Raw genomic sequence first — 57,671 nt, 5'->3', positions numbered from 1 at the left:
TACTTTCTTTATAGTTTTCCGCCAATTTTGTCAGCTCAAAATAGTGAGTGGCAAATAATGTCAGGCAGCCAATCTCTAGTAGTCGATTGACGCAAGCATGAGCGATTGCCAAACCGTCAGTGGTCGCTGTGCCGCGTCCGACTTCATCCATCAGCACCAACGATTTATTGGTTGCTTGATTGAGAATATTGGCCGTTTCAATCATTTCCACCATAAAGGTTGACTTACCGCCCGCCAAATCATCAGCTGAGCCAATACGGGTAAAGATACGGTCGATATCGCCAATATGCGCACGCGCTGCTGGCACAAAGCTGCCGCAATGAGCGAGCAGGACAATCAATGCAGTTTGGCGCATATAGGTTGATTTACCACCCATATTAGGACCAGTAATCATTAGTAGGCGCTCAGGGTTTTCATGACTGCCCAATGCACAATCATTAGCGACAAAATGGCTGCTATGCTTAGCAGGAGTATTGCTGTGAGTATGAACAGGGTTTAGTGCGGCTTCGACGACGACATGACGACCTGCTTTGATATCGATACTGGTTTGACTGCCAGTATTGGATCTATTTATATTCTCTGAATTATTACTCATGACTGGACGCTGCCAGTTATAAATAGTTGCAAGCTGTGCCCAATTACTGAGCACATCTATTTGCGCAACCGCAGCGCTGAGTTGTTGCAGTTCGGCTAAATGGTTACTAAGTTCAGTTAAGAGTTCGTGATACAGCTGCTTTTCACGAGTCAATGCTAAGCTTTGCGCGCTTAGATATTCTGTCTCAACTTCTTTTAGCTTATCAGTGATAAATCGCTCGCTGCTCTTCAGCGTTTGCCGACGGATAAAATGTGCTGGTGCATTCTTTGCTTGCATTTTGGGCAATTCAAAATAAAAACCACTGACCTTATTAAAACCCACTTTTAGACTGGGTAATTGACTCTCTAAACGTGCGCGCTCGACCATTTCATCCAAAGTCACTTGAATATTGTCATGTAAATGAGTCAGGCGATCAAACTCAGCATCAAAACCTGCGGCGAGCATGCCACCATCACGGATATGAGCAGGCGGCTCGGCAATAATAGCGCGCTCAATCAGCTCAGCGACCGACTGTATGGCAGGTAACTGCGCAGGCAATTGCTGCATTAGCATCGGCAACAGTCCTGCCTGCTCATGGCGAATACCTGCATTTGTCAGTAGCGTCGTAAGCTGGGCGCTACTAGCAATACCCTCAGCAAGTTTACGCAGGTCACGCGGCTTGGCACTCATTAGCCCAATACGGCTACTAATACGTTCAATATCGCCGATAGCGTTTAAGGTTTCGCGTATGTTTTGAACGGATACGCTATTTTCTAGGTGTTGAGCAGAATATTCAGTATTGACAGAGAGATCACTGTTCTTTAGTAAACTAGCTATCGCATCTAGGCGCAAATTGATACGCGCATGCTGACGTAGTGGGCGTTTCATTTGCTGCACCAGTAAGCGTCGACCCATCGGCGTTTGACAATGATTGAGGACAGATATCAATGAGGTACCATTGCTGCTAACGGGTGTAAATAGCTCAAGATTTTGCTGACTATTGGCATCAATAATTAAATAGTCGTCACTGTACTCAACGATCAGCTGATTAAGTTGTGGCACATGACGCTGCTGGGTTTGCCGCGCATAATGTATGAGCGCCGCACAGCTAGATTGGGCAAGAAGTGCGTCATTGATTCCTAGTCCATCGAGGCGTTGCACGTCAAACTGCTGGCAAAGGGTCGCGTTGGCATGCTCACGGTGGAAGTCATTTGCCGCCACTGCGATAATCGGACAGTCGAGATGTTGACGTAGCCACAGCAGCCAATCTTCGCCGATACGGTCGTTAAGTGCTTCGCTAACGATACATTCACTAGGCGCAAAGCGTGCCAGCACCGTCAGCATTTGCGTTTGTAATTCTTCAATATCGTCATGGCTGTTATTAGAGATGGCGCTAAGCGTTTGCGTGGTTAACGTTCCAGCGGCTAAATCCATTTGGCTAATGGCAGCGTGCACAGGTTGTTTGCTGTTCGATTTAGGTATTTCGATATCAATGGCGACCACAGTTGGCGTATGATTGGGCGCAATTAAAGCATCATCAGTAATCGTCCCTGCGGTCAGCGTTTTAACTACTTCACGGCGCATAATACTGCCAGCAGCAGATTTACTTTTATCTTTTTTCTGCTTATCGCCCATCGTCGGAGCATTGGAAGGATTATTTGCATTGTCAGTGCCAGTGGCTGATTCGTCAATTTGCTCACACACAACGACGGTTTGCCCAGCAGCTATCAACCTTGCCATGTAGCTATCGGCCGCATGAAAAGGCACACCTGCCATGGCAATGGTATTGCCTGCTTTATCCGTACCACGGCGAGTCAAGGTGATGTCTAATATTTGTGCCGCGCGCTTGGCATCATCAAAAAATAACTCATAAAAATCACCCATGCGGTACAGCAGTAACGCTTGTGGATAGTTGGCTTTCATGGTTAGATATTGCACCATCATCGGCGTATGATCTGCCAAATGATAAACGGTATCGCCTACCATCAACTGATCAGCGGTCAAAGGTGTCGCGGTCTGTTGTTTTGATATTGCGTACTTCGACGGAGTAGGTTTGGCGGCGTTAAGGTTTTGAGCGGATGGCTTAGCGGTCATGCAGAGTCTCTTATAATGCTTCAATGGGTTTTTAGTCAGCTGGCGTTAAATGGACGACGGTATATACAGATCAGCGTAAAAAAATAGATGAGAAAAACACTCGCTTATGAGTGGTTAATTTGCAAGATTCTGGTTGATTTTTACCAAAATAGCTTTATTAAAGGGTCATCATAGCGCGCAAATTTAGCAGTCGAAAAACTAAGAAGTGTGAAAGTGTAACTACTATTTTAGCACGTCCAGCCGCGCTTTTACGTCGGCAAATATCTACTCGCTGCCCTTGTATCCATCGGCGTCATAACCATATATAATGACGTCACACTTAATTGGGCGATACTTCATTAGGCGACACTTCATTAGGCAGTACCTTATTAATCAGTGCTTTGTTAAGAGGTGCTTTGTTAACAAAAGGTACTTAGTCAGGTGATGACTGTAATGACAAGGCGGCAGCGGGCGAAGCTTTGGCTAATGCGCACTAATTATCGAATATTTCCATAGGTCAAAAAATTATGTTATCAAAGATTATAGGCAATGTGGTTGGCACTAAAAATGACCGCGAATTAAAGCGCATGCGCAAAGTGGTCAGCAAAATCAACGCACAAGAGGCTGCGGTACAAGCCCTGTCTGATGAGCAATTACAACAAAAAACCGAAGAGTTTAAAGCACGCCACCAACAAGGTGAAAGCTTAGATGCACTACTACCAGAAGCGTTTGCCGTCTGCCGTGAAGCGTCATTACGCGTCAATGGTATGCGTCATTATGATGTGCAGCTGATCGGTGGTATCACCTTGCACGAAGGCAAAATCGCTGAGATGAAAACGGGCGAAGGTAAAACCCTAATGGGTACTTTGGCGATGTACCTCAATGCCATCAGTGGTAAAGGTGTCCATCTGGTTACGGTCAACGATTATTTAGCGGCGCGTGATGCTGAATTGAACCGTCCATTATTTGGCTTTTTGGGCATGACCGTCGGTGTCATTTATTCACAACAACCGCCGCAAGAAAAAATCGATGCTTATCAAGCGGATATCACTTACGGTACCAATAACGAATACGGCTTTGATTATCTGCGCGATAACATGGTCTTTAGTTTAAAAGAGAAAAAGCAGCGTCCATTAAACTTTTGTATTATTGATGAAATTGACTCTATTTTAATCGATGAGGCTCGTACGCCGCTGATTATCTCAGGTCAAGCCGAAGATTCTTCACGTATGTACGCGCTGATTAATACCATTATCCCGGTGCTGATTCGCTCAAAAGACGAAGAGGCCAATAAGAATAATGAAGAAGAAGATTTTTGGATTGATGAGAAGAACCGTCAAATCGAAATCAGTGAAAAAGGCTATGAAAAAATTGAGCGCTTCTTAATCGAAGTCGGTGAGTTGGGTGAAAATGAAAGTTTATACAGCCCAAGCCGTTTGCCATTATTGGCTCACGTACAAGCTGCCATTCGTGCCCATCATGTATTTGTTAAAAACGTTCATTACATCGTCGATGATGGTGAAGTGGTTATCGTTGATGAAAACACCGGTCGTACCATGCCGGGTCGCCGTTGGTCAGAAGGTCTGCATCAAGCGGTAGAAGCCAAAGAAAACGTCGAAATTCAAGCAGAAAACCAAACGCTTGCGACCACGACGTTCCAGAACTACTTCCGTTTGTATGAAAAATTATCAGGCATGACAGGTACCGCTGATACCGAAGCAGCAGAATTTAAATCAACTTATGACTTAGATGTCATCGTGATTCCAACGCACGAGCCGATTGCTCGTATCGATATGGATGACCAGATTTTCTTAACCAAGTTAGGTAAATACAAAGGTATCATTCGCGAAATCAAAGAGATTCAAGCCAAAGGTGCCCCAGTTTTGGTTGGTACGGCGACGATTGAAGCCAGTGAAGAGTTGTCTTACTTGCTCGATCAAGAGGGCGTCAAGCATAACGTCCTAAACGCCAAACAACACGAGCGTGAAGCCGAAATCATCGCGCAGGCAGGTAGTCCAAAGGCTGTGACGATCGCGACCAACATGGCAGGTCGTGGTACCGATATTATCCTTGGTGGTAACTGGCAGTCGTTTATTGAAGATATCGATTCGGTTAGTCCTGAAGAAATGGCACGCCTAAAAGCAGAATGGCAAGTCAAGCATGACCAAGTGGTTGCGGCTGGTGGTTTGCATATCATTGGTTCTGAGCGTCATGAATCACGTCGTATCGATAACCAGCTACGGGGTCGTGCCGGTCGCCAAGGCGATCCTGGGATGTCGCGTTTCTTTTTATCGCTCGAAGATGACTTGATGCGTATCTTTGCTGGTGACCGCGTCGTAAATATGATGCGTGCCATGGGTCTTAAAGAAGATGAAGCCATTGAGCATAAAATGGTCTCAAAATCGATTGAAAATGCCCAAGGTAAAGTAGAAAGCCGCGATTTTGATGCGCGTAAAAATCTGTTGAAATATGATGACGTCGCCAATGAACAGCGTAAAGTGATCTATGGTCAGCGTGATGACTTGCTAGCAGAGATGGACTTGCTTGAAGCCATTGAGATTATGCACGAAGAAGTTTATAACGCCATGATTAACCAGTTTATTCCACCAGGTTCTATCGATGACCAATGGAATATTGATGGCTTAGAAGACGAGCTTGAAAATGAATTTAAGATTGCGATGCCGATCAATGATTGGCTCGATGAAGATCGCCGCTTAGACGAAGAAGGCTTACGTGCCAAAATCATCCAAACAGCTATCGATCGCTATCATAGCCGCCGTGAGCAGATGGGCGAAAAAGATGCTGCCCAGCTTGAGCGTCACTTTATGCTACAGAGCTTAGACAAGCATTGGAAAGAGCATTTAACGCAAATGGATCAGCTGCGTAAAGGCATTCATCTGCGTGGTTATGCACAGAAAAACCCTGAGCAAGAGTATAAGCGTGAATCATTTGAGCTGTTCCAAATGATGCTTGGCGCAATTAAATCTGAGACCGTTCAAGATTTATCACGTGTCCATATTCCGACTAAAGAAGAGCTAGAAGCGCTGGAAATACAGCAGCGTGAGAATGCTGCTCATATGCAAATGCAGTTCGAGCATAGTGATATTGATAATATGGATAGCGGAGCTGAAAAAGCCGCCGCGCAAAATCGTAATCTTGCTGGTAGTGTGGTCGCAGGTGCTATTGTGGGTAGTGGTAGTAATGCCAACGAGGCAGACCCATACGCTGGTATGAATATCAGTCGTAACGCCCCATGCCCTTGTGGTTCAGGTCTTAAGTACAAGCAATGTCATGGTAAAATATAGCATTCATAAGCGAATATTGATAATAAATAGCTAAGCATTGCTGCTGATATATCTTTAATATTCGTTAGTATCAAAAGCCCTTATCTAAAGTAGATAAGGGCTTTTCTGTATTTGCTCACATTCTTTGTCTCTAAATTATCTTGAATCGACTATATTATTTGTAGATAGTAAAGTTGACTCTTCACAAACGTGTTGGCTATATTTTGTATTGATTAATTACAAATTCAACATAGGCGTGAATTTATGGACACGTTATAGTGTTTAACATATTCATTGGGGAAAGTGTTATGACTATAGAATTATTAAAAAAATTGCGCACTTCTGTGGCGCTGACTGGCCTACTTGCTGGCGTCCTGACACTTAGTGCTTGTCAGCAACAGTCAGACACAGAAGCGGGTATAGATGATGGTGCTCATAGCGAAGAAACGGTGCCGATGTCCGCTGAACCTGCTGAGCCTAATGAGGTGGTTGTCGATACAGCGGATGCATCGCTCAGTGAAGTACAGGATGATACCGTAGCTTCGGTAAATAGTGGCGTCAGTCAAATAGCTTATCTTTGCTCACCTGAGCTGAAAGTTAATGCAACTTATAAAGAAGATGCCAAGCAAGTAGTCATCGCGACTGATACGGGTACGGTGACATTAAATAAAACCAATGATGCCAGTAATCCAGAAGTGTTCGAAGTAGCAACCGCTATTGATGGCAGTCAGGGCTTTACCCAGTGGCGTGTAGCACACGAAGCGCGTGAGACGGGTGTGATGCGTACAGCAGGTACAGATGCGGCGAATGTCAGCACTTATGAATGTAAAAAAACCTCATAATAAGTAAGCAATCAAGAAAAAAGCAACGATAACGTTGCTTTTTTTATGTCTGGTTTTAATGAGTCAGCAAAATTATTTATGAGGAGGGGCGCTAGACTCATGTGCCAAAAACCCTTCTTCCTTCACATCTAATTCTTCATGCTTAAGCACTACTTGGATACTATCTGTATGGGTATGAGTGGTTTTATTGATATCGATTTCTTGGATAGCATAAGTGTCTTTAGTAATGGTAGCCACTTGACGTGATAGGACAATTTCAATCGGTTCATCACCAATTTCAATCTTTTTGCCATTCACGGTAACGACCGCCTTGCTATCTAACGATGGCTCGACATGGCGCAATATATCCTTTTCATCATAATTGCCTGACAATAAGTCCTGACTTTTCGCATCGTGGTATTCAGTGCGAATAGTAATATATTCTTCTACCAACTCAATAGGCACATCAATGGTCTTAGTACGAGCGTGCTTGGTCACCGTTACTTTACCAACATCTAAACGCTCTTTGTTGATGACAGGACGCTCTTCTAATAGCTCCAAGTGTCCAACATTATGATTGCTCTTATCTATGTTATTACTGCTTATGCCATTAGCTACTGTGCCATTATGAGTATCAATTGGGGCAGTTATAGCGTTTGGTGTCACTTGCTTGTTATGTAAACTCTCTTGTAGAAAGCTATCGTTTTGGATGCTGTCGTCGTGATTGGTAGTCATCATAATGTCCTTATCTTTAAGAAATAATCGTTATACAATATTTAAAAGTCGTTTTTGCAGATTTTGCAAGGTTAGCATTATCAGATGTCATTAAGTATTTTTAATTCCTAAGTATTTTTGAGTGTAGTAAGCAAAAAAAGACCAGAGGCATGCTCTGGTCTTAATTCACTAAGTAAAAATACTTAGCTGCTTATTACGGTCATGTATTGCTCGGCGATCTTATTTTTTAATGACAGCCAAACAGTATGACGGTTTAGCGTATTACATACCACGAGCGCGGCGTACGTCTTCTGCAGTAATACCATCACGGTCGATTATGTTACCTTCGCGGTCTACTACGTTACCATCGCGATCGATATCCAATTCTTCACGTTGGATAGTCTCAACGATAGTTTCAGTATGACGTTCAGTGGTTTTACCGACGTTCACTTCTTCAGATACGTAAGTGTCTTTACCAACGCGGGCACGTTCAGCCTCTAGTTCAACCTCAATGGTTTGATTACCATTAATGTCACCGATACGGCGATCTGTTGGACGATCTACGTTAGTACGCTGGATATTAGCGTGCTCTTCTTCTAGCTCAACATCGACATTGCGCTCTTCGGTCACTATATGCTTACCAACTTTAACCAAGCCTGCCACGATACGATCTTTATTGACGGTCAAGCGCTCTTCTAGTAGCTCTAGTGTATTTGGTGCGTCATAGGCATGGTCTGCAATCTCCATACGCTCTGCAACTGGAACTGTATCAGCGACAAATGCTTGACGATCCTTTTGATACTGATCTTTGTAGCTATACTGATAATCATGGTCATATACTTCCATGGCATCGACTTGAGACTTGGTCAAGCTGTCAAAGAATACGTCATCACCAACGATACGTGCCAAACCTGCTGGTACTAACACTTCTTTTGAACTGAACCAACCGCCTGCATCAACGATCAAATAACGAATGCGACCAGTGGTATCTTCTACTAATGCACCTTCAATTTTACCGATTTTTTCTTCATTGACGCCATAAGCAGTTTTACCTGTTGGGTCATAATAATCATCACCGATTAAATCTTTATGAGTAGCTTGAATATCTTTTAAACGAATTAGTTGGCTCATTGTTGTCTTCCTTTTTTATGAGTTAATCATTATTAATTATGTTAAAAACAATCGTTGTTTTGGAAAGGTTAAATTTCTAGTAAAAATATTTTTATAATAAAAGGTGTAGCAAGCCATGTGAGTAGCCTCTACATCGACTTGTAAGAATCTTAACATCATGATTTTCGATGAGATATATGAGCAAGGTAGCAAAGTGTGCGCTTGAAGTAATTGCGTGTAATAGGCTGTAAGTGGCATAACATAGCTGGGGTCAAAGATTAACGTGTCTTTACACAGAGCAATATTCCTAGCTTATTTAAGAGTCATAGACACAGAAAAACCGCAAAGCAAATAGCGATGCGGTTCCTGATATGTTGAAAATTTTATAATAAACGATAATTATAGAGGTGAATTTAATATAGCAATCGATTAATTAATCTGCTTGAGTATCAAGCAAGTTCAATAGCAACAGCCACGGCTTCACCGCCACCAATACAAAGTGTCGCAATACCTTTTTTGCCGCCAGTACGCTTGAGAGAGTTGATAAGCGTGATCAAGATACGAGCACCTGAACAGCCTACTGGATGACCGAGTGCACAAGCGCCGCCTTCAACGTTTACTTTGGCATGGTCGATTTTTAGCTCGTCCATCGCCGCCATAGTGACCATTGCAAACGCTTCGTTGATTTCCCATAAGTCAACATCAGCGACTGACCAACCAGCACTAGCTAATACTTTTTCAATTGCACCAATCGGAGCAATGGTAAATTCGCTTGGGTGACGAGAGTTTGATGCGGTTGCAACGATACGCGCTTGATAATCAAGGCCTTCAGCTTTTGCTTGCGATTCTTTCATGACCACAACCGCTGCCGCACCGTCTGAGATTGAGCTGGCGTTTGCTGCCGTGATGGTGCCGTCTTTAGCGAAGGCTGGACGTAGAGTAGGGATACGCTCAGCATTAGCAAGCGCGGGTTGCTCATCGGTATCGACGGTTTGCTCGCCTTTACGGGTTTTAAAAGTCACTGGCGTGATTTCATCTTTGAAGTGGTCGTCTTTGATAGCAGTGAGCGCACGATTTAGCGATTCTATAGCAAACGCATCCATTTGCTCACGGGTATAGCCCTTTTCATCGGCCATTTCCTGTGCGAACATACCCATCAGTTTGCCAGTTTCAGCATCTTCTAAACCGTCTAGGAACATATGATCTTTGACTTCTTTATGTCCCATACGGTAGCCGCCACGTGACCCTGGCATGATGTATGGCGCATTGGTCATTGATTCCATGCCACCAGCGACTGCCACATTGAAACTACCAGCTTTGATGCCATCATGTGCTTGCATGACTGCTTTTAGCCCTGAACCACAAAGCTTGTTAATAGTGACAGCGCCAGTCGCATCAGATAAACCTGCATTACGCATCGCTTGACGCGCAGGGCCTTGACCCAAGCCTGCGGTTAAGATACAGCCCATAATGACTTCGTCAATACTATCGACCGCCACACCTGAGCGTTCGACAGCGGCTTTAATAGCAGCACCACCAAGTTCCGTTGCGCTCATGTCTTTTAGTGCGCCTTGGAAGCTGCCCATTGGAGTACGGGCGCCGTTTAAAATTACAATTGCATCATTTGACATCGTTATTATTCCTTTTTACGTATTTTAAATGAGTTTGTTTTAATTAAAACCAAACGCGGACTAGATAGCATCTTTTAGGCTCAATAACTGCAGGCTTTATGCTAGCTCATCTAAGCGAATGCGTACTACTTTATCAGTAATGGTCTCTAGTTTTTCAATTTTTTCGATGGCTAGATTCATCTGACTTTCAATCACGGGCAGCGTCAAAATAATAACCGGAACTTGACCAACTTTGTGCGCAGGTTTTTGTAAAATCGCATCGATATTGATACCAGCATCGCTTAGAATGCGAGTAATATCTGCCAACACACCAGGGCTGTCATAAGCATGTACGCGCAGATAATAACCGGTAATCATCTGCTCAGCGCGCAATATGGGCGTGTCTGATAGCTGCTCAGGGATAAATGCTAAATGCGGCACATGGTGACCGTGGTTGTTTTGATTACTGTTACTTTCACCGTTACGGTCTTTGCTACCTAGAACACGCACCAAATCCATTACATCGGCCATCACCGCAGAAGCCGTCGCACCAGCGCCAGCACCATCACCGCAATATAACGTCTGTCCAAGCGGATGAGAGTTGACCAACACCGCATTTTTTACGCCATTGACGTTGGCGAGTAACGCATCCTGCGGAATTAGCGTTGGATGCACGCGTAGTTCGATACCAGAAGCCTCATCATTACCTTGACCATCACGGCGTACGGCAAAGCCCAAATGCTTGATACGGTAGCCAAGCTCTTCCGCATAGTTGACGTCTTGTAAGGTGATACCAGTGATGCCTTCACAGTAGACCTTGTCAAATTGCAGCGGAATACCAAAGGCGATAGAGGCGAGTAATGCCAGTTTATGAGCCGCATCAATACCTTCGACATCAAAGGTCGGGTCTGCTTCTGCATAACCCAATTCTTGTGCTTCGCTCAACACGTCGGCAAACGGGCGACCTTTGTCACGCATTTCGGTCATGATAAAGTTGCCAGTACCGTTGATGATACCTGCTAGCCAATCGATTTTATTGGCAGCGAGTGCTTCGCGCATGACTTTAATAATGGGGATACCGCCTGCGACTGCTGCTTCATAAGCGACATGGACGTTATGCTCTTCAGCGAACGCAAAAATTTCATTGCCATGCTCTGCCAATAGCGCCTTATTTGCAGTCACCACATGCTTGCCGTTCTTAATGGCGTTCATAATTACGTCTTTGGCAAGGGTCGTACCGCCAATCACCTCGACGACGATATCGACATTGTCGCTTGCAGCAGTTGCCATCAAGTCACTGTTTTGTACAATATTGGGATCAATATCATCACGATGACGGCGCGTACCAACTTCGGTAATGATAATGTCGCGTCCGCTACGGCGTTTTAGCTCATTTAAGTTGTCATTGATTAGATTGATCACGCCCGTTCCGACGGTGCCCAGACCAAGTATCGCTAGTTTGATGGAATTACTCACAGTATCCTCAAGAGGTTAAATATAATGAACCAATGATAACGCTGTCATAGAGTCAAATGCACATGCGCTACTAGCCGTAGTATTTGCGTGCACTTTGACAGTCGCAGCTTTATCGATTTCTCATTACAGTTGAATAAAAAATACTCAAATAAAAAGTATGCTGCTGATTTTTCATAGCGCTTTATCGTATCATACTGACAAGCAGTTGTGACGTCTACACAATGTCGCCATCGTCATAGATATCACAAATACCTGAAACAATAACAGATTTTAGCTAGCACCGATAGCTTGAGCCAACTCCGCCGCAGGTAGATAGCCACCTACTTGCTGACCAGATTCTGTAAAGATAGCGGGAGTACCACGCACACCAAGTTTTGCACCCAGTGCCATGTGTTCTTGTACAGGGCTGGCACAGCTAGGCGCTTGTACATCAGCGCCCATTTTTCCTTGATTCATGGCCGCCTTACGATCTTGACTACACCAAATGGCTTCCATTTTTGGCACCGATTCCTGACTGCGCGGCCATGCCAAATAACGTACTTCGATACCACGTGCATTGATATCATCCATCTCTTCATGCAATTTACGACAATAACCACAGTCTGCATCGGTAAAGGCATAGACCACTGACTTCGTTTCGCCTATGGCTGGATAAATCACCATGTCTTTTTTATCGACGGCTTTTAGGGCTTCTTGTGCGGTACTAGCAACCAATGCCGCACTGATATCGATAGGCGCAGCCTCGCCAACAGCAATAATCTGACCTTGGATAATGTGTTTGCCAGACTTATCAGTAAAGAAAGAAGGCAGTCCTTCCGCTGTAACCCAATAAATACCATCCATATCTGTTGGTACGGCTGAAATGATATTTTCTTCAATACCGGACGTATTCAAATTCGCCTGCAACGCCTTTACCACGGCAGCATCGCTATCAGCGGATGCGTTACTTGTACTGGTTTTAGCATCGGTACTATTGACGATAGTGGTGTTGCTAGTCGCATCTGCTGCATTGTTTGAGCAGCCCGCAGCAATCACAACAAGCAGTGCACTCATCATAAAGCGAGATAAATTATTTCGAGAAAAACGGTTTTGAGTAAAGGTGTTTTTTGCAATCGGGGATGACATATATAGGTGTCCTGTAGGCATCGTGCCTAATCGTGAAGTCGTTTTAAGAAAAATGATACTAAATTTCTATATAAAGCAATACGTAGCGATATTGTCTTAAAGGTTTAAAATTAAAAGGTTTTTTACAATTTAATAATTATAAAAGGTAAGTAATCATGTCGCCTATATTAACATATTTATGGTAAATAACAGCCACAGGCTATGAGGTGATATAGGGAGGTGAGGGCAGCAATAATAGTAGTAGGCATAAACGTCAATTCAAAAAAATAAGATACATTTGTACTATTTAATATCGACGCTTGCCCTTGTAGTCTACGGCTAATAACAGTGTTTTTATAAAAATTCCTATAAAACTATTGGTATCAGTTATTTTTAACCCTTTATTTCAATAAATTTTTGCTAAGGAGCACACATGGCAGGTGCCAGTTTATTAACCCTACTTGATGATATCAGTGTGATATTGGATGATGTTTCCGTCATGACCAAAGTCGCTGCTAAAAAAACCGCTGGTGTATTGGGCGATGATTTGGCGCTCAACGCAGAACAGGTCACGGGTGTCAAAGCCAATCGTGAGCTACCAGTGGTCTGGGCGGTCGCCAAAGGCTCATTTATTAATAAACTTATTCTAGTACCAGCGGCACTCTTGATTAGTGCTGTTTATCCACCGCTGGTCACTTTTTTACTAATGTGTGGTGGTTTGTTTTTGGTTTATGAAGGCGCTGAAAAAGTCATTCATCGATTTTGGCCACATGCTTTGCCGCATGATGAGGAGCAAAATGCTCGTCGGCAAGCCAATGCTGATGAGACTATAGATTTGGTCGCTTTTGAAAAGGAAAAGATCAAAGGTGCAGTACGTACGGATTTTATTCTGTCAGCTGAGATTATCGTAATTGCCTTGGGATCAACGGCAAGCGCCACTTTGTTAGAACGAAGCTTGGTGCTGTCTATTTTAGCCATCGGTATTACGATTGGTATTTATGGCTTGGTTGCTGGTATCGTGAAGATAGACGATGCAGGTCTGCATTTAATGGAACAAGAAGGGGCGTTCAAGCAAAAATTGGGCAAGTTAATGTTTGCAGCGGCACCCAAACTGATGAAGTTTCTATCTATCGCTGGCACGTTGGCAATGTTTTTAGTAGGCGGTGGTATCTTAGTACACGGTATCGGCTTTTTACATCATGGAGTAGAGGATATCGCTGATTTAACGGGTATCTTTGAAAGCTTAACGACAACGGTATTAAACGGCGTCATTGGTTTTATCATTGGCGCTGCGGTTGTGGCTATCTTCACAGTTATTAGTAAAATTCGTGGAAAGGACGACACAGCGTCATCTGCACACTAAGTCGGTTACATGTGCTCTAGCTTTATATTTTTTGTCATTTTATTTCGTAAAAAGCCCCAAAGTTGCTGACAACTTTGGGGCTTTTGCGTTGGGCGTTATACGATTAGCTTTCGCTATCTGAGTCATCTGCTTCTAGCTTTTCAGCTTGCGTGGGCTTTTTATGCTCCGTTTTAGGCTTACGGCTACGTGCCTTTGGTACTTTTGGTGTGGTCAAATTAAACATACCAGTTTGCGGCAGCAGTTGTTCAGCCACATTCTCAATCATGTTTTTATAGCTGGCAATCGTGGTTTTTGACTTAGCAGCCTGACTGTCGTCTTTGCCCGCTTCTTTGGTATTGATAAGTTGCTCTACCTTAGGCTCATCTGCTGGCTTAGTTTTTTCAACGTCAGCCTCTTGAGTATTAGCCTCTTGAATGTCAGCAGCTTCGCTATCGTCATGTGCCCCGTCAATCTTTTCAGCTGCTACATGCTCAGCTATAACAGTGCCTTCATTCGACGGCTCGTTAGTTGCTTCTACTAGGGCTTGATCTGCTTCTAGTAATTGTTCGCTGTCAGCACTGATATTATCAGCCTGAGCTTGGTTGGCTAGAGCATTTGCCTCAACATCATGAGCATCCACATTGTTATCATCATGTTCAATAACCGCTTGCTCAGTATCAGTCGTCTGTTCGGTCGGTAGACTCAACACTGCGGGCTCCTGATAACTAGGATGTTGACCACGTGGATCGTTGCCAGCACGCTTACCAATGGCGCGTGGTTCGATGTCTGTTTTACCTTGCGTTGCCGCAAACTGACTGACCGCTTGTGTCATCGTTTCAAAGCGCGTCAGGTAATCTGCCGCCAATGGCTGATAGCCATAGTTGCTAAAGTCGAAATTGCTGGCCTCAACGTTAGTATCAGCAGTCGGTGTGACGCTCGTTTCAATGTTGGCTGATTTGTTAGCTGATTTTGCTTGCTGCGTATGTGCATCGATAGCAGCAATAAAGCAACTGATGACACCGTCATTTTTCAAACGACTTTCTGCATCTGTTAATGCTTTACGAACAAAATCACCAACGGTGCCACGAATAGTCGATGGGCTTACTACTGCAGGCTCAGCTACTGGTGGTTGTTGAGTTGCTTGCACTTGCTGACTACGAACCACACGTGGATCATTACTAGCCTGACCAAACTTCTCAGCAGTCACGTAGCGCTTGGCAAATAATGCTTCGTGCGTTAGTGCCAGTGCTGAGTTTTTCTTATCATTTGCGCTATGACTGTCATTAGCATTGCTAACATCGGCGTCACTGTCGATAGCGTCAACAGTGTCACTATTCGCTTTTTCTGTCGATTCTGATTCTGGCTGCTTTGGCGTTATTGCTACGCTGTCCACGTCAGTATCCACAGATTTTGAATGGTCAGTTTGGTCTTTGGTAACGCTGTTAGATGTTGGTTGCTCATCTACGGCAGGTTTTTTGTCAGTAGCATTACTGTCTGTTTTCGGGGCATTATTTTGTCCCTTGTCCTCAGTGGTGCTAACGTTAACATCATCAACATTAACATCATGAATTGCTACAGTGCCTTCGTCGTTACCCTTCACAGCAGCTGTTTCAGGAGCAATTTTTTTGTCATTACTCTGCTGATTATCACTTTGCTGTGTACTAGCTTCTTTTGTAATGCTTTCTTTATTAACATCATTCGCTGACTTTTGCCTTTCAGTAGACTGAGGTTTTGTCTGTGTAGACTTACTGTCATCTAGAGACAAGTGTACGACTTCTGGTGATTTCAGCTCAACGGCTGCTTCATTGACCTGTAGCACGACTTCATTAGGATCTTGATTTCGACGCGTGTTAGAGTGATTTTTTCGACCGTTCGCACCTGTCGTCGCTTGCTGATTGGGTTGCTTAATATTTTCAGCTGTTAGTGTCTCGCCGCGCTCTAACTTGCCACGTGAGCCGCGTTGGCTATGCGATTTACGCTTCGCACGAGTTTGCTCATCTGCCGTATTACTGTCTTTATCAGTATCATCATTGCGCTCGTTTGCATGGTGGCTACTGTCTTGACGACTGCTGTTTTGCTGGTTATTGTCTTGACGATTGTTACGGTTACGCTCATTCGTGCGTCTGGTATCCTGCTGACGTTTGTTTTGATTGTCAGCCTGCTTGTCATCAGCGTTATTTGAGGTGTTGTTCTCGGTATCGCCGCTTACTTCATTGCTCGACTCTTCTGCCTGATCTTTTCTTTGACGAGGTTTAGATGATCTAGATTTACGTGGCTTACGTCTTCTTCTATCTTCATTACTGCTATCATCATCGGTGTCGCTGTCTGAGCTACGACGCGCTTGTTGACGATTGGCATTGTTGTCGGATGGTTGTTCGTTATTTTTCTGACTGTTCTGCTGATTTGCTGGTACATTGTTCGATGCACCCGTTGATGTATTACTCAGGGCACTGCTATCAACTTGTCCAAATGAGCCTAAGCTTTGTGCGCCATTATTTACTAGTGCTTCAATGGCTTCTGCTGCATCACGACTACTGACGCTAGGCGTCGTTGAGGCTTGTGGTGCTTGCGCAAATAGGTTTGATAACCACGCCACTGCTTGTGGCTGAGCTGCTGTCTCAACATGTGCAGGAGCTGTAGTTGCTGCTACTGGAGCAACAGGGGCAGGGGCTGCCACACTCTGGTTGTTGTTTGCTTGTGGCGCGCGCGCCGATGAAACGTTGGTCGTATTCTTATTGTTACGATGGTCGTTGCTGTGTTTACTATGCTCAGCTGTACTGGTCGGTTTGTTTGATTGGCTAGTAGTATCAGTATCATTGCTCGCTACCTGACGTGGCTGGCGCGTTGGCTGTTGCTCTGGACGCTCTTTTTCAGCCGTTTGCCAGTCAACTTCATAACCTAAATCGCTATGTTCTTGGGCTGTATCCGTAATACGCTCATAGCTTGAAGGCGCAAAGCCGTCACGGTTAAAGTGTAGTTTAAAGTTAGGCGACTCTAAATGCGCGTGTGGCAAAATCGTGATACGCGTGCCACTGTCTTGCTCAAGATAAACTAAGGCATCACGTTTTTCGTTTAATAAGAAGGCGGCGATATCTGTTGGAACTTCTGCTTGTACTTCGCCTTGACGTTCTTTTAACGCGATTTGTTCAATCTGACGCATAATTGATAGTGACAATGAGCGCAAATCGCGAATCATGCCATTACCATGGCAGCGCGGGCAGATATAACCGGTTGACTCTTCTAGCGATGGACGTAGACGCTGACGGCTCATCTCCATCAAACCAAACTTAGAAATATCACCAAATTGCACACGTGCACGGTCATATTTGGTGGCATCGATCAGACGTTTTTCGACTTCTTTTTGATGCTTATTGTCATTCATATCAATAAAATCAATGACGATCAAACCACCCATATCACGCAAACGTAGCTGACGAGCAATCTCATCGGCTGCTTCTAGGTTGGTATGATACGCAGTTTCGGCAACGTCTGAACCTTTGGTCGACTTGGCTGAGTTGATATCAATAGAGACTAGTGCTTCCGTTTGATCAATAACGATTGAGCCGCCTGATGGCAGACGCACTTCACGTTGATAAGCGGTTTCGATTTGTTTTTCAATATTAAAGCGCGAAAACATCGGCTCGTAATCGGTATATTTACGCAATTTTTCAGCTTGTTTTGGCATGACCGCATCGATAAAGCCTGCAGCTTCAATGTAGGCGTTTTCGTTATCAATCCAAATCTCAGCAATATCATCACGCAAATAATCACGCACGGCACGCGTCACAACGCCCGCTTCTTGATGCACCAAGCGTGGTGAAGGATATTTTTGGTTTTGTTCTTGGATAGCTTGCCAGATATTCAGCAAGTGGTTTAAATCGTGCTGTAAGTCTTCTTGAGTTTTACCAATACCCGCAGTACGAATGATGACACTCATACCTTTTGGTAAATCAAGATTGCTTAGCATACGCTTCATGTCTTCACGAAGTTTGCCCGAGATTTGACGTGAGATACCGCCGCCACGAGGGTTGTTTGGCATCAATACCAAATAGCGACCTGCTAAAGAGACATACGTCGATAGGGCAGCGCCTTTGTTACCGCGTTCCTCTTTTTCGACTTGGACGATTAATTCATCGCCTTCTTTGATCAGTTTTTTGATATTTTCGTCACGTGGATTACCGCTTAAGTATTCAGCAGAGATTTCACGAATGGGTAAAAAACCTTGGCGCTGTGAGCCGTATTCTACAAACACCGCTTCAAGCGATGGCTCGACACGGGTCACATGACCTTTATATATATTGGATTTTTTTTGTTCACGAGTACGGTTTTCAAGATCGAAATCGTAAAGATGATTGCCTTTACATAAGGCGACACGAATTTCTTCGTTTTGAGTAGCGTTGATCAAAATGCGTTTCATATTTGTATCCTATGAGTACGCATAACAACGACGAGACAGGCTTTAGAGCGCAATGGCAAGTATGGCTAATATTTAAATTAGCATGGGCAGATGTTAATCAACGATAGAACGTAAATCATGGGTTAATAAAGCACTTGGGCTTCGTCAATGGCTTGTTTTTTACCTAAAGTGTGTTAGCAAAACTAACGTAAATATAAAATTTATAGGGTGTAAGGCTATCTATTTATATCCTATTATTGATAGGTTTGGTACAAATATTAATGCGTCAGCATGCGATTCAGTTTTACTATCAGCAAGCTTTATTGGTAGTCATGCCAGCTTACTTTGTAAGAGCAGGCGACGGGCAGTGACGAGATTCAATATACTGATATTCAAAAGGCGTTGTGCTGCTGCAATCCATCCATCAAAGTCTAGCAATAATATCGCTGTTATAAATACCATTATATGAAATGGTGATATTCAGCAATTATTTGTTTAGGTAAAGCAATTGGTCACTCTTTATTTATCGTTCTTTCTGGTATAACGTCAATAATATCTTGGGTGTTTTACGGTTAGGTGTCGCGGCTCCGGTGATCAGCGGGGCGTACTTGGCAAACAGAATAAATGACCAAACTATCGGTGTGGTGCTGTATTCATATCTTTTTTATCGTTATCTGTTTGACCACCAATACGTAGGCAGCTATCGATATACTTCTCGATCCTAATGCTAAACAACCCATACTTGCTCAACTACACTTGCGTAAAGGACCGCCAGATAACCAGTCATTAAATCATGAATAATTATCAAATAAAGTCGTTGTCATGCAGGTTGTGAGTCAATGTAGTGTCATTATCGGTCAATAAACAGGCATTTAGCCAAACTTATCAACGCTGAATTTATGAACACAAAGGTATTTAGTGTCACTATTAATTCTATGGTACTGAGTAAAGTCAGTACGATACTTTCATTTTACAATTTATGGGGACATATCTATAAATATCTACAAGTGATATTTCTAAACAGATACTGCGCCCTAAAATCCGATTAAACATACAATGTTGGCAGGGTATACCGCTAATACCTTTTCACTAAAAGTTCGTAAAAATGGTAATGCACTATTTAGAACAACAACAACGATTATTGCTGCAGTCTCTGCTTAATTGTCGCTCAACATGCTAAACTATAGCAAATCTTTCTGTAAATACCTAACTAAAAATGACGAAGCCAAAAATGACTGACGACGCACCTACCCATGAAGCCCCTGCTATTTTTAATAGTAAAACACGCCCGCAAAGCGCTGATGATGAAATCAGCAACTTTGGTAAGGTAAATTATCTTGAAGTAACCCGCCATCAGCACGATCAGCGCTTGGATAACTTTTTGTTGAACCGTTTAAAAGGTTTGCCAAAATCGCATATCTATAAAATGATTCGCTCAGATGAGATTCGGGTCAATAATAAACGCTGCAAAGCGCACGATAGAGTACAGCGTGAAGACGTAGTACGTATCGCGCCAGTGGTACTTGCTACCCGCGAAAAACCAATTATCAGTGCCGAGTTTGCTAAAAGCTTGTTAGCGCGCGTAGTATATGAAGACGAAGGAATGCTAGTGCTGAATAAGCCTTCTGGCATCGCCGTTCACGGTGGGAGTGGTTTGGACTTTGGTGTTATCGAAGCCATGCGTGAAGTGACAGGTAAAAAATACCTAGAGCTGATACATCGCATTGATAAAGACACCTCAGGTCTATTGATGATTTCTAAAAAACGCTCAGCGCTAAAAGCGTTGCAACAGCATCTCGTCGATAAAACCATCCAAAAGCATTACTTATGTATCGCCAAAGGTCAGCCAGCATTAAATGAGCAACGCATTGATGCGTCATTGCTACGCTATACAGTTGCTAGTGGTGAACGCCGCGTCAAAGTAGATGCGCAAGATCCGCAATCTAAAGAAAGCCAGACGGATATCGTCGTTCATGGTCGTTTTATGATTGCTGATCAGCCAGTTAGTTTAATTGAAGCCAAACCGCTGACTGGTCGCACTCATCAAATCCGTGTGCATTTGGCGCATATTGGTCACGCTATCTTGGGTGATGATAAATATAATGTGCATGATAAATCAGGCGTCCATCGTCTGTGTCTGCATGCGTGGCGTTTAGACATTCCAGGCTATGAAACTATTACTGCACCGCTACCAGATGACATGGCAGACTGGTTGCCAGAGCAAACAAAATTGCCTGAATAAGTCACCAAATAAAATTTTTAAGCATTAACTTTAAACGTCACGAACGCTTATTTTTCTTAATAAGTCGCCGTGACGTTTTCGTATCTACCATTTATTATTGATATTCGTTAAGGTCTATTTATGAGCAATCAATCTGTCGCTAGTATCTCTAGCGCTTCCAAAGGAACTCAGTTATCAGCCAGTCATCGTTTAGCGGATAAGACGCTGATTATTTTTGATTGGGATGGGACGCTGATGGATTCCATTGGATTAATCGTTGAGTCAATGCATGTGGCAGGGCAGGCGCATGGTTTTCAGACGACCGATAAAGCAGTACAAGACATCATTGGGCTGAGCTTAATGAATGGCATTGAGATTTTGTATCCGCAAGCCAATGACACGCAAAAGCTTGCGATTCAGCAAAGCTACGCAGACCACTATATTGCCAACAGCCACAGTACGCCGCTTTTTGCGCCGATAGAAGGGATGTTGCAGACCCTACAAGCCCAAGGTAAAAGCCTCGCGGTTGCAACTGGTAAAAAGCGAAAGGGCTTAGACCGCGTATTAGATGCTTCAGAGAGCCACCATTATTTTGTGATGACCCGCTGTGCCGATGAGGCAGGCTCAAAACCTGATCCGCAGATGTTGACCGATATTTTGGATTATACGCAGCAGCAAATCGCCGATGCTGTTTTCATCGGTGACAGTATCTACGATATCCAAATGGCAACGGAACTAGGCATGACAAGTATTGCGGTGAATTATGGCACAGCATCACCTGCAGAGCTCGCCGCACAGCAACCCACTTATCAGGTTGACACGCCACAAGCGTTGGCTGAGCTACTATGCAATTAAATAAAAGCACTTCAATAAAAGCACTTAAATAAAGGTGCTTAAATAAAACACTTTTTGAATGCTAAAAAATGATAATAAAAAAAGGGTTTATCGATAATAACGATAAACCCTTTTTACTTGGAGACGATAATGTTTATTTGATTTATTTTTGAGCACTATCCTTTTGAGCACTGTCCTTTTCAATAGCACCTTTTTCAATGCTATCTTTTTCAATGCTATCTTTTTCGATCGCTTCTTCCAACTCAGTGCCTTCTAGTAACGCAAAAGAGGATTCAATGATTTTGTCTGCCTCAAGCTGATACTCATACCAGTTGCCCATGACACCAGCCAGCTCATCCAGACCTTCTTTTCTTAGTGCTGAAAATAGCTGAATGCTACAGTTCAATCCCAGTTCTTTTAGTCTTTTACGAGTATTAAGTAACGCATTTTTAGATGCGCCATACTTTAGCTTATCTGCTTTGGTTAGCAAGATATGTACTGGCAGTTCACCATCATTTGCCCAACGTAGCATTTGCTCGTCAAAGAATTTCAATGGATGACGAATATCAGTCATGAGCACCAAACCTGCAAGGCTTGAGCGCGCCACCAAGTATTCTTCTAGCTCAACCTGCCATTCTTTTTTCATCTCAAGCGGTACCGCTGCGTAGCCATAACCTGGCAAATCCACCAAACGTCTATCAGCATCACCAATACTAAAAAAGTTAATCATCTGTGTACGACCAGGCGTTTTAGATGAGCGTGCCAGTTGGCGCTGGTTGGTTAAGGCATTAATAGCAGAGGATTTACCTGCGTTTGAGCGTCCTGCAAAGGCAACTTCTAAGCCCATATCGGGTGGGCAGAGACGAAAAGTAGGCGCTGACATCATAAACTCAGTTTGCTGAATTTTTTGACGAGATTTAGTGTTGAACAATGCATGTTCGGCGGCGACATCAGTAAACGGGGTACTCATAAATGGCTCATTAATCTTTAAGAAATTGGATACGGTTATAAAATTTTAATCAACTGGTTGTCGAGAAGACAGTGCATTAGACAAAAAATCGTTACGAAGTTATTCATCATAACTTTCAATGTTTATTGGTCATAAACACAGTCATTTCAAGTTATCGACTATTCTATACTATTACTTATCTTACTTATTGAAATAACTATGATTAGCATCACATAAATGACAGAATACCATTAAAATAAGCGCTCATTAGAGCAAGTTGCCGCTTTTATTCATACGTTACCAAAGCCAAACTATATTTATCTATATTTATACGACATACATTGTTACAATGTTTAATAAGATATACTGAACGAACGACGTTTAATAGCAAGATTGATTAAACGAGAGAAGCATCAAAAGGAGGTGTTCTATGGTTTCAATCAATGCACTTTTTAGCCAAACCTACCGAGTTTTAATAGGTAGCGGAGCGGCATTACTGCTCAGTAGTGCCATTATGACTAGCGCTAATGCTGCTGATATTGCAGCCACCTATGATAACTCATGTGCTGCCTGTCACGATAGTGGGGCGCTGAACGCCATCAAAAAAGGTGATAGTGCCAAATGGCAACAGCTTATTGAACAAAAAAGCATGCCGACACTTATTAATTCTGTTAAAAGTGGTATGACGCAGATGCCTGCTGGTGGTCTTTGTAACAGTTGTAGCGACGATGATTATCGTAAGTTGATTGAGTACATGAGTAAGTGAGACGCTGACCGATAAAGCAACACAATACGACACACTATAAAACAACTTAAAAAAGCGCTGGGTTTTTTAGCCTGTAAGCGCTTTTTGTTTTTTGTTGGTATACTTGTCTATGTGTTAGAAAAACTGATGGATGTGACGATTAAGTAGGCAAATGCTACAAAGTCTTGCTATAATAATCGAAAATAAACCCTGATGTTAGTAAGTACTTTCAGACTGCTTGTGGCCAAGACCTTAAAACATATACCTACCTAACCAATAGTAGGGTGGTTTATATAAGGTATCTTATCAGTGCAATCACTCTAAATAATGCTTACGCCGAGCTAGTAGGATTTGTATCAATGAAAAAGTTAATCGCTGCTGCCAGCTTATGCGTTGCAAGTTTCAGCGTACAAGCTGCTATTATTGTTCCTGAGTACGACGTCAATGCCGGTAAGCAAATTGCAGAAACGGTTTGTGCTGCTTGTCATGGTGTTGATGGTGTCAGTGTTGTCCCTGCGCAGCCTAACTTGGGTGGCCAAAACGTAAAATATCTTTACAAACAGTTGGTCAACTTTAAAGCAGGTTATCGCAAGAACGGTATTATGCAATCACAAGTTGCAAATTTATCGCAGCAAGATTTAGCCAACGTGGCTGGTTATTATGCTAGCCAAGCGCCTTGGGGCGTTGGATTTGGTAATCCTGCGACCAACCAAGAAGCCACTAAGCTATTCTTAGGTGGTGATAAGTCACGCGGTGTCATCGGTTGTGCAGGCTGTCATGGTCCAGATGCTGCTGGTAATACTTGGGCGGCATTTCCACGCTTAGGTGGTCAGCATGCACAGTACATCTCCACTCAGCTAAAACTATTCCGTGCGGCTGGCCGTGTTGATGATGTTGATAGTGATGAGCAAAAACGTGTCAATGATGCTGCGAAAGAAGGCGATATGGGTATGATGCAGACAGTCGCATCGAAACTGTCGGATCGTGATATTCGTATCTTGTCAGATTATATCAGTGCTGTTCACTAATTCATTGATATCAGCTACGAGTGGCTAATGCACGTTACCTCGCTGAAATTAATAAGTACTTGACCATATATCCGCCATTGTTTCATTATTAAACCCCGATTTCGGGGTTTTTTTATAACTGTTCATCCCTTATATTATAGAGACCTTATAGTTATTTCATTATAAAAGAGTCGCTGCATTAACCTCGCTTGAAGTATTGAATATATATTTGCTTCTGGTTACCTTGTGCTTCTTTTAAATTGAATCGACTATTATAAAATAAAACTGCTTACAGAGGCCTATCGTTGCTCTGTATCATGATAAATTATCGTTATTCACTTTATACCAAACCCACAGAGTATGATTGGCAGTGTCAAACTTGTTTCGTCTACAATGCGTAGTACGGACACTCGTTTTCCTAGCTATTCTCATTTTTGTGAAAGGTATTAGATCGTTTGGATTTAGATTATGATGATCCGTTATGCTTCTTATTTTATCGCGGCACTGCTACCGCTACTGCTGTTTCGTTGGTTTGCACCAGCATCCATTGGTGAGATTGACTTTTGGTTACTCTGGCTATTGGCTATGGTATTGGTATCCTTGCCCGTTGTTTATGCGGAAATTGCCTTAGCCTATCGTAGTGTCGATGCGCCATTAGCAGGGATGCAAAAGCTTACTCGCGAAGCAGATGCCAGCCCAATATGGCGTAGTTTTGGTTGGCTCGCCGCGCTGGTCTCTATTCTGATTGCGGCGTTAGTGATCTCAGGCGCGAGCACAGGTATTTTGGCGGCATTGACGGAGCTTAATAGCGCTCCTGCTATACCAGATTTTGCGATCGCTGCTGGCCTGATGGTCATTGCTGTGTTACTCAGTTTATTGGGCGTTGCGCCATTACCGATTGGCCTGGGATTAATGGTGATAGGCTTGTTGCTCGGCGTGGCAAATGGCCTACCCAATATTGACTTTGCGATGACTGATATCAGCTTAAATGAATGGGCGCGTGCAGTCGCGTTAGCGTTGGTTAGTGTGGGTGCAGGCACAGGCTTATACTGGTTTGGTCAAAACTTGGTAACGAACCAAGTGGCAACAGCAGTAGACACGGATAATATCAATGCGCAAAAACCTGCTCGCAGCCGTGCGATGAGTGAGTATCGGGCAACCAAATTGGTACTCCCGATTTGGATATTGCAATTGATCGTTGGGGTTGTGGCGTTATCTATTGGTGGCATGGCATTGCCACCAATTGGGCAGCTATCATATTGGATAGGGGTGTTATTTGTCGCCAGCTATTTGCTGCATTATAGTACCCAGCAATTAGCGCACAAGTTTGGACTACTGGTCAGTTTGGTATTAACCTTTGTCTTGGCACTTTTGTTAGTCGTTATCATACCAACTGTTTGGCTGGTCGGACTTTTAGTGATTATTAGCAGCATAGCGGTATTATTGCTGTCTATCTTTGCGGGTTGGCAGATGAAAATTAGTCATCTGCGTAAGTCATTAAATTTTGGCAATGAAGCGTTTTATAACTTATGGCGAATAGCGATTCGTTTGATTGTGCCACTAGCACTGTTATTGGCATTGATAGGTTGGGTGATGCAGTGGTTGAGTTAAACGCTAATGGCGTTCAATCTGATAATAATTGTGCGCTGTCATCTGAGCAGACCATGCTAATGACTGTTTATTTGGCATATGCTGAAGATGCAAAATGTCAGCATTATTTAACCCTACAAGTTAATGATGAAACAAGTTTGTATGAGGCATTGAGGCAGGCAGGGTGGTTGGTGAAATTTCCAGCGTTAGCACGTTGGTGTGAGCAAGTGGCAGATATTGCAACGCCAACGGCGAAGCGTTGGCATGTGGGTATCTATGCACAAAAACAGCCGCTCAGCTATCGCTTGCAGCCTTTTGATCGTATCGAAGTATATCGCAGCTTAAGCGCTGATCCCATGTCTCAGCGCAAAAATAAATCTCGAGTTTAAGCGATGTTGCGCCATCTATCATCAAAGCCAGTTGCCGTTCTTGATTATGAGGCAGGCAGGCTTTCGATACCTTCAATACGATTGACCAAACCATTATTATCAAAGTAGATAATTAAGTGCTGACTGGCATTTTTGACATCAGCAATACCCTTGCGGCTACCTTCTGTCCCTGCTTTGTAATCGTAAATATAATCCCAACGCTTAGGTTCTAAGGTGTCTCTAATAGCTGGGCTACCAAGGATATAAAGGACTTGGTTTTGATTCATACCCACTTGCAGTTTTTGCGCTTGTGCTTGAGTGATGGCAGTGCCTTGTGGCAAATCAATCTTATAAACACTCAATAATGAGCAGCCAGACATAGCGACAGTAGCGCTAAGCATACTGGTTATGACAATCTTGCGTAATACGCTTGCAGGGCTTAACGGACGAAAAGTTAATGTCTTTATCATGGTAAGATGACTCATAAGAAATGAATTAGGCGCAGCCAGAGGTGGTTAATGCGAGTCTGGCCGACAATCTTGGACAAATGATACGTCATTTACTTGCAATTTCCTACCACTTACGACATTATTTACCAAATGCTACCTGAGTCATTTTATTATTTATATTTTAAATTCATAGACTTGCGTTAGTATTATTATAGAAAATAACAGGCTTGGACATGAGGTCAAATCAGCCAGTCTGCTGTTATTAAAATGTTTCATATACTATAAAAAATAATCGTTAACGATTATTTATCTCATATTTTTGGTTCTTTATTTGCTAAGACTGTCACAGTCAGAAGGGATATTATGGCTTCTTTTACCAATCAAGATTTACGTAAAGCGGGATTAAAAGTCACGTTACCTCGCATCAAGATTTTAGAGCTACTGGAGAGTGCAGAGTTGCATCATATGAGTGCTGAGGAGGTTTATAAGGCACTGATAGAGCAAGGTGAGGATGTGGGTTTAGCGACTGTCTACCGAGTACTGACGCAGTTTGAACAAGCTGGTATCGTCGAGCGTCATAACTTCGAAAATAATTTATCGGTGTTTGAGATTACCCAAGAAGGCCATCATGACCATTTGGTTTGTGACGTTTGTGGCAAGATTATAGAATTTCATAATGAGGTCATCGAAGAAGAGCAGCTTAAAGTCGCAGAAAAGCACGGATTTAAATTATCAGGTCACTCATTGGTGCTATACGGTATTTGTAATGACCAAGAGTGTCAGGATAGCATCAAGTAATTTTTAATTGGTGAGCATGATCTACCTTTGATATCGTTTTTAGTGCGTTATCGCCATGTATAAAATAGGAAAAGCCCTCATAATCATATGAGGGCTTTCTTATAAGTTTTTATGGCAAAAACGAATAACAACGCTCAAAAGCCACGCTTAACTGATATCTAATGATAAGTTATCCGCACCTTCATCCAGATTGGCGGTGCCGTTCTTACTGCTAAGTTTGATTTTTAGGCGTAAATCATTAGGAGAGTCAGCATGAAGAATGGCTTCTTTATAGGTGATTTCTCCTTGCTCATATAAGTCAAAAAGAGCCTGATCAAAGGTTTGCATACCGCTATCCCGCGATCGTGTCATGACATCTTTGATTTCATGAACCTCGCCTTTACGGATATAGTCACTAATCAGCTGTGAGTTCAATAAAATCTCAATAGCTGCACGGCGTCCTTTACCATCAGGAGTGGGAATCAGCTGCTGCGCGATAATGGCTTGCAAATTGAGCGACAAGTCCATAAATAACTGATTGTGGCGACTGGTTTCAAAAAAGTGAATGATACGGTCAATCGCTTGGTTGGCGTTGTTGGCGTGTAAGGTTGCAAACACCAAATGCCCTGTCTCAGCGTACTGGATCGCGTAGCTCATGACTTCACGGTTACGAATCTCACCAATCAAAATAACATCAGGTGCTTGGCGTAACGTGTTTTTTAGCCCTGCCTCAAATGAATGGGTATCGATACCAACTTCACGCTGGGTAATAATACAACCACGATGTTTGTGGACAAACTCGATAGGATCTTCGATGGTAATGATGTGACCATGCGAGTTTTGATTACGGTGTCCGATCATAGAAGCAAGGGTCGTTGATTTACCTGTACCTGTTGCACCCACAAGCAGAATGATACCGCGTTTTTTCATTGCCAACTCTTTTAACGCGGGCGGCAAACGTAGCTCTTCGACAGTCGGAATTTTATTCTCAATTTTCCGTAAAATCATCCCTGCCATATCACGCTGTATAAAGGCACTGACCCGAAAACGTGCTTGCTGTGCTTCATCAGCAATGGCAAATTGGCACTCGTTGGTCTCTTCAAACTCTTTTTGCTGGTTTGGTGTCATGACACCTTTGACCAATCGCATGGTTTGCTCAGCAGTTAAAGGCGTTTTACCGACAGGCAAAATTTTGCCATTCACTTTCATGGAAGGCGCTACATCAGCGGTAATAAAAAGGTCCGAGCCATTTTTATTGATCATTAACTGCAATAGTTTATCAATGTCCATATCGTACCTGCATTCGATGTAAATCGATTAAAAAAGTATTTAAAATCATGTTTTAAAAATCGCTAATAATAACCATTAGAATAAAAGTAAGGTATATCATGGCTCATGAATGCTTGTATTATTGACTCACACATCAATCAAGATAAGCCAGTGACGCACGATGAATAATATTACAAGAATGCCTCAGGCTGTTTGGCATAAGGACGGGCTACGTCTTTACTAATGGTGCCTTTCGCTACTAGATTTTTGAGTGTTTGATCCAGCGTAATCATACCTTCACCTGCACCTGTTTGGATAGCAGAGTACATTTGAGCGATTTTATTCTCACGTATTAAGTTACGGATAGCAGGGGTGCCGAGCATGATTTCATGTGCTGCTACACGTCCGCCTGCTTGACGACGCAAAAGCGTTTGTGAGATAACGGCTTGTAGTGACTCTGATAGCATCGCCCGAATCATGTCTTTTTCTGCGGCGGGGAATACATCAATGACACGGTCAATGGTCTTAGCGGCTGAACTGGTGTGTAGAGTGCCGAATACTAAGTGACCAGTCTCTGCTGCTGTCAATGCCAAGCGAATGGTCTCAAGGTCACGTAGCTCGCCAACCAAAATAACATCGGGATCCTCACGTAGCGCAGAGCGTAGCGCAGGCTCGAAACCTAAGGTATCACGGTGAACTTCACGTTGGTTAATCAGGCTTTTCTTGGAATCGTGGACAAATTCGATCGGATCTTCAATGGTTAAAATATGCTCTTTACGGCTCTCGTTGATATAGTCAATCATGGCAGCCAGCGTTGTGGACTTACCAGAACCTGTCGGACCCGTGACCAAAACCACACCACGTTTAAAGTCTGATACACGTTTAAACACATCACCCATACCGAGGTCTTCCATTGTTAAGACTTTGGACGGAATGGTACGAAAGACAGCGCCTGCCCCACGGTTTTGATTGAATGCGTTTACCCGAAAACGTGCTAGATTGGGAATCTCAAAAGAGAAATCCGTCTCATAAAATTCTTCAAAGTCAGCGCGCTGCTTATCGTTCATGATGTCATAGATAAGCTGGTGCACAACCTGATGAGTCATCTCTGGCATATTAATACGGGTCATTTCACCATCAACACGTATCATTGCTGGCATACCGGCTGAAATATGTAAATCTGATGCTTTATGCTTAACCGTAAAGCGCAGCAAGTCTTCGATGCTTAAATTGTTTTTTTCAGCCATAATCGGATATTCCTATCAATCAATAAGGGTAGGACAAAAGAGCAAAAAAGGGGAGTGATTATCAATCGATCAACGATCTGATTAAAGTCGGTCACGTTAATAAAGGAGTAGCGATGGTCTTTACCATTACTATTATATTCAGTAGCATATGTTAAACCATGTAACAATATAATAACAAGACTACCGACAATTAACCATCTACTACACCAATAAAATGTAAAATTAGTCATTATGAGTGTCGATTTATAGACTGATGCTTATTGAGTTTTTTATATTAAAAGACATTTATAAAAAGTTTAACCATAGCTAATAAAAGTTCATTATATAAGTCATTAAAAATATAAGTCATTAAAAGTGACTGATTAAAAAATAGATTAAATTATTCTCGTGAGTAATATATGAAAGAAATAGAAAATAACATTGATAGCCAAAATCTTATTGCGAGCTGGCAGCAAGTGAGTAAGCAAATGACTCAAGCGTGTGAGCATGCGGCACGACAAGCAGATAGTGTGACGTTGCTGGCAGTTTCCAAGACCAAACCAGCTGATATGATTGCTACTTTGGCTCAGCAAGGACAGCAGCACTTTGGTGAAAATTATCTGCAAGAAGCCATCGAAAAAATCGATACGCTAAAACGACAGCCAGAAACTAAAGACATTGTTTGGCATTATATTGGTAGTATCCAGCGCAATAAGACCCGTGATATTGCTGAGCATTTCGATTGGGTACAAACGGTTGAGCGTGACATTATTGCTCAGCGTCTAAACGATCAGCGCCCAGCTGAGCTGCCCCCACTGAATGTATTGATTCAGTTGAATATCGATAACGAAGAAAGCAAATCAGGCTGCCTGCCAGCACAGCTACCTGATTTGATAACTGCTATCAAGGGGTATGACAGGTTACAGCTACGTGGTTTAATGATTATTCCTGCTAAGGGAGGTACGGATGCTTTTACCCGTACCAAGCAGTTATTTGATGAGATTAAAGAGACTCATGCAGAGCTAAATGCTTGGGATACACTGAGCATGGGCATGAGCGGTGATATGACAGAGGCGATAGCCAGTGGTTCAACGATGGTGCGCGTTGGTAGCGCCATATTTGGCGCACGAGCTTAAATTTTTATTTATCAGACAGTCTCATCCATTCTGGTCACCAGCATCTGAGTGATTTTGAGATTGTCCGTTGCGATAATTTCAAATCGATAATTGGCATATTCGATAGTATCGGTTTTCTTTGGAATCTTGCGTAGCATATACATCATAAAGCCACTAATGGTTTCATAGTTCTGACTGCGTGGCAGATTAACGATATCTAAAGCGCGTACGACGTCTTCGATAGGAGTCATGCCATCGATTAGCCACGAGTTGTCAGTACGTTGAACAATGGGCTGCTCCTCCAAGGTGACAAGCTCCCCCATGACGATACTCATCACATCCTTAAGCGTGATGACACCCACTACCAATCCATACTCATTCACGATAACAGCAAAGTCAGCGCCTGTAGATTTAAACATCTCTAATACTTCAAACAAGGACAAGGTATCAGGAACGAAGAGTGCAGGTTTTAGTAGGGCTTTGTCAGTTAAGCTGACCTCTTGCTGGTTAAGAACCAATGCCAAAAAGCTGCGCGACTCTACATAACCAATAATGTGCTCTAAATCATCTTCCTGACAGACCAAAAACTTGTTATGTGGTTGTTCAATCATCACTTCAACGACTTTTTCAGTGCTCGTTTTGGTATCAAAATAAACAATATTTTCACGTGGATTCATCACCGACGTTACGGTGCGCTCTTGCATGTCAAAGATATTTTCTATCAGATGATGTTCTTGTTTTTTGAGCACACCAGCTTCAGCACCAGCATCCATGACAGCATAAATATCTTCTGGCGTCATATCGTCTTGTCGTATGGTTGAAATACCCAGTAATTCAAAGATGACATTTGCTGCACCATCAAATATCCAAATCACGGGTTTGAATATAAAAATCAATAGCATCATTGGTCGTACGAGACGTACAGCGATAGCTTCAGTGTTTGACATCGCCAATCGTCTGGGCATCAGATCAGCGAGCAGAGAAAACAAACTGGTGATCAGCACAAATGATATGACGGATGACACTGCTTCATTCTTCACCAAAAGCTCTAGATAAGGGCTAATAGCTGACTCACCGACCGCACCAGCCGAGATAGCGACGGCATTCAAAACCACTTGTACGACAGTAATAAAACTGCCAGGGTGCTCTTGCATTTTAAGGACGTCAAATGCGCGGACATCCCCTTCTTTTGCCATGATTTGTAGCTTAATTTTGCGACCAGCAGCGATGGCAATTTCGGCAGCAGATACAAAGGCACTTAGGGCAAGCAATAAAAGAAGAAAGATACTAGCGGTTAGCAAACTCATGACATACTCGGTAAAAAAATATAGGGATTAAAATAATTGAAGTTAAAGAATGAATGGGTTAGAAGCACAAAAAAGAAAGTGTTGTTTATAACAGCTTGACATTAAAAATCGGTTTATAGAAACTAAAAAAGCTGGGTAAGCACCCAGCTAATTATAATAAACTTGATTTTTTATAAAAGTATTAAATTAGCCATATTGCTCGCGTTCTACATAATAAAAGTAGGGCAAGCAACAATGGTTAATCTAATTTAGCCTTTTACTGACCATTTATTCACTAATGGATAACGGCGTTCACGTCCAAAGGCTTTATGGCTAATTTTGGTACCGATTGGCGCTTGTAAACGCTTATATTCGCTATTGTCTACCATCTGGATGACTTTTGCGACCAGTTCAGCGTCAAACCCTTTATTAATGATGTCTTGATAGCCCATGTCTTCATCAATGTATGACATTAAGATGCCATCTAATACATCATAGTCAGGCAAGCTGTCTTGGTCTTTTTGGTCTGGGCGTAATTCAGCAGATGGCGGGCGAGTGATGACACGCTCAGGGATGACAGGGGTGTCTTCCAAGCGGTTGCGATAACTGGCCAATTTATAAACCTGCGACTTATAAACGTCTTTTAGCACATCAAAGCCGCCTGCCATATCACCATATAATGTCGAATAGCCAACTGCTAACTCAGACTTATTACCAGTGGTGATGACCAAGTGCCCAAACTTATTGGACAGCGCCATCAGTACCACACCGCGCGCACGCGCTTGGATATTTTCTTCAGTGGTGTCTGCTGGCGATTTGTTAAATAGTGGCGCTAAGGTATGACGGATGCCTTCAACCGCATCAAAAATAGGACAAACCGTATAAGAAACATTTAAGCGGCGAGCCTGTGCTTGAGCATCTTCTAGACTAATCTGAGAAGTATATTCATAAGGCATCATCACCGCATATACCTTGTCAGCACCCAAAGCATCAACAGCGATACATAGCGTTAAGGCAGAATCAATACCACCTGATAGCCCAAGGATAATACCAGTGAATCCTGAATGGTTGACATAATCGCGTAGGCCAACGACCAGTGCTTGATACATCTCTGACTCACGGCTCAGTGTTAATGGCGCTTTAGTTTGACTATTAAACTTGGCAGTTTTGACGTCTAAAGTGGCAAGAAGTAACTGATTCATAAAACGTGGTGCTTCGTGGGCAACGCTACCATCAGCTTGCACCGCCATAGAACCACCGTCAAATACCAAGTCGTCTTGACCGCCAACGGCGTTGACATACACGATAGGCAAATTATTCTCACGGCTACGCTTAGCCAGCATCGTTTTACGATTGTCTTGTTTTTCGATCTCAAAAGGTGAGGCGTTCAAGCTAATAATCAGATCAGCACCTTGCTTTTTAAGCTCGGCAATAGGGCCTTTTTCCCACAAGTCTTCACAGATGAGCAGACCGATTGTGATGCCTTTATAGTCAAATAAAACTTGGTTACGACCTTTATCAAAATAACGACGCTCATCAAATACGCCATAATTTGGCAAGATTTGCTTATGATAAAAGCCTTTTTGATGACCATTATGCAAGATAGCAGCAGAGTTGAAAGTACCATGATGGTCGACATGTGGATAACCGACAATCATCACGATGTCATCGATATCACTTAAAGTAGACAAGGCGCTTTTGATGCGACCAGATAAACTTGGGCGTAGTAATAAATCTTGCGGTGGGTAACCTAATAAAGCAAGTTCTGGGAAAATAATGACATCCGCACCTTGCTCGCGAGCTTGCAATGCGAGTGCACGCATTTTTTCAGCATTGGCAGTGATATCACCAACCAAAAAATGCGACTGAGCCAATGCAAAAGTAACAGTTTCTTGGGTTTTATTGGTCTTACTGGCCTCAGTTGAGGGAGTTATATTGGGATTATCATTGTCTTTTGACATTGTTATTGTTCCTATCGATATATGGTTTAAAATTTGTTGGGTCATTGTTGATTTAAAATAAAATCAAAGTAAGTCCGAAATTCACTCAAAATAGCACTCTGTCATATCGAATTCTAATAGTGAACGGATATGATGAGCTTGCTTACGCACAGCATCCAACGTTTTAACGCCCCTCTACAGGTTTGATCTTATGATAGTCTATAGAAGGACGCTAAAAGAGGGCTGTAGCGCATCGTCTGAAAAATGTTATATATGTAGAATGATCCAAATAAATAAGAACAAACGAATTTAATGCTATTAAAAAGCTTAAAATAATTACTTTAGTATAGCATCAATTATCGTTGCAAATAGAACGCGCCAGTGAATTACCTTTCAATAAGTCAGTTTACAGTATGAATGTAAAATATCCTTTTAGTGCATTGTTTTTACATGTTAAATCTATGTGTCAACTTCTATCTATTAATGTCATCATCTAGTAAGCTTGCACAGAGAAAGTTGTAAGTAAAGATTACAACATATCGTTATATCATTGTCGTATTTTGCGGCATAATAAGCCGTGATAATCGCTTGATATTTATCTTGCGTTAGTCAAAACTATCGTCCGTAAGTATGTTACGGTATGCTACGATTTGATGCTCTCAAAGCAGGTTTACTGGTACGGATTGTTTACACCCCTCGCTAATGGATACCGCTAATGGACAGGGTCTTTTTATGGGCACCGTCTGTGAGTTGATATTCATCACACATTTATAAACTTGCCAGCAAGGTCGCGATAGATCTTCGCTGTCTGCTCTTGGTTTATACGCTATGATTGAAAATTGGACAAAAGAATTTATTATTCAGCGCTTATTGGCTATTACTCTGTTGGTGGTGCTGTTCGTACTGTGTTTTCAAGTGGTACAATTTTTTATTGTACCCGCATTATGGGCGGCGATTTTAGCGTATGTTACCTTTCCTATTTATAACTTTTTTTACGAAAAAGTAAAGCTGAGTCCTAATTTTAGCGCTGCTATTATGACGGTGAGTATCTCCTTAATGATAGGTGTGCCACTGGTTATCGGTGTTTTTATTCTACAGCAAGAAGCCTTGAGCCTAATCAGTAACTTGATTTATCGTATAAAAGTGGGCTATTTAGATGTGCCTGATTCTATTAAAGATATGCCTATCATCGGTCAGCAAGTGAAAGATGTGCTGTGGAGAATCAATAAAAACCCAGAAGGGACGTTAGAGGCGTTTCGTATCTGGGTACAGTCACATTTATATTATGGCAAAGTAGCATTTGATGTGGTGTTTAGCGGTCTTGCCAAGTTAGGTATGGCGCTGATGACGTTGTTTTTCTTTTATCGTGATGGTACCAGTTTGGTGCGCCAAATTCGTCAAGCACTGCGTAATATCATTGGCAATCGCATCGATGGTTATATTGATTCTGTGGGTACGACCACGCGTGCGGTGGTTTATGGCATTGGTTTGACGGCATTGGCACAAGCACTGCTCGCAGGTGTGGGTTACTACTTCGCTGGTGCACCAAGTCCTATCTTACTCACTATCGTAACCTTTATTATCGCCCTGATTCCGTTCGGCACGCCATTTGTGTGGGGCGGTGTATCCATTTGGTTGTTAAGCCAAGGTCATACTGTAGAAGGGATTGGCTTGGCACTATGGGGCACTTTGGTTATCAGCTGGGTTGACAATCTCATCCGTCCTATTGTGATTAGTGGCGCGACCAAAATCCCTTTTATTATTATTTTTATTGGTGTATTAGGTGGTCTAACGGCTTTTGGCTTTGTTGGTTTGTTTATCGGTCCTGTGGTGCTAGCCATCGGATTGGCGGTATGGCGAGAATGGATATCGCAGCATAAAAATGAGATATTTGCCCCGCAGGATTTGGTGTTGTCTGACAACCAAACGTTGCCACCAGTCAATGAATCAGAGTAGAGGCACGTAGAGGCACATAGTCATGTTAAATAAGAATACTGCAAACGTTATGCAAAATAGAGCGAACTCTATTGACAGCATTACTATCGTAGCCGATAGCAATATCGCAAGCTTGGATGCGTTTTTTAATGCTTCGATGCTTGGACAGGTATCTGAGCAGACGGTCAATATAATCACCGTCACTGGACGCGATATCAATGCGCAATTACTGGCAGACGTTCAGCCTGATGTGCTGTTGATACGCTCGGTGACGCCAGTAGGCAAGGCATTGCTAGCCAATAATAACAGCGTAAAATTTGTCGGTTCAGCGACTATCGGTACCGATCATGTCGATCAAGACTATTTGGCGGCGCGAAATATCACTTTCGCCAATGCGGCTGGATGTAGTAAACATTCTGTCGCGCAGTATGTCTTGACGGCGATTTTGACGTTGCGTCCGCACTATTGGCAGCAATCTACGAAGCCATTAACATTGGGCATCATCGGACTTGGTAATATTGGTAGTACGCTCGCTCAGTATGCCAATGATTTAGGCTGGCAAGTACTAGGCTATGATCCACTACTGCCTGCATCGAATACGAATAATGCCAGCCTTGAGCAAGTGCTTAGCCAAAGCGATGCAGTGAGCTTACATGTGCCTTTAACCGATAAAAAAGATAGTACAAACCCTAGTGGCAGTGATTATCCAACAAAGCATCTGATTGACGCAACTACGCTGGCAGTGATGCCTGCGTATACCTTGTTGATTAATAGTGCGCGCGGACCAGTCATTAATGCGCGTGATTTAGAAGCAGATATTGAGCGCACAGATCGCCAAGTAGTGCTTGATGTGTTTGAATTTGAGCCAGAAATTTCTGTTTGCTTATTGTCCAAACTGGCTATCGCCACCCCTCATATCGCAGGTTATACGGTCGAAGGTAAGCTGCGTGGTACGCAAATTATCTATGACGCTTTATGTGAAAAGTTAGCAGTCTTGCCTGTATTGTCGATGCATCAGTTGCTACCACTTAATACTTATCTTTGGTCTGAGCTAAAAGCACATCCAGACAGATTACAGAAATTTTACGACATCATGCACGATGATGCTGCACTAAGAAGCAAGCTGGCTGACGGTCAAGTAAAGGGCGCTGACTTTGATCAGTTACGCCGAGATTATCACTTACGCCGTGAGTGGCAGTGGTAAAAGTTAGGCAGCCTTAAACCCTAAAGTAGCATCTGAGAACTTATTCTTATCCTTTAATTGCAGTAAATAATAATGACCCAAGCAAGTAACTCTTCTTCAAAACCCAGCTATGCGCCGACCATGACATTGGCAATGGCTCAGCAGCGTGCGCAATTGATGAGCACCGTTCGTCAGTTTTTCGCCACGCATCAAGTGCTTGAAGTGCAAACACCGCTACTATCGCAGGCTGGCAATACTGATACTTTCTTACAATCAGTCGCCGCGCAAGTGACGTATCAAGATAAACCTTGTACTTATTATTTGCATACTTCACCTGAGTTTGCCATGAAGCGTTTACTTGCCAGCTGGCAAGTGCCTATGTATCAAATTTGCTCCGTATTTCGAGATAATGAAATAGGCGTACGCCATAATATCGAATTTACCATGCTTGAATGGTATCAGCCGAATTATAGTCTGGACGATATGGCGGCTGAGCTGAGTGAGTTATTAGCGGCGCTTTATGGGCATTCAGTGGTGATGAGTCATTACCGCTATGTTGATGCGTTTATGGATTTTGTCGGCATACATCCGCTGACAGCTAGCCTTGATGCCCTGCAAGCAGTAGCAGAAGATAAGGGTTTGACAGGTTTTGATTTTAATAGCGACTTGGATAACACAGAAGATGGCGAAGCAGATATTCGTCAAAGCTGGCTAGATTTGCTGTTTAGTCATGCGGTCGAGCCAAACTTGGGTCACGATTTACCGACCTTGATTATAGAATATCCACCTGCCACGGCTGCACTGGCAAAAACAGCGGTTGATAAAGAGGGCAATACAGTCGCTAAACGTTTCGAGCTGTATATCAATGGCATTGAGATTGCCAACGCTTATGATGAGCTAGCAGATGGACAAGCGTTAAGAGAACGGTTTGAGCGAGACAATCACCTGCGTAAGCGTCATAACCTGCCACAAATGCCAATCGATGAGCATTTATTAGCAGCATCTGATGCTTTAATACCCTGTAGCGGTATCGCCGTTGGTATCGATAGATTACTCATGGTAATCACAGGCGCGAATAGCTTAGAAGATGTGATTTCTTTTCCAAGCGGTTTGGCCTAGTCGATTATTGATAGACATAATATAATTACCACTTATTTGACAAGCCTATTAGAAAAAAGCGAGTAACCCATTAGGCTTACTCGCTTTTTTCGTTTTAATCGCTGTAAAGTTGATTCTTATAATTTTGCAATCGCTTCATCAATCGCAGTCTCACCGTTATGCATACTAAACACTTTCTTGACGGTATTATTGGCATTTAGGACGGCTGCCAGAGTAGTCGCCACATCGGCAATTGAATTTTCTCCAGCATTATCATCGTTAACAGTGACTTTACCAGTTGCTTCGCGCTCTTTTAGCGCCCCTGCTTGAACGATGGTGTAGTCAAGGCTACTATTATTAATCAACCACTGATCCGCATAATGCTTGCAGATATAATATTCTTTTAGGTCAGCAATACCAGCATTGTCCCATTTACTGGTGTCTAACGAAAAGACGGTGCTAAGCATAATATAGCGCTTAATGCCTTTGTCCTCTGCGGCTTGCATGGTTTTGACCGCCCCATGCAAATCTACTTCTAAGACGTCTTTGCCGCCAGACCCTGCAACGAAATATATAGCGTCAATATCTCGACCAATTTGCTTTTGTATAGTTTCTTTTTCGGCAGTGATATCTAAATCGAGTTGGCTATAATTGTCATCGGTAAACAGTTTTTCTTCTTGGCGTGTCGTGCCAATAACTTGATGGTTATCCGCTAATAGCTGATTGACCAAATCCGTTCCCACTCGACCACTTGCACCAATTACTAAAATTTTCATTGTCATTCCTATTCTTATATACGTTATCGTTGTTGTAAAAACTAAATATAGCGTATCAAGAAAAAAAGGCACACTTCGTTATGAAGCGTGCCGATTGCATAGTGTTTGGTTATGGCGTGTATACAGTTTGCAAAGTGGATAAGATCAAAAAATCAAAGACAAAGCGGGTGAAAACTAGCGTACCAACTTGTTTAATCCATCAGCAAAAGCTTTTTTGTCACGATCGCCATAAGGTTTTTGACCACTCATTTCTTGTAGCTCGAGCACGCCAGTACCGCGCATGGTATCCATGAAATCACGCATATTGAGCTTTTGCTTGATATTATTTTTGTCGTAGACCATGCCGCGAGAGGTCAAGACCATACCACCTTTGTCCAGAATGTCATTAGCCAAAGGAATGTCGCTGGTAATAGCCAGATCGCCTGGCTGTATTTGCTCAACGATATAATCATCGGCTTTATCAAACCCTGATGGCACCACCGTCATGACAAGCAGTGGTGACTTACGCAGTTTGATCGGCTGATTGGCGACGAATATTGCTATGGTTTGTGTGCGTTCAGCGGTTTTGATAATCAAATCTTTGGCAATCAATGGCACCGAATCGGCATCTACCCAAATCTGCATTATTTCTTAACCTTTTCTGTTTTTGCCTTAGCGTCGATAGACTTAGTTGTTTGGCTGTCATCGATATGGACTTGTATACTCTCTAAAATATTGTCATTGTTATTGTCAGTAGTGGTTAGACTATCTGCCGCTTTTGGCTGGCTATCAATCGCAGATGGTTTTTTCTCAAGTCCCATTTTATTGGGTAGCGTAGCGACGAGCTTGGCCAAAGCAGGCTCTAAGTCGGCAACATCATTGGGCATCAAGGTAATATGCGCAATTTTGCGGTCATCGCGTTCTGCTTTGTGGTAGCTATGATAGTGTGCGCCATCGATATTTAGTACGGCGCTGATATCTGGATATTGCCCCAAGACATTGAGCATAATCGCTGGATGCACGTTGTCGGTGTCACCTAATGGCAGATTGACGACGGCACGAATGTGGTTTTCAAATTGGCTGGTGACAGCGCCTTCAATACTCCAATGTCCTGAATTGTGCACACGCGGCGCAATTTCATTAGCGAGTAGCGTGTCATGACCACGCGCATCTTTGGTCACAAAGAGCTCAAGTGCCATCACACCAACATAGTCTAAGTGGTTCATGATCTTGGTGATGGCATCGGTTGCTTGTTTGAATAAATGACTGGTGCCAACGGCAGGCGCTTGGGTCTTGGCTAAAATACCATTATGATGATGGTTTTCGACCAAATCGTAGCAACGGACCTGACCATTTTGTGCGCGTGCGGCGATAATAGAAAGCTCGCGGCTAAAGTTAATGAAACCTTCTGCAATCAAAGGTGCTGGCGTTGGCGTTAGTGAGCCCTTACCCGTAACTGCATCTTTAAGATCTTGCCATGCCGCCTTGATATCACTGTCTTGTCTAATCACAAACTGACCTTTGCCATCATAACCGCCACGGCTGGTTTTTAGGACGATAGGCAGTCCTAATTCATGACAGGCTTGCTGCAAATCCGCTTCAGAGTTGACAGCCATAAATGGTACAGTGGCAATATCAAGCGAATTGAACATTTGCTTTTCTTTGAGACGGTCTTGTGCGATATCAAGGGCAATCAATGGCGGAAACATACCTTGTTTGCTACCTGATTTTGACAGATCAGTCAGCTGTTCTACAGTCGCCGTCGGTGTGTTTTCAAACTCTAAGGTGAAAACGTCTGCTGCGGCGATGAAGTCTTTCAATTGATCGCTACGAAAGACACGACCGTATAGGCTAGCAGGGCAGTCAGCGCTGTCTTCTAAAAACACACATTGGTAGCCAAGTGGCATCGCTGCTTCGGCAAGCATCATACCAAGCTGACCACCGCCTAAAATACCGATGGTACGAATGGTTTGGGTAACAGGGTAAGCGTTCGCTGTAGTCATGGCAGGCTCTTTGAGTTAAAAATGAATAATATTTTGGGTGTAATAAAAGGTAAAAAGTCATCTATTAAAATAGGAAAAGGTGCATTACATGCACCTTGTATTAAGTAAAACCCATCTAAAAATAAATATCAAGTAAATAGCCGCTATGTCTCAATAATGGGATTCAAGAACCGTTATCAAAAACAGGTAATTAGGTATTGATAATGCCTGGCGTTGGGCTGGCAAGGATGGTATCAGTTTGCATTTGGCGCAGATTGTCCAGCTTAGCTGCAATGGTCTCATCATGCAATGCTAACACTTGAATCGCAAGCAGGGCAGCGTTGTAAGCGCCTGCTGAGCCAATCGCTAATGTGCCAACTGCGACGCCTTTAGGCATCTGTACGATAGACAAGAGACTATCCCAACCGCTGAGCATAGAAGACTTTACAGGAACACCAAACACAGGTAACGGCGTTTGACTGGCACACATGCCAGGCAGATGAGCAGCACCGCCAGCGCCAGCGATGATAACTTGTAGACCGTTATCTTTTGCACTTTTTGCATAGTCAAACAATCTATCAGGGGTGCGGTGTGCTGAAACCACTTCACAATCAAAAGCGATATCAAAGTCTGCGAGCAATTGCGCTGCCGCACTCATGGTTGCCCAATCAGATTGTGATCCCATAATAATGCCAACTTTCGGCTGACCAGCAGGGGAGGCGATAGGGCTGTTTTGATCCATCGTGTTAACAGTAGCTGTTGTGGTGCTCATGCTTTGATATCCTCAAAAAGACCATCATACAAAAGTTTTGTTGCTCTCGTAAAGCCAAGTTTGATTTTTAATAAGAAAGCGGGGGCAATAGTACCAATTTTATGGATTGGAGTTTGCAGATTTATCATGGTGATATTGGACAAAGTTACTGGCTCTTAGTGGCAGTGGTTGCTCAGTATCGAGCTGATAACAAGTCAGATATCCGCTGTCTACCGCCGCTGAATAATCAGTACAGGCTACTTGTGAACTCAGTGGCTCAGGCGTGCCAGTTAGCCAATAATGACCGACAAATACCGCTTTATCCGTTTTCAGAGCGAAATCAATATTTTCAGCCAACACCTCTTTTGGAATCTGAGCCAATGCTGATGCAGGCGCACGCGCCACCTCATAAAGACGGCGTTTATTCAGCCCGTCAAGCCACCAGCATACTCGAACGCGCTTGCGCTCAGTGCCTTCTTTATCGACCATGACTATGCCGTCGGGTAATGCTGTTTCTACACCTTTTAACACCCGCTCTAGCGCGTCAAATGGCGCCGTGTTTTCTTTGGCAGTGGCGACTAGCCCGTGCGGCGTTAAACAGTTATCGTCAGTCAATAGTGGCTGCAATACCGCCATACTATCGACATCCCAGCAGGCATGAACAAAACAAGCGTCGTCTGTTTCAATCCATAAAGGCAGCTCATATAACCGATTCAGCCAATATTGATGACGCTCTGAGCCAAAAGCTATTTCGGCTAAAAATGCGGCATGTTGGCGTGTATGTATGTCATTGTGCGAGCGCAGATATTGGCTGGAGTTATCAGGGTCAAGTGTGGCAAAGGCGAGGGCATTATATTCATGATTGCCCATTATCGCATCTGCCACGTTAGCATCTAACATGGCAAAAACAACCTCTAAGGTAGCCAATTGTTGTGGTCCTCGGTCAATCAAGTCACCGATAAATAACGCCCGATGCCCTGCTGGCGGTACAAAGTACGTGCCATTATGAACGTAACCTAGCTGCTCTAATAAGCCAATTAACTTGTCTGCGTAGCCGTGAATATCACCGATAACATCTATTATCATAATAATTATCAAATTCTTAAATAGTTTGTTGAGTATAAGTTTGTGCAAAACATAACGCGATGTTAATCATCGCTTAATTACTTAAACTGCCACCATAAACCAAGTGCTCATTTCACTTTTTATCACTGAGTTTTATTTCAATTTTTACCACTGAGCTTAATTACTAAGCTTCATTACTAAATTTAAAGCCCAGGCGATAATAGCGCATTGATAAAATGCGGTAGGACTTGCGGTTCTAAAATAATCGTGGCAATAACCCCAAACGCGCCGCCCCACATATGCGCCATATGATTGATATTAGAGCCGCCCCGTTTGTCTGCATAGATACTATAAGCGATATAAGCGACGGCGAATAATATCGCAGGTATAGGAACAATCGCGAATAGGTAAATTTTCTCCCACGGTGCCAGCAAAATAAAAGCAAACAATACGGCTGATACACCGCCTGATGCACCAAGGCTTAAATAGCTCGCATTATTTTTATTCTTAAGGTAGCTTGGAATCATCGCAATGATAATGGCCAATACGTAAAAGACCACGAAACCATAACCAAATAAGAACGGCTGATACAGTCCTTCAATAGCACGACCAAAAAAGTATAAAGTAAACATATTAAAGAGCAGGTGCATGCTATCGGCATGAATAAAGCCATGCGTGACAAAACGGTCCCATTGCCCATTATTTACCGCTGGCGGATAAAAAATAAGCCGATTAAATACTGTTTTGTTTTGCCATGCCACTAAGCTGACAATAACCGTGATAATAATAATAAGGGTCGTATGATTGAACAAAGGAAAATCCTTAGGCTGCGCCTGATATGTGACAATGTGATGAATAACAATATTCAAAGCCTACGCATTATGGCTGAGTGCAAACTAAATAGGACTGACAAGCAATTATTAAGCATGAGCTATTTATAATAAAGTAATACTAACAGTAGTTATGACAATGCAAAAACTTATTATGTGACAAAATAGTGCATTTATATGCTTTTATAGTGAATAATATAGCAGGCTGTCAGGCAAATTGAGTAATGCTTCGTATCTTGACGGTAATGGCGGGTTAAATGAGAGCGGTATCTAAGAATGCAGACGCTAACGACAAGTAAAATAAACGTTTCATGCGTTGGTAAATTTAAAATAAAGGCCGAAAGAGGCAGTAATCTATGAGTATTATCGACCAATTAGAAAAGACCGTAACGCCAGCTGTCATAGGTGAGTGCAATAGTCATGATAGTGTGGCTTATATTAGTTTACTGGAGCAGTTTTATGCCATCTTGGCGTCGCGTCTCGCCTTGCCGCAAGTGTACTCACAATTTATCCGCGCCGAGCAAATGATGGTTGATAGAGTCACAGAAAGTCCACTGTTCGAACAACTGTGGCAAGATAAAAGCATACAACAGCTTATGATCCGAGAGCTGTCTACTACCCATCATATTGATGAGTCTGCTACGTTACAGCTGCTCATCAATGCCGCGCCACTGGCTTATCGTGAGCTGACAGTATTGGCAAACGGACAGTTTTTGCCAGCGTTTTTGCAGGGAGAGCAGGCAGCATTGCGTCAGTATTTACCGATGTGGTCAGCACCTATTATTACTGCTCCTCAAAACGTCAATAGTTCATCAGAAGCACACCCACACATCGCCGCAGATATTGATAGCGTACCAGTGCGTGACACCTTTTTGGATGGACGACAAAATTCTCATATAGACACCAGTACGATCGCCGCAGTGCCAGCCGCTTATAGGAAAAATGCTGATACAGCAGATAAAAAAGATAATGGAAATACTGATGTAGAAAGTATGAAGATAGGCGATACCGATGGCCATTTTAGCGCTCATACTGATGCCATTCATGCCAATCCATCCGCGCATCATTTGGCAGAAAATAGCAGTATGAAGCAAGAAAAAGTACGTACTCGCAATCAACGTAATGATTTACTAGTACGGGTGGGTTTATTAATAGTAGCCATTGCCTCGATAGGGCTTGCTGCTTGGGCAATATTAATCAGACCAAACAACGCGCCGCCTATAGAAGCCGCTGCGACAGTGCCTGTTGTGGTAGCACCAACGCCTGCACCAGTAGCGCAGGTAATGACTCCCATTGAGCTAATCGTTGGCGTAGATAACAGCGGTAGTCTGTATGCCTGTAGCGCTACCATTGGCGATGCAGCGCTACAAAGCACCTTGCAACAAGCGCTCAATACCAGCTTTGGTGAGCAAGCGAGTATTTGCGAATTAACAGTACAGGCTGGAGTTGCCAGTAGTATTGCCAATTTACCAGAGGAAGTACTGCCCAATGTCTTGACGATGATTAGGTCTACGCCATTTGCACGCCTACATTTGCAGAATGATCGTCTTATGTTAGAAGCGCCAGACAGTATGCTCTTGCAACGACTGGTTACGGATATACGTACTTTGATACCTGCCATGGTCATCGATAGTACTGCACCATTACCATTGCCTGAAAATAACGATGCCAATGCAATGAATAATACGAATAATCAGTTTGAAAATGAGGGACCTGCCAACAATCAGTATGCTAATGACTATAACAACAGTGGGTCTGGAGAGTTCCAAGCAGCAGATGATGATACAGGCGATCATATCGTACCTAATCCTGCACCCAACAATTATAGTAACAATGCCAGCAACATTCCTAACAATACCCCTAACAATACCCCTAACAATGCACCGATGAATAACAGACCGTCAGGTTCTATTTCAGAATCGGAGGTAGATGATATGGCAAGCACACTTATCATCGCTGAACCTGCGCAAGTAAGGAATAAATGATTGGATAATAGAGGTGTTTAACGATTGTTTAATCATTTATCCATTGAAACAAGTTATCAAGTAAAGATGGCGGTATAAGTTGCTTATACCGCCATTTTTTCTGTTAATACCCAGTTGGAAGTATCTAAAAAACCATAAAGTATCTGAAAAAAGGATATATTTTCTCCATTTATACATAAGTTTTACTGATTCTTTTATGGCTTCTCACTGGGTTAATGATTGGTTATTTGCCATGTTTTTGGTTACGTGTGACACTTGAAATATTACCTAACGTATCATTTGTACAACAACCTGTTGATTGTTAACACTGACTTAATACTTTTATAATGATGAAAATTGAACAGGGTCAAGATGGTTTTAGCTGTCATGGTTCTTCTTTCAAATCATTATTTTATCTGGTGTTTTTTGAATATTTTAATTATATAAATCGATACTAATATAGGCATTAATAGGAGAATTGTATTATGGATATTATCAGTCATTTGACGCGTACCGTCAGCCCAGCCGTGCTGGAAGATGATCATAGTCCCGCTAAAAAGGGGCTACTGGAGCAGTTCTACGCTATTTTTGCGGCCCGCTTAGCAGATAACGATACTTATAATCGTTTTGCAAATGAGAATATCACTCGTGATGACCAAGGGTTTTATGACCGTGTATGGAGCGATGATTCGCAACGTGATCAAATCGCTCGTGAGCTGGCAGGCAAGCATAATGTTGATGCAACGTCTTCGCGTGGACTGATAGCGATGGCAGCGCCACTGGCTTTTCACGAAATCAAAAGCTTGGCAGGTACTACACCAGTGCCGCAGTTCTTAAATGATAATCTCGACAGTTACCAGCGTTATATCCCTGCTTGGGCAAGCGCCGTTCTGCCAGTCGGTATGTTGGCAGCGACGCCTGCTGCTGGCGCGCGTATCTCTGATACGGTGAGCACCGCTCCATTACAACGCGAAGAAGAGCAGCAAGGCAGCTTTATGAAAGCATTGCTCCCCATTATTGGCTTGATTATTTTAGGCGCATTGGCTTGGGCTTTACTTCGTGGTTGTCAAGAGAACCCTGAGCCTGTCGCTACACCGGTGGCTACTGCCCAACAAGCAGCGCAGGGAGAGGGTCAGTTGGCAGTGGCAGGTGATATTGAGCCTGCATCATTGCGCATTGCGACTGGTGAAAATAGTGAACTGTATGCTTGCCGTATGAATGTGGGCGACGAGACCTTGCAGACCAATGTAATGAATGCGTTAACCAGTGCATTTGGTGAAGAAGCCAATAAATGCCGTGCTGATGTCGATGATAATTTTGCAGTAGATATGCCAGCGGCGGCTCAGCTAGCTACTATCTTACCTATCGTCAAAAATGTACCAAATGCGAGCATGATCATCAAAGGCGATGTTATCACTGTCAATGCGCCTGATGCAGCGGCATTAGATAAGCTAGTGGCTGACTTACAAGCGGCTGTTCCTGCGATGACCATACAAGCCGAAGGGCCGTTAGATTTGCAGGGTGAGATTGATAATAGTTTGGCAGCTGCGGATGTTGCTATGACCAATCTTGGTAAAAACCCAGATCCACGTGATGTGGCTCGTGCATTGAGTATTCAGGTGATCAACTTTGAAGTGGATGAAGCGGTCATTCCTGATGTCAATAAAGAGCTGCTTGACCGCGCTGCTAAGATTATCAACGAAGTACCGAATATGAAGCTGACGATTATCGGTCATACTGACAGTCAGGCATCCGATTCTTACAATGTAGAGTTGTCTCGTGATCGCGCTGAGGCAGTGAAAGAGTATTTGGTATCTCAAGGTGTTGATGCTAGTAAACTGATGACGAAAGGCATGGGTGAATCAGAACCTATCGCTGATAACTCAACGGAGCAGGGTCGCTTCCGTAATCGCCGTATTGAATTTATAGTCAATGACGAGATGGCCAGTGCAAACGATGGTATGATTATTAGTAATGATGCGCTTGACCCAGACATAAACCCTTTGGATAGCAATAACGATGACTTATTGCCTGATGGTGATGATGCCACTCAAGGTACGGCAGTAGATCCAACCAATTAATGCACAGAAGATTGATTGAGTTATTACTAATTTAAAAAACCGCATCTTATAAAAGGTGCGGTTTTTTATTTTGTTAAGGCTATTGTTTATAGGCGGTCGGATCTTTTAATTCAGTAGCGCTGCGAGTCGCTTGTGCCTCAGATTGAGGATTAAAAAAGGTTTGAGTTACGTTTTTCTTTGCCTGTTGCCAATAGTCAAATTGTTGACAAGTTGATTCTAGATCACCTTGCCATGTTGGTATCTGTCCGCACATTGTTTTAATGCGGTTTTGATTGGGATAAGGCAGCTCTTGTGCGGTCTCTGCGGCTTCATGGGCGGCGACGCGATCATTACAAACCAGCGCAATATCACAACCCGCTTCAATCGCGGCTTTCACACGTGCGCTGACATCGCCTGCGGCTTGAGCACCTGCCATACATAGATCATCAGAGAATAAGACCCCATCAAACTTTAGCTGATCCCGTATGATGTCCTTGAGCCAAGTTTTAGAAAAACCTGCTGGCTTATCATCGACTTGCGAAAAAATAACATGGGCAGGCATTAAGGCATCAAGCCACGGTAAGGTTTGGGCAAAAGGCTGCATATCGCTATGCATAATCTCATCCAAGCTACGCGTATCGATGGCCTCAGCCACATGGGAGTCAGGGGCAATGGCGCCATGACCGGGGAAATGCTTGCCTGTGGTTGCCATGCCAGCGGCTTTCATACCGCGCATAAACTGAGTCGCCAGCGCAGTGATCGCTTGCGGCTCTTGATGAAAGCTACGATCCCCAATGACTTGGCTGATGCCATCTCTATCAAGTACTGGAGCAAAACTGAGATCAATGCCCACGGCCAATACTTCTGTTGCCATTAGATAGCCACAATCGTAAGCACAGCTTAGCGCATGGCTAGGCTCTTGATTGAAGAGCTCCCCAAGCTTGCCCATGGCGGGTAGTGGGGTAAAGCCATTGCGCAGGCGTGCGACTCGTCCACCTTCTTGGTCGACGCCGATTAATATATCTGGGTTGTGATAACGTATGTCGTCACACAACGCCCGTACTTGTGCCGCATCTGCAACGTTTCGGGCAAATAGAATCACCCCGCCCACCTGTGCCTGTTTGATTAAGCTGACATCTTCTGCTGTCAGTGCGGTACTATCGATATCAATCATTAAAACGCCGTACATTGCGTAATCCTTATGGTGTTATATATTGTTATATGATCGGTTCAGCTTCAAATAAATAAATGATGATAATTGGCAGTGTGCCACTATTATCAAAACTGCTTTATTATGACAGTTATTAGTAAATGAGCATAATGTGGCAGATGAATAGACTCAAATCAATTCGCCAGTAGGCATTGAATCGTCAATAAATGACCCAAATAATGATGAACAATAAATGTCATAGAAAGTTTGGTATGTGCAGGCGTAGCGTGTAAGATTGCTTATACAGTTTGAGACAGTTGGATATCTATGTGCATGATAATATTGAGTGATTTTTAACAATATATTAGCAAACAGCAATGGCATTTAGTGACCATAATTATTCAGAAAATAGCATGTATTAGAAAATATCGTTTTAGATTTTAGAAAGTATCATTGAATACATATTCGATTGATAATGGTAGATAAGTATTTCGTGACTTAAAGATAAAGCATTTATAGGCGGCGATTGATTCAGTCACTTTTGATTTTTATAAAACAAATAATATTATTAACGTAAAATAACTAGGTATATATGATGAAAAAACAACCAGCACAGTGGTTACTCAGTGCAGCGTCAGTGGGCATCGCCGGTATTATTCTCACCCAGAGCTACGGGACGGCAATGGCCGACACCAATACTGAAGGCTTTGTACAAACCCCTGAACAAAAAGTCACCACTCGCCAAGTAGCCGCATTGCTGGATCGTAGCCACTATTTGAATCAGCCGCTAGATAGCAAAACGGGCAGCGAAATCTTGTCTATGTATATCGATAGCCTTGACCCAAACCATACGTTGTTTTTGCAGTCTGATGTGGATGAGTTTAAGAAAAAATACGCCGATGAATTCGGTGCTCGCCTCAAGCGTGGCGACTTATCTGCAGGAGTAGAGGTCTTTGAACGCTATCGCAAACGCTCAAATGAGTATTTTGCGATGGCGAGCAAGATGCTAAAAACCGATATTGATTTGACGAGTGATGATACGATCGTGCTTGACCGTGAAAAACTCAATCATTTTAAAACCAAAAAAGAGCAGCGTGATTATTGGACGCGTCAGCTGAAATTTCAGCTGATGAGTATTACCTTGGGCCAAGAAGATGAAAAAGCCAAAGAAAAAGTATTCCTGAGCAATCCAGATATTACTCGTGGACAAGATTTGGTGCGCAACGACCAACGTACACCAAGCGAGATTTTACAAAACCGTTTATCGCGACAGCAAGAGCAGTTTAAGCGTCTCACAAACGATGAAATCATGGAAACCATCTTAAATACGGCGATGCTGACTTACGATCCGCACAGTAATTATTATGCACCGATTCAGGCCAACGAATTGCAAATCCAATCTAGCCTGCAATTAGAAGGCATTGGCGTCTCTATTCGTCCTGACCGTAAAAACCCAGATTATACTCGCATCGTGACCTTGGTCGATGGTGGTCCAGCAGCCAAATCTGGTCAGATTAAACCCAATGATTTGATTATCGGTATTGCCAAAGATGGCGAGAACATGACAGACGTGGTTGGCTGGTCAACGCGTGAGATTGTGAGCTTGATTCGCGGTAAACGTGGCACGTCAGTGACCATCAAAGTGCGTCAGCCAAATACCCCTGATGCCAGTGCCCGTAACGTGACGGTGGTTCGTGACATTATTCAACAAGAAGAGTCAGGGGTTACCCAGCGCGTGGTAGAAGTACAGCGCCCTAATATTGATAAAACGCCAAAACGCATCGGCGTCCTTGAGATACCAAGCTTTTATCTGAATTATCAGGCACGCCGTAACGGTGAAGATTATCGCAGCGTCAGTATCGATACCGAAAAAGCATTGAAAGCGTTGAATAAAGAAAATATTGATGGCCTCGTGGTTGATTTGCGCAATAATCCAGGTGGTTCATTGGATGAAGTAGCAAAAATGCTTGGCTTCTTTATCAAGAGCGGACCGATGGTGCAAATCCGTGACAATCGCGGCAACATTCAGGTCTACCGTGACGATGATGGCGGTGAGCAACTTTATGATGGCAAAGTGGTCGTTATTACCAACCTAGCGTCTGCCTCAGCCAGTGAGATATTTGCCGCGGCTATCCAAGATTACGGTCGTGGGCTAGTGGTTGGCAGTACGACAACGGGTAAAGGTTCAGCGCAGATTCAACTCGATAATTTGGCATTGGGTTCAGCCACTTTAACGCAGCGCAAATTCTATCGCATCACTGGTGGTAGTACGCAGAATAAAGGTGTTGTACCTGATGTAGAGTTGGTCAATATCTACGATGATGCCACTTTTGGCGAACGTGCGCAGAAAAAAGCGTTACCTTGGGATACCATCAAAACGGCGCCTTACAAGCCTGAAGGTAAGTTCACTGATACGACGCTGGCGACACTTAACCAGCAGTCTAAAATTCGTCAAGAGCAAAACCCACAGTTTGTTTATCTCTCAGCGCTAAACAACATTCGCGATATGGAAGACGAGAAAAAACCAATTCCACTTGATATCAATAGCCGCCGAGCTAAGATGCAGTTGATTGAAAAGCGCTCACTAGAGGCTGAAAATAAACGTCTTATTGCAACGGGTGAGCGCCCTTATGCCAATTGGAACACCTATCAAGCAGCAATGGATGCAAAATTTGAAGAGCGCAGCCGCATGAAAGCCAAGGAGCGCCCAGAGCTACCTGAAGACGAAGCGTTCATCAATGAAGCGGCCTATATTATGCTAAGCGCTGAACCCAAAGCATTGTTAAGCCCTGAAGAGAAGCTATAAACCGTCAATATTGTCAGCCAAAAAGGCTGTGATTAAAATCCACGTAAGCATATGCTTACATGGATTGACGTTTATACCTCTTACTAACCATGAGGCAATCTGCGATTATAACTGTACGGCACGATTGAACGAAAAGGTTCATTGATACTAGGGATTGGTATCTCAAAGGTCGCATCAGGGATAGGTGGTTTGCTGATTAAGGATGATAAGGCTGGATGCCTGTCAGTTATAGGATACTCCGGGATTAGGTATCATATAACGATAACATGGATGGTTAGTGATAAAAGCCGCATAACGCTTGTCGTTATGCGGCTTTGTTACGTCTGGACATTAGTAATTTTTATGGTAGATCTTTTAGAGAGATATTGCTCAAGTTTAATATCACTGTAGACGTAAATAGCGCTCAGCTTATAGATAAGTATATTAATATTAATATTGAACTTATCATAGAATAAGCATAAAAAAGGCCAGTAACCTTATCAGCCACTGACCTTTTTTGACCAAATGGCAATCTTAATAAAGACTACCATTTAACATCTCACTATACTCTAGAAGAGATTAGTGCTCAACGCCACCAGCGCCATGGACATGACCATGGTTTAGTTCATCTTCAGTCGCTGCACGCACTTCTTGGATTTCAACATCAAACGTCAAACGCTTACCAGCCAATGGATGGTTTGCATCAACGGTCACTTCTTTGTCATTTACTTCAGTAACGGTAACTAGCATTACTTGTCCGCCAGCTTCTGACTGAAACTGCATACCCGGCTGGATATCTTCAACGCCTTGGAAGTTATCACGTGGTACATGTTGTACCGCTTGCTCTTGATATTCGCCGTAGCCATCAGCAGGTTCAACAACAGCATTGACTTGTTCGCCAGCAGATTTACCTTCTAGCTGTTGCTCAAGGCCTGGAATGATGTTGCTGTGGCCATGCAAATACGCAAGTGGTTGACCTTCTGGTGATTGGTCAAGAATGTTGCCTTCGTCGTCTTTTAGTGTGTAATTGAATTTGACGGCAGTGTCTTTTGCAATAATAGTCATAAGTTATCCTAAATATATCTATGTAAAAAATTAAATACGGTTGCAATAAACCTAAAAAATCCAATCAGCAAGCCAAATAGCCACGTCATTAGTCAATTATCATCAGTTTATTAAAGTAACTTTAGCAGTTAGCATCTTTAATTGAGATGGCTCATATAACTTTCAAGGTAAAAACAATAAAAAATGCTATTTTATACTGATAAATGTCGTTTTTTATGAAAATAAACACAGTTTTTTGTGGTTTGAAGACCGTAAATGGATATTCGGGGTTTGCCAGTTGCGTTTTTGGACAATGGCTTTTACCATAATGATATAAATAAGGATAAAAAAACAATGACTTCATTTGCCAATAATTCACGCAGTCAGCTATCAGATGCTAATACAATCAGCGATCACCATAAAGCTAAAGCTGATATCAATTATCGACTCAATTTCGAGCGTTTTTCTGAGCACTTGGTTGATGTGTCACTCAATTTTACGGCAGTAAATGATGCACCTCAACTTTGGATGCCGGCGTGGATACCAGGCAGTTATCTGATGCGTGAGTTCGCGCGCAACATTACCGCGGTGCATTATCAGGTGTTAGACAGCCAGATGCTAGATAGTAAAGCATTAGACAGCCAAATCATGGATGACGATACTCACGAGACTTATCGCGCGCACAAAATAGATAAAAACACGTGGCAATTACCAAAAGCTAAGGCAGGGCAAGCCATCAGTGTCCACTATGAAGTTTATTGCTATGATTTATCGGTACGTACTGCCTATGTCGATCAGCAGCGTTTGTATGGGAATTTCACCTCACTGGCATTGGCTGTAGAAGGGCAGGAGCATCGAGCTGTACAAGTCAGTTTAGCAGTGCCAGCAGCATTTTTAGCAGGTAAAGATGAGAGTCGGCTACTATTGGCATGTGGGTTAGAGTCTACTCATCTACGTCTTGATGGGCAGCATAGCTATGGACTACAAGCAGGCAGTTATCACGACCTTATTGATTACCCGTTTGAGATTGCAGAACAAGATAAGTTTGACTTTATTATTCAAGACAGTACGCATCAGACGCTACATCATCGTTTTTATCTCTCAGGTAAGCACAGTGCCAATATGGGCAGGCTACAGCAGGATGTCACTCAGATCTGTCAGTGCTATTTAGATTGGTTGGGTGATGCGCCATTTAATGATTATACGTTTATGACCTTTGCCAGTGGTCAGGATTATGGTGGGCTTGAGCATATCAATTCGACCAGTCTCATTACGCCGCGCCGAGACTTACCAACTCTTGATGAGCCAAAAATACCAAGCACCGATTATCAGCGATTTTTGGGCTTATGCAGCCATGAGTATTTTCATTCGTGGTGGGTCAAAACGGTACGCCCAGATGTTATGTTGGATGTTGATTTGCGCCGCGAGGCATTTACACCACTGCTATGGGTATTTGAGGGATTTACTTCGTATATCGATGACTTTATGTTGCAAGCATCGGGCGTGATTGATAAGCCAAGCTATCTCAAACTATTGGCTGAGCAAATTAATCGTTACTATCAAACCGCGGGTCGCGCGTATCAAAGCGTTGCAGAGTCGAGCTTTGATGCGTGGATTAAGCTATACCGTAACGATGAAAATACAGGCAACGCTGGTATCAGTTATTACAACAAAGGCGCATTGGTGGCGTTATGCTTGGATTTGACACTGCTCCAAAAGAGCAATGGTCGCTATCGTCTGTTTGATGTGGTCAAGGCTTTTTATACTCAAGCAAAGAAAAACGACAATAAACGCATTGGCATCAGTAGTGCTGATATGGGTACAGTCATTGGGCAGTTCATGCCCATAGAGGATTGGGAAGACTTTGAGTATCGTTATGTCAATGGTGTTGAAGAGTTGCCAATCGAAGCGCTGCTGGCGGCAAACGGTATTAGCATGCATAGCAATAGCAAAGAGACGGCTGACAAGCATGTGCCTTGGGGCATGCGCTGTACTGAAACACCTGCTGGACTCAAAGTCAATCGCGTGACACGTGCTAGTGTCGCTGCTAGAGCGGGTATTTCAGCGAACGATGTCATTGTGGCGCTTGACGGTATCAAGGCTGACAGTAAACAATTGGCGTTGCTGAGTAATGTGGAGCGCGACATTGAGTGTCACCTGTTTCGCCGTGATGAGTTGATGCGTGTTAATGTGCTGCCTAAAGCGGCTAATGAAGCCATTGACAAAGCATCTCCGCATAAAGTGAGCTTGCACTTAACAAAAGCAAATCAATCGTCAGGAGTCAGTGATAACTCTTCTCTAGTCGATGCAGGCTGGCAAGCATGGCTTAACGCTATAGAGTGTTATCAGGGTTAAATACATTGCTAAATATATTAATGTGAATGTATTTGTTCTCACTATGCTGTTCAATAATTTATTAAAAATGAAAGCCCCTGCCAAATAATATTATTTGGCAGGGGCTTTGTGTAATGACTGGCAGCCTTTTAAGGTTTGTTAAAAATTAACAGCTCAGTCAGCGTTTAATAATTCAACACCTAAGAAGCAGCTTGCTCAGATTGCTGATGGTTATCCGCTTCATTTGCAGCCTGTGTCTCTTTAGCCTTGTTATCGGTATTAGCATTTGCAATCCATTGTTGCATACGCGCAATCTCAATCTGTTGGCTATCGATGATGTCTTGTGCCAATTGACGCATCTCTTCGTCAGTGCCATATTTCAGCTGAATGTTCGCCATCTCTACTGCGCCAATGTGATGCGGCAGCATACCACGTGCAAATGCCATGTCAGGCACAGGATTGGCGATACCCAATACCATCTCGCCATTTAAGACATCCATGCTTCTGGCATAGGCTTGCTGCATCGATTCAGTGTTGGGTTTAGGTTTGGCTGTATCAGGGTGGCTAGCAAGCCATTTATTCAAAATATCGATTTCAACTTGCTGAGCGGCGATAATCTCTTGTGCCAATTGACGCATCTCTTCGTCAGTGCCATATTTCAGCTGAATTTTTGCCATTTCTACGGCACCGCGGTGGTGTCCAAGCATCGCTTTAGCAAAGGCTGTATCAGGATCGTTATAACCCATACCGATCATCATCTCATCATGCATTCTAGTCATCGACCTTGTATAGTCTCTGAGTATGTCGGTCATTTGGCTCTCATCCGCGCTGTTTTCGCCACCTACTAGGTCGTTATCAGCGTCAACGTCATTTGGAGCATCGACGATATCAGTCACAGGTGGGGTCGCTGCAGTAGGATCTGTGTCATCGTTGTCTTTTGTCGGCTGACAGGCGCTCAGTATAAGCGCCGTGGAGACGCTAGTGGCCAACAAGATCCAACAACGAGAAGCAAACATAACATATCCCTATAATAAAAAATCAAATGATAAGTGGATGAGACTTATGATACCTAAACAATAGTGTTCTGAAGCTTAGCAGATAAACCTTGCTCATTCGAGACGCGATGTTTAGCAAGTCGTAATTGGTTCTAATTGATATCAAAGCCAATGACTAAGACGTATTCTTATTTAAAAAAGCTGATAGAAATAAGGATATCCTCTAATAAGCGGATGCCAGTCACGAGCAATCAGCAATGAGATACCAGTAGATTGGTAGTAATAATTAATCAAGAATGCCTAATTGCTGACAGCGTTCGCTAGTGAGATGAATACGCACAAACTCACCAACGGCTAAATCACCCAATTCGAACCCTGCCACTGACCAGCGTATCAAACGCAAACAAGGCAGTCCAACCTGCGCTGTCATGCGTCTGACTTGGCGATTCTTACCTTCATAAATCGTCAGCATGAGCCACGAAGTCGGTACATTCTTACGCTCACGAATAGGCGGCTCACGTTGCCATAAATCAATGGGTAAGTTTGCCTCTTCTACCATGAGAGCCGTCGCAGGTAGTGTCTTGCCATCTTTTAAATGTACGCCAGAGGCAAGCTCATTCAACTGCGCTGGCGTTGCTGTACCTTCAACTTGCACCAAGTAAGTTTTGCCTTGCTTATGACGGTTTTTTGCAAAATTAGCAGCAGAAGGTGGCTGGGTAATGGCTTTATTGACTCGACCATTACTCGTTAAAATCAGCAAGCCCTCTGAGGTGGCATCAAGCCTACCCGCAATCCGTAAAGACTTATCGGTAAAATACTGTGATAGGGTGGTGTGATCATTGTTGCTGTCATCACGAAATTGACTTTGCACCCCATAAGGTTTGTTGAATAAAATCAGACTAGAGGTTGACATGGTTTGGGATTTCCTAAATTTGAATCATTATTTTGTGCGTATTTTGAGATTAGAGCGTGTCCTCAATTCACCATTTTTAAAATGAGGACACACCCTAATAAAACGTTATTTTTTTAAATCAACGCTATAAGCTGCAAATTTGTTGATTTTATATAAAGTATCTTTGTTATTTTGCGCGTTATTATAACAGTCTGTGTGGATGCTATTTTACTAAAGGGATTTTTACAGTATCGTTAATTCAATAAATCGTTAAGTCAATAAATGATTATTCACTGTATCGCTATTTTACTTATTCATTTTTTAAATCATTTATCAGCATATCGCAACTTACCTATTGCTCAAAGTTTTTAGTTTGGCTCACCCGCGTTTAAAGCGGTATAAATAATCATAATAGAGTGGCTAGCATAACAGAGTGCTAAGGATGCTTGCGATATCTAACATACAACCAAGGAGTTTTATCCATGTCTTATGAGAAGGTTATCGTCCCAAGAGACGGCGAAAAAATTACCGTAAATGCTGATCTTTCGCTAAATGTACCCAATCATCC

The 57,671-nt window shown here is 43.0% G+C and carries 42 protein-coding genes (2 of these 42 cut by a window edge); 19 read left to right on the top strand and 23 right to left on the bottom strand.

Annotated features, from left to right (window positions below; genetic code table 11):
* Positions 1 to 2,668 carry the 5' portion of a DNA mismatch repair protein MutS gene (mutS, locus tag ACI2JM_RS00425; RefSeq protein ID WP_404641299.1) on the bottom strand. It extends 464 nt beyond the left edge of the window, so only the first 2,668 of its 3,132 coding nucleotides appear in the window; it begins with the start codon at positions 2,666 to 2,668; its stop codon lies off the left edge, out of view.
* A 506-nt stretch (positions 2,669 to 3,174) separates the two neighbouring features.
* Between mutS and secA the strand changes: the two genes are divergently transcribed.
* The gene (secA, locus tag ACI2JM_RS00420) at positions 3,175 to 5,952 is read left to right on the top strand and encodes a preprotein translocase subunit SecA (protein ID WP_404641297.1); all 2,778 of its coding nucleotides are present in this window, start codon (positions 3,175 to 3,177) and stop codon (positions 5,950 to 5,952) included.
* Positions 5,953 to 6,239: 287 nt separating this feature from the next.
* Positions 6,240 to 6,773 (top strand): hypothetical protein, encoded by a 534-nt coding sequence (locus ACI2JM_RS00415; protein WP_404641295.1) that lies wholly within the window; start codon positions 6,240 to 6,242, stop codon positions 6,771 to 6,773.
* A 72-nt stretch (positions 6,774 to 6,845) separates the two neighbouring features.
* Here ACI2JM_RS00415 and ACI2JM_RS00410 read toward each other — a convergent pair whose 3' ends face one another.
* The 5 genes from ACI2JM_RS00410 to ACI2JM_RS00390 form a co-directional block, all read right to left on the bottom strand.
* On the bottom strand, positions 6,846 to 7,487 hold the full coding sequence (locus tag ACI2JM_RS00410; protein WP_404641293.1) for a YsnF/AvaK domain-containing protein: 642 nt from the start codon (positions 7,485 to 7,487) through the stop codon (positions 6,846 to 6,848).
* A gap of 261 nt (positions 7,488 to 7,748) precedes the next feature.
* Complete coding sequence (locus tag ACI2JM_RS00405; RefSeq protein ID WP_404641292.1) at positions 7,749 to 8,597, bottom strand: DUF2382 domain-containing protein; 849 nt, start codon at positions 8,595 to 8,597, stop codon at positions 7,749 to 7,751.
* Positions 8,598 to 9,025: 428 nt separating this feature from the next.
* A complete protein-coding gene (locus ACI2JM_RS00400; protein WP_404641290.1) occupies positions 9,026 to 10,207 on the bottom strand; it encodes a thiolase family protein in 1,182 nt (393 codons plus the stop codon).
* Positions 10,208 to 10,303: 96 nt separating this feature from the next.
* On the bottom strand, positions 10,304 to 11,662 hold the full coding sequence (locus ACI2JM_RS00395; protein WP_404641288.1) for a homoserine dehydrogenase: 1,359 nt from the start codon (positions 11,660 to 11,662) through the stop codon (positions 10,304 to 10,306).
* Positions 11,663 to 11,932: 270 nt separating this feature from the next.
* Complete coding sequence (locus tag ACI2JM_RS00390; RefSeq protein WP_404641286.1) at positions 11,933 to 12,787, bottom strand: DsbC family protein; 855 nt, start codon at positions 12,785 to 12,787, stop codon at positions 11,933 to 11,935.
* A gap of 412 nt (positions 12,788 to 13,199) precedes the next feature.
* Between ACI2JM_RS00390 and ACI2JM_RS00385 the strand changes: the two genes are divergently transcribed.
* Positions 13,200 to 14,129, top strand: a complete 930-nt coding sequence (locus tag ACI2JM_RS00385) for a DUF808 domain-containing protein (RefSeq protein ID WP_198329591.1) — start codon at positions 13,200 to 13,202, stop codon at positions 14,127 to 14,129.
* Positions 14,130 to 14,232: 103 nt separating this feature from the next.
* Here ACI2JM_RS00385 and ACI2JM_RS00380 read toward each other — a convergent pair whose 3' ends face one another.
* Positions 14,233 to 18,525 (bottom strand): Rne/Rng family ribonuclease, encoded by a 4,293-nt coding sequence (locus ACI2JM_RS00380; RefSeq protein WP_404641284.1) that lies wholly within the window; start codon positions 18,523 to 18,525, stop codon positions 14,233 to 14,235.
* A gap of 1,210 nt (positions 18,526 to 19,735) precedes the next feature.
* On the opposite strand from ACI2JM_RS00380, the gene ACI2JM_RS00375 reads away from it, so the two are divergent.
* A complete protein-coding gene (locus tag ACI2JM_RS00375; RefSeq protein ID WP_404641282.1) occupies positions 19,736 to 20,746 on the top strand; it encodes an RluA family pseudouridine synthase in 1,011 nt (336 codons plus the stop codon).
* A gap of 120 nt (positions 20,747 to 20,866) precedes the next feature.
* Positions 20,867 to 21,580: an HAD family hydrolase gene (locus tag ACI2JM_RS00370; RefSeq protein ID WP_404641280.1), complete on the top strand. Its 714-nt coding sequence runs from the start codon at positions 20,867 to 20,869 to the stop codon at positions 21,578 to 21,580.
* Between the two features lie 142 nt (positions 21,581 to 21,722).
* Here the strand turns inward: ACI2JM_RS00370 and yihA are convergent, their stop codons facing one another.
* Positions 21,723 to 22,529 (bottom strand): ribosome biogenesis GTP-binding protein YihA/YsxC, encoded by an 807-nt coding sequence (gene yihA / locus ACI2JM_RS00365; protein ID WP_404641278.1) that lies wholly within the window; start codon positions 22,527 to 22,529, stop codon positions 21,723 to 21,725.
* 409 nt (positions 22,530 to 22,938) lie between these two features.
* Here yihA and ACI2JM_RS00360 point away from each other — a divergent pair, with 409 nt between their 5' ends.
* The 4 genes from ACI2JM_RS00360 to ACI2JM_RS00345 all read left to right on the top strand — a co-directional run bounded on the left by ACI2JM_RS00360 (position 22,939) and on the right by ACI2JM_RS00345 (position 26,239).
* Complete coding sequence (locus ACI2JM_RS00360; protein WP_404641276.1) at positions 22,939 to 23,274, top strand: c-type cytochrome; 336 nt, start codon at positions 22,939 to 22,941, stop codon at positions 23,272 to 23,274.
* Positions 23,275 to 23,612: 338 nt separating this feature from the next.
* Positions 23,613 to 24,281 carry a cytochrome c gene (locus ACI2JM_RS00355; RefSeq protein ID WP_201603922.1) on the top strand — a complete coding sequence of 223 codons (669 nt, stop codon included), beginning with the start codon at positions 23,613 to 23,615 and terminating at the stop codon, positions 24,279 to 24,281.
* 447 nt (positions 24,282 to 24,728) lie between these two features.
* Complete coding sequence (locus ACI2JM_RS00350) at positions 24,729 to 25,871, top strand: hypothetical protein (protein ID WP_201501927.1); 1,143 nt, start codon at positions 24,729 to 24,731, stop codon at positions 25,869 to 25,871.
* Entirely contained in the window at positions 25,859 to 26,239 is a 381-nt protein-coding gene (locus ACI2JM_RS00345) for an RnfH family protein (RefSeq protein ID WP_227690124.1), read from the top strand. Before ACI2JM_RS00350 ends, ACI2JM_RS00345 begins: the two co-directional genes overlap by 13 nt.
* A 44-nt stretch (positions 26,240 to 26,283) precedes the next feature.
* Here ACI2JM_RS00345 and ACI2JM_RS00340 read toward each other — a convergent pair whose 3' ends face one another.
* The gene (locus ACI2JM_RS00340) at positions 26,284 to 26,703 is read right to left on the bottom strand and encodes an outer membrane protein assembly factor BamE (RefSeq protein WP_045455336.1); all 420 of its coding nucleotides are present in this window, start codon (positions 26,701 to 26,703) and stop codon (positions 26,284 to 26,286) included.
* A 327-nt stretch (positions 26,704 to 27,030) separates the two neighbouring features.
* Between ACI2JM_RS00340 and fur the strand changes: the two genes are divergently transcribed.
* Positions 27,031 to 27,465 carry a ferric iron uptake transcriptional regulator gene (gene fur, locus ACI2JM_RS00335; protein ID WP_055123484.1) on the top strand — a complete coding sequence of 145 codons (435 nt, stop codon included), beginning with the start codon at positions 27,031 to 27,033 and terminating at the stop codon, positions 27,463 to 27,465.
* Between the two features lie 147 nt (positions 27,466 to 27,612).
* Here fur and ACI2JM_RS00330 read toward each other — a convergent pair whose 3' ends face one another.
* Entirely contained in the window at positions 27,613 to 28,734 is a 1,122-nt protein-coding gene (locus ACI2JM_RS00330) for a PilT/PilU family type 4a pilus ATPase (RefSeq protein WP_055123483.1), read from the bottom strand.
* Positions 28,735 to 28,904: 170 nt separating this feature from the next.
* Entirely contained in the window at positions 28,905 to 29,960 is a 1,056-nt protein-coding gene (locus ACI2JM_RS00325; protein ID WP_045443495.1) for a type IV pilus twitching motility protein PilT, read from the bottom strand.
* A 398-nt stretch (positions 29,961 to 30,358) separates the two neighbouring features.
* Between ACI2JM_RS00325 and ACI2JM_RS00320 the strand changes: the two genes are divergently transcribed.
* Positions 30,359 to 31,075 (top strand): YggS family pyridoxal phosphate-dependent enzyme, encoded by a 717-nt coding sequence (locus ACI2JM_RS00320; protein WP_201604852.1) that lies wholly within the window; start codon positions 30,359 to 30,361, stop codon positions 31,073 to 31,075.
* 11 nt (positions 31,076 to 31,086) lie between these two features.
* Here the strand turns inward: ACI2JM_RS00320 and ACI2JM_RS00315 are convergent, their stop codons facing one another.
* Positions 31,087 to 32,361, bottom strand: coding sequence for a hemolysin family protein (locus ACI2JM_RS00315; protein ID WP_201604851.1), 1,275 nt, complete (start codon positions 32,359 to 32,361; stop codon positions 31,087 to 31,089).
* 248 nt (positions 32,362 to 32,609) lie between these two features.
* The gene (locus ACI2JM_RS00310; RefSeq protein ID WP_045455343.1) at positions 32,610 to 34,301 is read right to left on the bottom strand and encodes an NAD+ synthase; all 1,692 of its coding nucleotides are present in this window, start codon (positions 34,299 to 34,301) and stop codon (positions 32,610 to 32,612) included.
* An 807-nt stretch (positions 34,302 to 35,108) separates the two neighbouring features.
* Here ACI2JM_RS00310 and ACI2JM_RS00305 point away from each other — a divergent pair.
* The 3 genes from ACI2JM_RS00305 (at position 35,109) to epmA (ending at position 38,517) form a co-directional block, all read left to right on the top strand.
* Entirely contained in the window at positions 35,109 to 36,236 is a 1,128-nt protein-coding gene (locus tag ACI2JM_RS00305) for an AI-2E family transporter (protein WP_045455346.1), read from the top strand.
* A 70-nt stretch (positions 36,237 to 36,306) separates the two neighbouring features.
* Complete coding sequence (locus ACI2JM_RS00300) at positions 36,307 to 37,419, top strand: 4-phosphoerythronate dehydrogenase (RefSeq protein ID WP_404641709.1); 1,113 nt, start codon at positions 36,307 to 36,309, stop codon at positions 37,417 to 37,419.
* 72 nt (positions 37,420 to 37,491) lie between these two features.
* The gene (gene epmA / locus ACI2JM_RS00295) at positions 37,492 to 38,517 is read left to right on the top strand and encodes an EF-P lysine aminoacylase EpmA (RefSeq protein WP_404641270.1); all 1,026 of its coding nucleotides are present in this window, start codon (positions 37,492 to 37,494) and stop codon (positions 38,515 to 38,517) included.
* Positions 38,518 to 38,633: 116 nt separating this feature from the next.
* Here the strand turns inward: epmA and ACI2JM_RS00290 are convergent, their stop codons facing one another.
* From ACI2JM_RS00290 to ACI2JM_RS00265, 6 genes are all read right to left on the bottom strand, one after another.
* A complete protein-coding gene (locus tag ACI2JM_RS00290) occupies positions 38,634 to 39,272 on the bottom strand; it encodes an NAD(P)H-binding protein (RefSeq protein WP_404641268.1) in 639 nt (212 codons plus the stop codon).
* Positions 39,273 to 39,446: 174 nt separating this feature from the next.
* Positions 39,447 to 39,896, bottom strand: coding sequence for a YaiI/YqxD family protein (locus ACI2JM_RS00285; protein ID WP_314884964.1), 450 nt, complete (start codon positions 39,894 to 39,896; stop codon positions 39,447 to 39,449).
* Positions 39,896 to 41,254 carry a 5-(carboxyamino)imidazole ribonucleotide synthase gene (locus tag ACI2JM_RS00280; protein WP_404641266.1) on the bottom strand — a complete coding sequence of 453 codons (1,359 nt, stop codon included), beginning with the start codon at positions 41,252 to 41,254 and terminating at the stop codon, positions 39,896 to 39,898. Before ACI2JM_RS00280 ends, ACI2JM_RS00285 begins: the two co-directional genes overlap by 1 nt.
* 190 nt (positions 41,255 to 41,444) lie before the next feature.
* Positions 41,445 to 42,005, bottom strand: a complete 561-nt coding sequence (purE, locus tag ACI2JM_RS00275; RefSeq protein WP_404641264.1) for a 5-(carboxyamino)imidazole ribonucleotide mutase — start codon at positions 42,003 to 42,005, stop codon at positions 41,445 to 41,447.
* Between the two features lie 99 nt (positions 42,006 to 42,104).
* The gene (locus ACI2JM_RS00270; protein ID WP_404641262.1) at positions 42,105 to 43,070 is read right to left on the bottom strand and encodes a metallophosphoesterase; all 966 of its coding nucleotides are present in this window, start codon (positions 43,068 to 43,070) and stop codon (positions 42,105 to 42,107) included.
* 182 nt (positions 43,071 to 43,252) lie between these two features.
* Entirely contained in the window at positions 43,253 to 43,861 is a 609-nt protein-coding gene (locus ACI2JM_RS00265) for a rhomboid family intramembrane serine protease (protein ID WP_045443506.1), read from the bottom strand.
* Between the two features lie 374 nt (positions 43,862 to 44,235).
* Between ACI2JM_RS00265 and ACI2JM_RS00260 the strand changes: the two genes are divergently transcribed.
* Positions 44,236 to 45,864 (top strand): hypothetical protein, encoded by a 1,629-nt coding sequence (locus tag ACI2JM_RS00260; RefSeq protein WP_404641260.1) that lies wholly within the window; start codon positions 44,236 to 44,238, stop codon positions 45,862 to 45,864.
* 464 nt (positions 45,865 to 46,328) lie between these two features.
* Entirely contained in the window at positions 46,329 to 47,924 is a 1,596-nt protein-coding gene (locus tag ACI2JM_RS00255) for an OmpA family protein (RefSeq protein WP_404641258.1), read from the top strand.
* A 79-nt stretch (positions 47,925 to 48,003) separates the two neighbouring features.
* Here ACI2JM_RS00255 and nagZ read toward each other — a convergent pair whose 3' ends face one another.
* Entirely contained in the window at positions 48,004 to 49,092 is a 1,089-nt protein-coding gene (gene nagZ / locus ACI2JM_RS00250) for a beta-N-acetylhexosaminidase (RefSeq protein ID WP_404641256.1), read from the bottom strand.
* Positions 49,093 to 49,648: 556 nt separating this feature from the next.
* On the opposite strand from nagZ, the gene ACI2JM_RS00245 reads away from it, so the two are divergent.
* The gene (locus ACI2JM_RS00245) at positions 49,649 to 51,859 is read left to right on the top strand and encodes a carboxy terminal-processing peptidase (protein ID WP_045443512.1); all 2,211 of its coding nucleotides are present in this window, start codon (positions 49,649 to 49,651) and stop codon (positions 51,857 to 51,859) included.
* Between the two features lie 558 nt (positions 51,860 to 52,417).
* On the opposite strand, the gene ACI2JM_RS00240 is transcribed toward ACI2JM_RS00245, so the two are convergent.
* Positions 52,418 to 52,903, bottom strand: coding sequence for a peptidylprolyl isomerase (locus tag ACI2JM_RS00240; protein WP_045443514.1), 486 nt, complete (start codon positions 52,901 to 52,903; stop codon positions 52,418 to 52,420).
* A gap of 333 nt (positions 52,904 to 53,236) precedes the next feature.
* Between ACI2JM_RS00240 and ACI2JM_RS00235 the strand changes: the two genes are divergently transcribed.
* Positions 53,237 to 55,237, top strand: a complete 2,001-nt coding sequence (locus tag ACI2JM_RS00235; RefSeq protein ID WP_060492138.1) for a M61 family metallopeptidase — start codon at positions 53,237 to 53,239, stop codon at positions 55,235 to 55,237.
* Between the two features lie 179 nt (positions 55,238 to 55,416).
* Here the strand turns inward: ACI2JM_RS00235 and ACI2JM_RS00230 are convergent, their stop codons facing one another.
* Both ACI2JM_RS00230 and ACI2JM_RS00225 read right to left on the bottom strand, forming a co-directional pair.
* A complete protein-coding gene (locus ACI2JM_RS00230) occupies positions 55,417 to 56,232 on the bottom strand; it encodes a DUF305 domain-containing protein (RefSeq protein ID WP_404641253.1) in 816 nt (271 codons plus the stop codon).
* A 265-nt stretch (positions 56,233 to 56,497) separates the two neighbouring features.
* Positions 56,498 to 57,124 (bottom strand): pseudouridine synthase, encoded by a 627-nt coding sequence (locus ACI2JM_RS00225; protein WP_404641251.1) that lies wholly within the window; start codon positions 57,122 to 57,124, stop codon positions 56,498 to 56,500.
* Between the two features lie 461 nt (positions 57,125 to 57,585).
* On the opposite strand from ACI2JM_RS00225, the gene icd reads away from it, so the two are divergent.
* Positions 57,586 to 57,671 carry the 5' portion of an NADP-dependent isocitrate dehydrogenase gene (gene icd / locus ACI2JM_RS00220; protein WP_404641249.1) on the top strand. 1,174 nt of this gene lie beyond the right edge of the window, so 86 of the gene's 1,260 nt are visible here — the first part of the coding sequence; it begins with the start codon at positions 57,586 to 57,588; its stop codon lies off the right edge, out of view.

Source organism: Psychrobacter sp. NPDC064578 (assembly GCF_044901245.1).
Classification (GTDB): Bacteria; Pseudomonadota; Gammaproteobacteria; order Pseudomonadales; family Moraxellaceae; genus Psychrobacter; species Psychrobacter cibarius_C.
This window is presented reverse-complemented; position numbering and strand designations above follow the sequence as displayed.

Coding starts and splice junctions, on each gene's coding strand:
- secA (WP_404641297.1), top strand. CDS start 3,175: ATGTTATCAAAGATTATAGGCAATGTGGTTGGCACTAAAAATGACCGC.
- ACI2JM_RS00415 (WP_404641295.1), top strand. CDS start 6,240: ATGACTATAGAATTATTAAAAAAATTGCGCACTTCTGTGGCGCTGACT.
- ACI2JM_RS00410 (WP_404641293.1), bottom strand. CDS start 7,487: ATGACTACCAATCACGACGACAGCATCCAAAACGATAGCTTTCTACAA.
- ACI2JM_RS00405 (WP_404641292.1), bottom strand. CDS start 8,597: ATGAGCCAACTAATTCGTTTAAAAGATATTCAAGCTACTCATAAAGAT.
- ACI2JM_RS00400 (WP_404641290.1), bottom strand. CDS start 10,207: ATGTCAAATGATGCAATTGTAATTTTAAACGGCGCCCGTACTCCAATG.
- ACI2JM_RS00390 (WP_404641286.1), bottom strand. CDS start 12,787: ATGTCATCCCCGATTGCAAAAAACACCTTTACTCAAAACCGTTTTTCT.
- ACI2JM_RS00385 (WP_198329591.1), top strand. CDS start 13,200: ATGGCAGGTGCCAGTTTATTAACCCTACTTGATGATATCAGTGTGATA.
- ACI2JM_RS00380 (WP_404641284.1), bottom strand. CDS start 18,525: ATGAAACGCATTTTGATCAACGCTACTCAAAACGAAGAAATTCGTGTC.
- ACI2JM_RS00375 (WP_404641282.1), top strand. CDS start 19,736: ATGACTGACGACGCACCTACCCATGAAGCCCCTGCTATTTTTAATAGT.
- ACI2JM_RS00370 (WP_404641280.1), top strand. CDS start 20,867: ATGAGCAATCAATCTGTCGCTAGTATCTCTAGCGCTTCCAAAGGAACT.
- yihA (WP_404641278.1), bottom strand. CDS start 22,529: ATGAGTACCCCGTTTACTGATGTCGCCGCCGAACATGCATTGTTCAAC.
- ACI2JM_RS00360 (WP_404641276.1), top strand. CDS start 22,939: ATGGTTTCAATCAATGCACTTTTTAGCCAAACCTACCGAGTTTTAATA.
- ACI2JM_RS00355 (WP_201603922.1), top strand. CDS start 23,613: ATGAAAAAGTTAATCGCTGCTGCCAGCTTATGCGTTGCAAGTTTCAGC.
- ACI2JM_RS00350 (WP_201501927.1), top strand. CDS start 24,729: ATGATGATCCGTTATGCTTCTTATTTTATCGCGGCACTGCTACCGCTA.
- ACI2JM_RS00340 (WP_045455336.1), bottom strand. CDS start 26,703: ATGAGTCATCTTACCATGATAAAGACATTAACTTTTCGTCCGTTAAGC.
- fur (WP_055123484.1), top strand. CDS start 27,031: ATGGCTTCTTTTACCAATCAAGATTTACGTAAAGCGGGATTAAAAGTC.
- ACI2JM_RS00330 (WP_055123483.1), bottom strand. CDS start 28,734: ATGGACATTGATAAACTATTGCAGTTAATGATCAATAAAAATGGCTCG.
- ACI2JM_RS00325 (WP_045443495.1), bottom strand. CDS start 29,960: ATGGCTGAAAAAAACAATTTAAGCATCGAAGACTTGCTGCGCTTTACG.
- ACI2JM_RS00320 (WP_201604852.1), top strand. CDS start 30,359: ATGAAAGAAATAGAAAATAACATTGATAGCCAAAATCTTATTGCGAGC.
- ACI2JM_RS00315 (WP_201604851.1), bottom strand. CDS start 32,361: ATGAGTTTGCTAACCGCTAGTATCTTTCTTCTTTTATTGCTTGCCCTA.
- ACI2JM_RS00310 (WP_045455343.1), bottom strand. CDS start 34,301: ATGTCAAAAGACAATGATAATCCCAATATAACTCCCTCAACTGAGGCC.
- ACI2JM_RS00305 (WP_045455346.1), top strand. CDS start 35,109: ATGATTGAAAATTGGACAAAAGAATTTATTATTCAGCGCTTATTGGCT.
- epmA (WP_404641270.1), top strand. CDS start 37,492: ATGACCCAAGCAAGTAACTCTTCTTCAAAACCCAGCTATGCGCCGACC.
- ACI2JM_RS00290 (WP_404641268.1), bottom strand. CDS start 39,272: ATGAAAATTTTAGTAATTGGTGCAAGTGGTCGAGTGGGAACGGATTTG.
- ACI2JM_RS00285 (WP_314884964.1), bottom strand. CDS start 39,896: ATGCAGATTTGGGTAGATGCCGATTCGGTGCCATTGATTGCCAAAGAT.
- ACI2JM_RS00280 (WP_404641266.1), bottom strand. CDS start 41,254: ATGACTACAGCGAACGCTTACCCTGTTACCCAAACCATTCGTACCATC.
- purE (WP_404641264.1), bottom strand. CDS start 42,005: ATGAGCACCACAACAGCTACTGTTAACACGATGGATCAAAACAGCCCT.
- ACI2JM_RS00270 (WP_404641262.1), bottom strand. CDS start 43,070: ATGATAATAGATGTTATCGGTGATATTCACGGCTACGCAGACAAGTTA.
- ACI2JM_RS00260 (WP_404641260.1), top strand. CDS start 44,236: ATGAGTATTATCGACCAATTAGAAAAGACCGTAACGCCAGCTGTCATA.
- ACI2JM_RS00255 (WP_404641258.1), top strand. CDS start 46,329: ATGGATATTATCAGTCATTTGACGCGTACCGTCAGCCCAGCCGTGCTG.
- nagZ (WP_404641256.1), bottom strand. CDS start 49,092: ATGTACGGCGTTTTAATGATTGATATCGATAGTACCGCACTGACAGCA.
- ACI2JM_RS00245 (WP_045443512.1), top strand. CDS start 49,649: ATGAAAAAACAACCAGCACAGTGGTTACTCAGTGCAGCGTCAGTGGGC.
- ACI2JM_RS00240 (WP_045443514.1), bottom strand. CDS start 52,903: ATGACTATTATTGCAAAAGACACTGCCGTCAAATTCAATTACACACTA.
- ACI2JM_RS00235 (WP_060492138.1), top strand. CDS start 53,237: ATGACTTCATTTGCCAATAATTCACGCAGTCAGCTATCAGATGCTAAT.
- ACI2JM_RS00230 (WP_404641253.1), bottom strand. CDS start 56,232: ATGTTTGCTTCTCGTTGTTGGATCTTGTTGGCCACTAGCGTCTCCACG.
- ACI2JM_RS00225 (WP_404641251.1), bottom strand. CDS start 57,124: ATGTCAACCTCTAGTCTGATTTTATTCAACAAACCTTATGGGGTGCAA.